This window comes from Flavobacterium sp. WC2409, from assembly GCF_041200085.1.
Lineage (GTDB): Bacteria > Bacteroidota > Bacteroidia > Flavobacteriales > Flavobacteriaceae > Flavobacterium.
This window is the reverse complement of the sequence record NZ_CP165625.1, coordinates 2,127,128-2,184,798: the sequence shown is the minus strand read 5'-3', so window position 1 is coordinate 2,184,798 and position 57,671 is coordinate 2,127,128. Positions and strand designations below refer to the sequence as shown.

Sequence of the window (57,671 nt, the reverse complement as noted above, 5' to 3'; positions counted from 1 at the left end):
CCAATGACTGCCTTTATGGTAGGAACAATTTTAGCACCTAAATTCAAATCGATTAAAACGAATGATGGGGAGAAGTTGTATATGAGATGGATTTTTATGAAAGAGGTAAAGGAAATAGGATAACACTGTTTAACTACATAAAAAAAGGAGCTAATTATAATCGTATAATTAGCTCCTTTTTATTTTTTATAGTGTTTATTTTTATTGTTTTTTAGGAGGAGTAACTGGTACTACTTTCTTTTTATAAATAGGAATGAAATACGATACTGTATAATTAAATCCTACGCCAAAATCTCCATTATAGGTTCTATTGAATCCCGGAATATATAGGTTATCAAAATTCCCTGGTTTTTTATTGGAAACTAACATTTTCAGTTGAAAGCCGAATCCCACAAATACATTGTTGAATACTTTAGCTTTAACTCCTGCAACCACTTCAATCCAACTGGCTGAAAGGCCGCTGTATTTTTCTCCAGAAGTAAGTGCTGGAACCTCTCCAAAATAAGGATTGGCATTGTAAATTTTGTAGGTGTTCAATTGCTGACTAAACGTACTAAAACCATAGCGCATCCCTATAGAAATGATATTCTCCATATCGAGCCAGTTTTCATACGCATTGTAATCAAAACCTGCTTTTAAATATGAGCCTTTGGCGGTTGAGTTTAACCGAGTGTCATCCGTCGTTTTATTTTCATTTCCCAGTTCAGCAGCGAGGTAGTATTTTTTTGTTAGTCGGTAATCGCCAACAAACTCGATTCCTTTATAATCTTTATCGTACAAAGCACGTGTCAGTTTAAATAAATCAACCCCTACACGCAAACCGTATCGATTAGTTTTAGCAGGAATAACAGTGTCTTTTATAACTGGTTTAGGTAGTACTTTGGCATTTTTAAACGAATTGTCAGGAATAATACCTTCCTCCGTTTTCTTATTTTCGGGAGTGGTTTTTATAGGAGTCGTTTCTTGTGCTTCTACTAAAAACAAAGAAAAAATGAGGCAAATACTAAAAATATATTTCAAGGTGAGTTTCATTTTCGTTATCGATAGTACTGTTTTTTACTGCAATATATTGAATCCACTTATCAACGGCTACATTGGAAGCGGTATGAACATAAGGGGTTATAGGATCTAGAGTATAATCGGTTTTAAAACCACAGGCTCTGGAAACAAAAATAGTAGCCCTAGAATAATTAAACAACAAATTGTCTTCATAGACCAATGCTGGATTTGAATTCCCATAATTTAAAATGAAACGAAAACTAGTTGCATCAACATCTGTTTTTAAGGGGATAGAGCCCGTGCTTCCGTTAATCAAGGTACTTCCTTTATATGTAATCCCATCAGTCATACTTTCTCCAATTATGGTTAAATTAGTAACGTTTTTCAATACAGATGGATTGTTAACGTCATAAAATGTAATTACCAATCGAGGAGTAGTGACGGTATTGGCATCACATATATCATCTTTCTCGCAACTGGAAAAAGTGAATGCAATGGCCAATACTAAAAGTATTATTTTTTTCATATATTTTTAAGTGATTAGTGATTAGTAAATAGTAATTAGCTACTAACGAATGACTGTTTACGAATCACTAGTTACCATTTATCTTCTCTCTAAAAGCACTACATTCTCCACGTGATGTGTTTGCGGAAACATATCCACAGGACGCACACGAGTTACTTTGTATTTCTCGTCCATTAGTGCTAAATCACGCGCTTGTGTAGCTGAATTACAACTTACATACACTATTTTCTCAGGAGCAATTTTCATGATTTGTTCAATCACAGCTGCATGCATTCCGTCTCTTGGTGGATCTGTAATAATTACATCTGGATGTCCGTGTTGCGCGATGAAACTATCATTAAATACCACTTTCATGTCTCCTACAAAGAACTCACAATTTGTGATTTCATTGCGTACCGCATTCGCTTTAGCATCTTTAATGGCATCAGGAACACTTTCTACACCTATTACTTTTTTTGCTTTTTTAGAAACAAACTGAGCAATAGTGCCCGTTCCTGTATATAAATCATACACAATTTCATTTCCGGTTAATCCAGCAAAATCTCGGGTTATTTTGTATAATTCATAAGCTTGGTCTGAGTTGGTTTGGTAAAAAGACTTCGCATTAATGCTAAATTTCAATCCTTCCATTTCCTCTAAGATATAGTCACGCCCTTTGTACAGTTTGATGTCCGTGTCGTATAAAGTATCGTTCGCTTTGTTATTAACTACGTATTGTAATGAAGTAATTTGAGGGAATTTCTCGTATAAATGATCTAAGATCAATTCTCTATTGGCTTTATCATTTTCAAAAAACTGAATCAAAACCATGATTTCTCCTGTTGAAGCCGTACGCAACATTAACGTTCTCAATAAACCAGAATGTTCTCTAGGGTTAAAGAAAGTCAGTCCATTTGCATTAGCAAAATCCCGAACTTCATTTCTAATCGCGTTCGAAGGATCTTCTTGTAAATGACACTTATTGATGTCTAGGATCTTGTCCCACATTTTTGGGATATGGAAACCTAGTGCATTTCTATTTCCTAAATCTTCTGTGCTATCAATTTCTTTTTCAGTTAACCAACGGCTGTTAGAAAACGAAAATTCCATTTTGTTTCTGTAAAAAAACTTTTTTTCCGACCCTAAAATAGGCTCAAAGTCTGGAAGTTCAATTTTTCCTATGCGTTGCAAGTGGTTCAAGACCTCATTTTGCTTATAGTACAACTGTTGGTTGTAGTTCATATTTTGCCATTTACAACCTCCGCAAACACCAAAATGCTCACAAACAGGCTCCACACGGTGTTCCGAAAACTCATGAAAATGCACTGCTTTTCCTTCATAAAACGACTTACGCTTTTTAAAAGTTTGTACATCAACCACATCACCCGGAACCACATTCGGTATGAACACTACTTTACCATCCGGTGCTTTTGCTACCGATACGCCTTTTGCACCTGCATCAAGGACTTTTATTTGATGAAAGACAACCTTGTCTGTATTTTTTCTTCCCATGGCGCAAAAATAAGCGTTTGTAAACTTTTATAAATTCAAATTGGCAAATATTTTTAAAAAAGAACCATTTTTATTTGGGCCCAATCCCGCTTTCCGCTACAAACCCTCGTTGCCACAGCACAAATCCGGCTATAAAAGGAGCTTCCTGCGGTCGCTCTTTTCTAGCACGGCTTTCTAAGCTGTCACAAGTTCGGTTTTTTCACTACAATCGGGGGCAGGGGAGTTGGGTGTAAATTGGTTTTGTCTAGATATGATTTTTACGTTTCATCCATTCGTAATTTACAATCGTGAGAAAGTAAAAAACAACATCAGCACAAATTTTCCCCGCCATAATTCCCGTTACCGCATTTCCAGTTGCAATAGGCAACCAATACATACAAAACGGCCGAACAAATGCAATATCTAGTACTGCAGGATAACCAAATTCTAAGAGTAAGTTCTTGACAATTCGTAGCAGATTATTAAATGTTGTTTGTTGCTGATTTTCTATGTTCTTTTTGGCTGTTTGATTGTAAGCCATGATAGTGATAACACCATAAAAAGCAAAATACTCCGTAAACGTAATCAAGTAAGCCGTTGTCAAGCCATTAAAAAAAAGACTGAATTGAGAACCTAGTAAAGCGGCAGAGGTCGCAGCTAACTCGGCATATTTATAGCGATCAAACCATTCTTTAAACTGTACTTTTGAAAGCATAAGTGTGTGTTACTACTTTTAGGAAAAGCAAAATTAGACTAATTTAATTACTGAAATTTTAAAATCTGATTTTTATAAATTAACTTAATGATATTCAATTAGTTATTTGGTTTTCTAATTTAGTAAATTTGAATAACTAATGAAATTGGATATGTATAGCCTTATCTTTTCATATAATCCACTAAGCTATTTTGGTATTTTCATTTGGTTTCTATTTCTAGATCAATTGACTCCCATTCCAGAGGAAGTTACCTTGTTATCCATAGGCTATATTGCGCAGCAACATCTAATCAATCCGTATTATGCAGGATTATCTGCTTTTTGTGGGCTTACTATTATTGATAATTTATTTTATTGGTTGGCTTTTTCAGGTAACAAATTAATCAATCGCTTTAAAAATAAAATAGGAGAAAAGATGCAAAAGAAATACATTGACGGAATGGGAAAACACAGTGTAAGAACCTTGTTGCTATTGAGTTTTATTCCTAAAATTAGATTTTTTAGCCCTATTTTCGCAGGACTTTTTCGTGTTAAGTGGCGTACTTTTTTTTTAGTTAATGGATTTGGAACCCTTATTTTTATAACGCTTTATATCACAGCTGGAATGCTATTTCACAACAGCTTGAAGTACCTGCTTAAAGAACTCGAACTAGTAAGGCATTCAGTTTTTGTATTCTTTATGATTGGTATTACTGTGGTATTATTTTTTAAGTTTAAGAAGAAACACGACTAAGTCGTATTTTAGTTACATTACTTATTTTGTTGTTATTAATTTAATTAGTGTAGTGTTTTTATTCTTTGGTTTTAAATCAATGTATTGATAGGTCAATTTTAGGTGATATTTTAATTAATTCATATTGCTAAAATGGTTTATTAAATGTTATTTTTACAATCCCTTTCTTTCATTTTATAATTGGATAGAAACATCCTTTTAATACAAATTTTATTTTATAAAACACTAAATAAAATTAATGGGAATTATTTAAAACGAGGTATTTAACAATGCGTAAAGTATTGATTAAATTATAAATACAGGGATTTCAAATGCTTATTCTTTATTAAAAATTGCATATATGAATTTAAAAAAGACGCTACTACTTTTATTGTTTTTTTTAGCTATTACTACAGGTACAGCACAAAAAGAAATTAGAAAATGGAATGGTAAAAAATGTGCGGTTGTATTGACCTATGATGACGCTTTAAATATTCATTTGGACAAGGTAATACCTATGCTCGATTCATTTAATTTTAAAGGAACCTTTTATCTCATAGGTGCTTCACCTGTGGTTGCTAATCGAATAGAAGAATGGCGCGCTGCATCCAAAGAGGGGCATGAATTAGGAAACCATTCTTTAAATCACCCTTGTGATGGTACTTTGCCAGGAAGGGGTTTCGTTACTCCAGAAAATGATTTGTCCAAGTATTCTGTAGCGAGAACCGTAAACGAAGTCCGAACTACAAATACTTTACTCAAAGCGATTGATGGAAAAGAGGAGCGTACTTTTGCGTATCCTTGCGGGGATCTTACTGTTCATGATACACTTTACTATAGTTATTTAAAAAATGATTTTGTGGCTGCTCGTGGGGTAGAATCTAATTATCTTCCAGCAAAAGAGGTTGATTTATCTAATGTAAATGCCTTTGTCCAGATTGGAACTACGGCAGCACAAATGATCACACAAGTTGAAGCTGCTGAAAAAGCGCAATCTTTTATTGTTTTTCTATTTCACGGAGTTGGAGGGGAACATGCATTAAATATTGATTTAGAAGAGCACCGCAAGTTCTTGCAATACCTAAGTAAAAGAAAAAAAGATATTTGGGTTGCTCCTATGGTTGAAGTAGCTAAATATATTAAGGCACAGCAATAAAGCCAAATGGGGTCGCCTTGGGTATCACTATTTTTTCAGTTCCAATAATGCCTTAGCTCTCACTATGTCAAATGAGTTACTGTCATCAAGCGCTAGGAAATAATCAGTTTGCCATGCTTGGGTTTGTATCGCTTGTTTGCTGCTCACACTGTCCCAAGGTGCATAAACTCTTATCCCGCGTTTTCCGTCTTTCTCATTATGAGTTAGAATTCCTTTTGTTGCTAATACTGCTTTCGGGAAAATAAATTGACCTAATTGAGTTGCTGTTTTTACAGTTATAATTATAAAATCTAGTACATCTTTACTATTAAAAGGAGCTGTTATACCCAATGCATTTCTTTTCCACACCGTTACAAATTGTCCTGCCTTAGTAGGAGTAATTTTCGCTTGACGGTAGACTACTTTTTTTTCATTTAGTAAAAACGAACAAGCTTCATATTCTTTACTCTCTGGATTGATAACAAGTTGGGTAATAGAAAGTCCGTATTTATTGTAAAATAATTCTTTTATTGTTTTTAAATGATTTAGATATGTATCTGTTGAGGTGTTTTCAAGAATCATAAGTAGAAAAGTATGTTTTTTTCAGAGTTAATTAAACTCACTTTAATTAATAGATAGGAATTCAAGGCTTGCTTAATGAAATAACCACCAATAATTTAATTCATTGCTTTGAATTGTTTCATTTCCTGTAAAGGTTCGATGGCATTATAGTCTTTCCAGATGGTAGGGTCATATGATTTTATAGTTGTAAATTTAAAATCGGCTTCCTTAATTTTTTCAAAAGTGGCTAGGGATGTTTTAGTACGAGACATATTTAAGAATTCTATTTTATTGCTTGTATTTGCTTCAATTTTTATATCAAGTGCTAGCACATCTTTTTCACTGCTGGTTAGTTCTATAAATTTCAAAGGTCGATTTAAATAAAAGTAATTTCCCTTTTCAATAGCGGCATACTGCATATAATAACTATCGTCTTCCGCTTTTTTCTTGTAGGTTATCGTTCCTTTGCTGACATTTTCATAAGCCTTAATTCCTAATAGAAACTTCATGTTGAAATTATTCAATTTTTCTCCTTCGTCTAAAATATAGTCGGTTCTCAGGATGGCATAATCTGATTCAGAAATATATAACTTACCCAAATATTTCGCTTTACTTCTTCGAGGTTTAAAACTCAGTACATAAGCGAATTCGTTTTCACTAGTGTAGGTTTCGCCCTCATAGGTATAGTCATATAAGTCTGTTTTTTTAATAAAATCCAGTTTTTTGCTATTTAGAAAATTTGCATCTGACAGAAAGGAATTCAAACTGGCTTTGGTGGCCGTTAACTGGCTGTTTATTTCTATGTCAACACCTGTTTTTTTCTTTTTATTGAAGTCTTTACGTAACGAAATCGTATCTCTTGATCCAAAAAGGCCACTTTTTGCGCGGTAATATTTAGTGGAGTCTAAGTGTTGTAACATCATATTCAGGGCTGTTTTTTCTAAATCATCTACTGAACTCGAACGGCCTTCGTTTTTTAAAACGGTGGCTTTTAGAATATTCAGTTTTGAGTTGAGAAGGAACTTGTCTCCTTTTTTGGTTTTAACCGAATAATAATTACATAGGATATCAGTGAATTCCTGCGGGGGATGTGAAATTAATTGTTTAGAAAAAGCCTTTAAGTCAGTATTGACTTTGTTTAAAGCTTGTTTTGTAAATCCTGTCGATTTATTAATTTCAACATCAATTAATGAGGGTTTAAAATTATTAGAACTTCTATAAAAAAGCATTTCTTTTGACCCTGTTTCTCCAGTTTCATAATTACGAGCTAAGTTTGCTTGAACATTAGCCATAATTTCATAGGGATTTGGTTTTACATTGGATACAGTCACATCATTCAGTTCAAAAACGCCTGGATCTAATTTAATGGTATAATCAAGCCTTTTTAGTTGCTCAACAGTCAACTCTCTATTGACAAAACCCAAATAGGAAACCGTAAGTAGGGTTTCGTCCTTGCTGTTGTTTTCAGATAGTGTAAAAAAACCTTCGGCATTTGAAACCAAGTTTTCAGATTCATTTACTTTTATGTTAGCATAGGGAATGGTTTCCCCAGTTGTAGAATCGATTATTTTTCCTTTTATATTTTGGGCAAATCCTAGTTGAATCATAAGCAACGTGAACAAAGTAGTAAAGAAGTTTGGTTTCATATAGGTTATGTTGCTTTATAAATAAGACGATGTTACCTTAGTTTTGTTACTAACAGATAGCATAAATAGAAAAGAATTTAGGTTTTATTTAATCATTAGTAAATTGACACTAAAAAAACTAGAATCACAAGACCTAATTTTAATGATATATCAAAATTCTATCATTGGATGTTTTATTATACTATTATTCTAAATATCTTTACCGTTCTATAATTAGCTATTGTTTACATGAAAAAACTATTATTTATTGCATTTTTCGCAATTACTACTGGCGTTTTTGCCCAAGACCTAACGCCAAGTACAGTAGGAGAATACTACACTAAAAAGGAAGTAAGTATTAAAATGCGTGATGGTGTAACTTTATTTACTGCCATTTATACGCCAAAAGACCATTCTAAAAAATACCCAATCATTATGCAGCGCACGCCTTACAGTTGTGCGCCTTATGGAGAAACACAGTTTAAAAAGAGCATTGGCCCTAGTGATACCATGATGAAGGAAGGTTATATTGTTGTGTATCAAGATGTGCGTGGGCGCTGGATGAGTGACGGTTTGTATGATAACATGCGCGCTTATATTCCTAACAAAAAAGGGAAAACCCAAGTAGACGAAGCATCAGATACTTATGATACGATTGACTGGCTGGTGAAAAACGTGGGCAATAATAATGGAAATGTAGGAGTTTGGGGAATTTCGTACCCTGGATTTTATTCTACGTATTCGTTGTTGAGTAACCATCCTGCCTTGAAAGCAGTTTCGCCTCAGGCTTGTATTAGTGATTTCTTTTTTGATGATTTTCATCACAATGGAGCTTATTTATTGAGCTATTGGAAAGCAACTCCTTTGTTTGGAATTCAAAAATCAGAGAAAACGAGCAAAGCTTGGTATCAATTTCCAGATATGGGAACCAAAGATGATTATCAGTTTTTTCTAGATCAGGGTCCCTTGACTAACCTAGATAAATTTTATGGGAAAGACAATGAATTTTGGCAACAGCTAAAAGACCACAGTAGCTATGATGATTTTTGGCAAAAACGAGGTATTTTACAACATTTAAAAGACATCAAGCCTGCAGTTATGATTGTTGGAGGTTGGTTTGATGCTGAAGATTTGTACGGTCCTTTGAATACGTATCAGGCTATCGAAAAAAGCAGTAAAAATTACAATACGATTGTTATGGGGCCGTGGAGTCATGGCGATTGGGCTAGAAATACACCTGCTGCAGTGATTGGAAATATAAAATTTGGGGATAGTATTTCTGGTTTTTTTCAAAAAAATATTGAAGCCAACTTTTTTCGTCACTTTTTAAAAGACAATGGGAAGGGCGAAAACAAATTACCAGAAGCCTATGTTTTTGACACAGGGGTGAAAGATTGGAAAACCTATGATATTTGGCCACCAAAAAATGCAGTAAAAGAAACGTATTATTTGACTCAAAATAAGTTGTCGAACGTACCACAAAATGATGGTGGATTTCAAGAATTTATCAGCGATCCAAAAAAACCAGTTCCTTTTACCGAAGATATCTATCAAAAAGGGATAACGCCAAGAAAATACATGACCGATGATCAGCGTTTTGCAGCGAGACGTCCTGATGTTTTAGTATTTGAAACAGAAAAATTAACGGAGAAAACAACTCTAGCAGGGGCTATATTGGCACAATTACAAGTGTCCACATCTGGAACCGATTCCGATTGGATTGTAAAAGTAATTGATGTGTTCCCTAATGATGAACCGGAAACACCTGAGGTAGCTCCATATTTAAAAATGAGCAATTACCATATGATGGTGCGAAGTGAAGTAATGCGTGGCCGTTTTAGAAATAGCTTTATCCATCCAGAACCTTTTGTAGCTAATGAAAAAACAGCGGTGAAAATCAAATTACAAGATATAATGCATACGTTCAAGAAAGGACACAAAATTCAAATTCAAATTCAAAGTACTTGGTTTCCTTTTATTGATTTGAATCCGCAAACCTATGTTGACAATATCTTTTATGCCAAACCAGAAGATTTTAAAAAACAAACACAACGCGTGTATGATGATTCTAAGATTATATTTTCGGTTCTAAAATAATAGAAACAAGAATTTAATGAGAAACCCAATCCTTAAAGTTAGGATTGGGTTTTTTTGTTTACACCTAAAAGGGATTTTTAAATTTATTGTAAACTTTAAAACCAAGGAACGGTTTTTTACGTATTTTTTTAAAATAAGTAAATTCATGTATTTTTATAAAAAATTATCTCAAATTAGTTTTCTTAGTAGAAGTTATGCTTTTAAATTTCTTTTTGTTGCTTTTATTGGCATTCATATTCCATTAATAGGATTGTTGTTTTTCGTTTTATATGGAAATTTCTCCATCTCTCCAAATACCATTTTGTTTTTTGCGCTTTTAATGACTTTATTGGCTTCTGGTATTACACTAATTATCTTGAAACAATTAATAAAACCTATAGAAGTGGCTTCAAGAGCTTTGAGAAATTATAAGAAAGAAAGAGAAGTGCCAGAATTGCCCATTATTTATTTTGATGAAGCCGGTTTTCTAATGCGTAATATTCAGGAGACGATTATGGAACACGAAAAATTCATTGTTGAAAAGCAAGACTTAGTTTACTTATTGTCTCATGATTTAAAAAACTTCGCAGGACAACCTCAATTATTGGCAAGGTTGATATTAGATGCAAATCCTACTGAAGAAATAAAAGAATTGGCGGAGTTGATTTATCAATCTTCCAATCAACAATTCATGTATATTGAGAATTTTTTAAAATTACTTAAAGAACAAGATGCCGTTTTAAAAACAAGTCCGGATTCAAAAACGATACTTTTTAAACCTCTGATTGCTGCTGTTGAAACCCAAGTGAAACAGTTGTTAGACATAAAAAAGATAAAATTAATTGTGTCAATTGATATTCAAGAAACCACACTTTTAATTGAAGAGGAGTTATTAATTCGGGTTTTAGTGAATTTAATCGATAATGCTATAAAATTTTCTTATTCTAAAAGCGAGGTTAATTTAAAGGTCTATTCAGAAAATGCAAAATTGATAATTAGTATTGCCGATAGAGGAATTGGTTTCAACCAAAATCAAATTGGTGAATTATTTAAAAAATTCACAAAAATGAGCAAGTTAGGAACTTCAAATGAAGGCTCTACTGGAATTGGGTTGTATTTGTGTCGAAATATAATAGAAAAAAATCATGGACAACTTACAGCTACTAGTGAAGGCCAGAACAAAGGCGCCACTTTTACTATTATTTTTTAATAGTTTAAATCTTTGCACATTTAATAGTTACTTTAAAACTACAATCTAGAAGTTTAACACTATTTAGTCTGTGTATTTAAGAATCCGTAATAAAATTCAATTTTATTGCGGATTTTGTTTTGTGGTAAATTTTTTCATGAAAAATTCATAATAAATTCGTTTTATTTTTGTTTTGTACTATTTTTAATTCATTTGTAATCAGTTTATTGTGTCGTTTATAGTTTTTTTTAACACTTTAATCGGAAACATTAAAAAAAAAGGTAATTCTATTTTTAAAATACTTTAAATTAGTATTTAAGTTAAAGAAATACAGATAATTGAGCCACGCTTTTTTTAACCTTAAAAAAGCCTTTTTTATCTAAGAGCGTTTTAGATATACCAATTAGAAAGCCCCCTTTCTATAGATTCAACACCATCCTACAGTTAAGTTTTTATTGTTCGTTATTTTATTATTTAAATTCAATAAATATGAAAACATTTCTACGCAATTCCAGATTTTTGATTTTTGTTTTTTTAATTACCAATTTATTTTTTGCTAGTGGGGTTTATTCACAGACAGTATCAACTGATCTGCTTGATTATACACCAGGATCAACAGCTATTATTACTGGTTCTGGATTTCAGGCAGGTGAAACTGTTACACTATTAGTGGAGCATGCAGGTGAAGAACCTGCAGGAACAGATCCACAGTATCATCAGCCTTGGACAGTTGTCGCAGATGGTTTAGGTTCGTTTACTTCCTCATGGTATGTACCCACAGTTGCGCAAGGTGATGCTCTTGGAGCCACTTTACTTTTGACTGCGGATGGAGCGACATCTTTACTACATGCAGAGTGGACGTTTACAGATGGGTCTTCAATTGCTGCAACTTGGACTTTAACTACATTAACAATAAGTTCAAGTTCGGATGGGTTAGTTAGTTCTAAAACCTATCGAATTGACTTTGTAGATCCTACAGGGGCTGTGAGTTCGAGTTCCAATTTTTCAGGTGGTGTAGCTCAACCTTATGTCGTAAATAAAATATTAAGTGCTGGTTATCCTACTGGAAATTGGACAATAAGATTAATGATTGAAGGATCAGGAAGTAATAGTGGAACATTTTCTTCAGATAAAGAAACAACTGTAAGCGTTACTGCACCCTCATGTACTGCACCAGTAGTGACTAATATGACTGCTGCAGCAATTTGTAGTAGTAATAATTTTACAGCAATACCTGTAAATGGAACCAACGGTACAGTACCGTCAGGCACAACTTATAGTTGGAATGCTCCAATTGTATCTGGAATATCTGGAACTGTCGGAGGAACAGATGTAGCAAATATCAGCGGTACATTGACTAATTCAACAAATGCACCGATTAATGTGGTTTATAGTGTAACTCCAAAATCTGGTACTTGTACTGGAAGTATCTTTACAGTAACGGTATCTGTAAAACCAACTCCAACAGTAACTAATTTACCATTGTCGCAAACTATTTGTTCTGGGGGAAATACTTCTTTAGTTACTCTAAATTCTAGTGTGATTGGAACTACTTTTGCCTGGACTGCCACGGCTACTGCTGGAGTATCAGGATATGCTACTAATGGAACTGGCACTATTCCTTCGCAAACAATATCTACTACTGGAACTACACAGGGTGCTGTTACTTATGCTATTACTCCTACAGCTAATGGTTGTGTAGGTGCAGTTACTAATTATACGGTTTTAGTAAATATTCCAACGCAAGCGACTTTTAACAGCTCTCCTGTCGATATTACTATTGCTTGTGGTACCCCGCAAGCATTAAGCAGTTTAAGTTATACAAATGGTGAATCAGGAAATTGCCTTATAAGTGGTTCTGTTACTTCTACTCAAACTGTACAATATCCTGCTGGAGCTTGTGGTGGAACAATAACTGAAACATGGTCATTTACAGATGTGCAAAACAGGACGATTACGAAAAAAAGAACGATAACCGTTAATCCTGCCACTTTACCAACAATGACCGCACCGGGACCAATTACAGTAGCCTGCGGTGCATTACCGTCAGCAAGTACGATTAGCTTCAGCAATGGATTGAGTGGTGGTTGTTTAATTAGTGGCACATCAAATCCATCAACGTTCAGTGCAACACCGGACGCCTGTGGTGGAGCTGTAACAGAAACCTGGACAGCAACAGATGCCTGTGGCAGAACAGTAGCATCGGTATCAAGAACAATAACAATAAGTCCAGCAGACTTACCTACAATGACAGCTCCAGCTAATACAACAGTTGCTTGCGGTGCATTACCGTCAGCAAGTACAATTAGCTTCAGCAATGGATTGAGTGGTGGTTGTTTAATCAGTGGCACATCAAATCCATCAACGTTCAGTGCAACACCGGACGCCTGTGGTGGAGCTGTAACAGAAACCTGGACAGCGACAGATGCCTGTGGCAGAACAGTAGCATCGGTATCAAGAACAATAACAATAAGTCCAGCAGACTTACCTACAATGACAGCTCCAGCTAATACAACAGTTGCTTGCGGTGCATTACCGTCAGCAAGTACAATTAGCTTCAGCAATGGATTGAGTGGTGGTTGTTTAATTAGTGGCACATCAAATCCATCAACGTTCAGTGCAACACCGGACGCCTGTGGTGGAGCTGTAACAGAAACCTGGACAGCAATAGATTCCTGTGGCAGAACAGTAGCATCGGTATCAAGAACAATAACAATAAGTCCAGCAGACTTACCTACAATGACAGCTCCAGCTAATACAACAGTTGCTTGCGGTGCATTACCGTCAGCAAGTACGATTAGCTTCAGCAATGGATTGAGTGGTGGTTGTTTAATTAGTGGCACATCAAATCCATCAACGTTCAGTGCAACACCGGACGCCTGTGGTGGAGCTGTAACAGAAACCTGGACAGCAACAGATGCCTGTGGCAGAACAGTAGCATCGGTATCAAGAACAATAACAATAAGTCCAGCAGACTTACCTACAATGACAGCTCCAGCTAATACAACAGTTGCTTGCGGTGCATTACCGTCAGCAAGTACAATTAGCTTCAGCAATGGATTGAGTGGTGGTGGTTTAATCAGTGGCACATCAAATCCATCAACGTTCAGTGCAACACCGGACGCCTGTGGTGGAGCTGTAACAGAAACCTGGACAGCGACAGATGCCTGTGGCAGAACAGTAGCATCGGTATCAAGAACAATAACAATAAGTCCAGCAGACTTACCTACAATGACAGCTCCAGCTAATACAACAGTTGCTTGCGGTGCATTACCGTCAGCAAGTACAATTAGCTTCAGCAATGGATTGAGTGGTGGTTGTTTAATTAGTGGCACATCAAATCCATCAACGTTCAGTGCAACACCGGACGCCTGTGGTGGAGCTGTAACAGAAACCTGGACAGCAATAGATTCCTGTGGCAGAACAGTAGCATCGGTATCAAGAACAATAACAATAAGTCCAGCAGACTTACCTACAATGACAGCTCCAGCTAATACAACAGTTGCTTGCGGTGCATTACCGTCAGCAAGTACGATTAGCTTCAGCAATGGATTGAGTGGTGGTTGTTTAATTAGTGGCACATCAAATCCATCAACGTTCAGTGCAACACCGGACGCCTGTGGTGGAGCTGTAATAGAAACCTGGACAGCGACAGATGCCTGTGGCAGAACAGTAGCATCGGTATCAAGAACAATAACAATAAGTCCAGCAGACTTACCTAGAATGACAGCTCCAGCTAATACAACAGTTGCTTGCGGTGCATTACCGTCAGCAAGTACGATTAGCTTCAGCAATGGATTGAGTGGTGGTTGTTTAATTAGTGGCACATCAAATCCATCAACGTTCAGTGCAACACCGGACGCCTGTGGTGGAGCTGTAATAGAAACCTGGACAGCGACAGATGCCTGTGGCAGAACAGTAGCATCGGTATCAAGAACAATAACAATAAGTCCAGCAGACTTACCTAGAATGACAGCTCCAGCTAATACAACAGTTGCTTGCGGTGCATTACCGTCAGCAAGTACAATTAGCTTCAGCAATGGATTGAGTGGTGGTTGTTTAATTAGTGGCACATCAAATCCATCAACGTTCAGTGCAACACCGGACGCCTGTGGTGGGGCTGTAACAGAAACCTGGACAGCGACAGATGCCTGTGGCAGAACAGTAGCATCGGTATCAAGAACAATAACAATAAGTCCAGCAGACTTACCTACAATGACAGCTCCAGCTAATACAACAGTTGCTTGCGGTGCATTACCGTCAGCAAGTACAATTAGCTTCAGCAATGGATTGAGTGGTGGTTGTTTAATTAGTGGCACATCAAATCCATCAACGTTCAGTGCAACACCGGACGCTTGTGGTGGGGCTGTAACAGAAACATGGACAGCGACAGATGCCTGTGGCAGAACAGTAGCATCGGTATCAAGAACAATAACAATAAGTCCAGCAGACTTACCTACGATGACTGCACCAGCCACCATCACAGTAGCCTGCGGTGCATTACCGTCAGCAAGTACAATTAGCTTCAGCAATGGATTGAGTGGTGGTTGTTTAATCAGTGGCACATCAAATCCATCAACGTTCAGTGCAACACCGGACGCCTGTGGTGGAGCTGTAACAGAGACTTGGACAGCAACAGATGCCTGTGGCAGAACAGTAGCATCGGTATCAAGAACAATAACAATAAGTCCAGCAGACTTACCTACAATGACAGCTCCAGCTAATACAACAGTTGCTTGCGGTGCATTACCGTCAGCAAGTACAATTAGCTTCAGCAATGGATTGAGTGGTGGTTGTTTAATTAGTGGCACATCAAATCCATCAACGTTCAGTGCAACACCGGACGCCTGTGGTGGAGCTGTAACAGAAACCTGGACAGCAATAGATTCCTGTGGCAGAACAGTAGCATCGGTATCAAGAACAATAACAATAAGTCCAGCAGACTTACCTAGAATGACAGCTCCAACTAATACAACAGTTGCTTGCGGTGCATTACCGTCAGCAAGTACAATTAGCTTCAGCAATGGATTGAGTGGTGGTTGTTTAATTAGTGGCACATCAAATCCATCAACGTTCAGTGCAACACCGGACGCCTGTGGTGGGGCTGTAACAGAAACCTGGACAGCGACAGATGCCTGTGGCAGAACAGTAGCATCGGTATCAAGAACAATAACAATAAGTCCAGCAGACTTACCTACAATGACAGCTCCAGCTAATACAACAGTTGCTTGCGGTGCATTACCGTCAGCAAGTACAATTAGCTTCAGCAATGGATTGAGTGGTGGTTGTTTAATTAGTGGCACATCAAATCCATCAACGTTCAGTGCAACACCGGACGCCTGTGGTGGAGCTGTAACAGAGACTTGGACAGCGACAGATGCCTGTGGCAGAACAGTAGCATCGGTATCAAGAACAATAATAGTAAGTCCAGCAGACTTACCTACGATGACGGCTCCAGCCGCCATCACAGTAGCCTGCGGTGCATTACCGTCAGCAAGTACGATTAGCTTCAGCAATGGATTGAGTGGTGGTTGTTTAATTAGTGGCACATCAAATCCATCAACGTTCAGTGCAACACCGGACGCCTGTGGTGGAGCTGTAACAGAGACTTGGACAGCGACAGATGCCTGTGGTAGAACAGTAGCATCGGTATCAAGAACAATAACAATAAGTCCAGCAGACTTACCTACGATTACAGCTCCAGCTAATATTTCGATTTCTTGTATTAGCCAATTGCCAGCTCCTTCAACTAGGTTATTTAGCAATGGATTGAGTGGTGGTTGTTTGATTAGTGGCTCATCCAATGCATCAACATTTACATCAGCTCCTGCTTGCGATGGTATAATAACCGAAACATGGACTGCAACTGATAATTGTGATAGAGCATTAGCACAAGTAAGTAGAACGATTACCCTAGCACGTATTGGCGTACCAAATATCAGTAACTGTCCAGCCAACATAATTGTAAATACAGGTGTTGGTAAAACTACTTGTAATCAGATAGCTACATGGACAGCGCCAACGGCGATTACTAGCTGTGGTGAAGTTGCCAATGTGAGTTCATCTCATAACCCAGGTGATACATTTATTGTGGGAACGACAACAGTTACTTACACCTTTACGGATTGTGCAAGCAATACAAGTACTTGTACTTTTACTGTAACAGTTATAGACAACACTAAGCCAGTGATTAGTACCAATGAAAATAAAAACGTAAATAGTGATGCGAATATTTGCGGTGCAACAGTTACAGTGAGTGCAACAGCTAGCGACAATTGCGGAGTTGGTACACCATCTGGAGTTCGTAGCGATAACTTAGGATTGAATGCAATCTACCCTGTAGGAGTTACCACAATTATCTGGAATGTAAATGATATCAATGGAAATCCTGCTTTAACGGTTAATCAGACAGTAACTGTAACAGACAATCAAGTTCCTACAATTACAATTTGCCCAAGTAATAAAACGGGAGTTTCTACCAATTTTGAGGGTTGTACTTATAAACATTCAGGAACTGGCTGGGATGCCGTAGCTGCAGATAATTGTGCAGTCGCTTCAATTAAATACACACTTTCTGGAAGTTCAGCTGTATATACAAGCCTTAATGCTGTAGTATTCAATTCCGGCGTAACTACCGTAACAGCTATTGCTTATGATGGAGCAGGTAATGTATCAGCGCCTTGCAGTTTCACAGTAACAGTTGCTAGTACTTTGAGTGCAACTATTACTCCAACTAAAAAATACGTTTATTTTGGAGCTCCAGGTGATCAAACTGCGACAATTACTGCTAGTCCATCAGGAGGAACTGCACCGTATACAGTTAAAATCACAATGTTAACTGATACAACTGCTCCAGTAGATCCTGCTGCAGTACGTGTAGATGGAAAATTGATTTGTGGTTTTATAACAACTACTGGTAACGAGGTATGGAGTAGTGCAAACGCAAATTCGTCAACTGGAATAACTTGCGCTACGAATACTGTAACTGCCTCTTCTACTTTAACTTCAGTTCCAATTAATGGTAGTTATTCTGTTACTGTAACACTTTTGGCAAATGCTAAATTCGTTGCCACTGTAACAGATGCAATTGGATGTTCTTACACTATTCCTTATGGGCAAGCGGCTCATGTTGTTGCAGAAGATGCTCGTTGTTTTGCCGGTAAAAGTGGTAATGCAAAGGTCAAAATTTGTCATCAAACAGGGAATGCTAAAAATCCTTGCACTGAAATTTGTGTTGATGATTCGGCAGTTGCAGCTCATTTAGCCCACGGAGATTTCTTAGGTAAATGTTCATCAAATTGTGTAAATCCAGCGACACTTACTAAACCAGTTGTAATAGGGAAACAAGAAATAATTGATTTAGCTGAATTTGATGTAAAAGCATACCCTAATCCATCTAACCATCAATTTACTATAGCAGTTCAGGGTAGTAGTGATGAAAAAGTAGAAGTGTTTGTTTACGACATGCTTGCAAGAATGATTAAAAAAATAGAAAAACCAAATGCACAAAATATTTTATTAGGAGAAGAATTGCCTTCTGGAGAATATCTATTGTTAATTAGACAAGGAAGCAACCAAAAAGCAATTAATGTTATTAAAAAATAAAATAATTGGGTGATACTATGAACTTAGAGAAAACCAGCCCAATTTAATTTGGGCTGGTTTTTTTAGATTTAATTACAAATAGTAAACATATTTTAAATTTTCGTTAAATAATATAATAATCAAAATTCTTACATCTTAAAAAGCTAAATTTGAGAGAACTAAAAAGTTAAAATTATGAAAAGAAATGCAACCGCTATTTGGAAAGGATCTCTTAAAGAGGGAGCTGGTGTATTAACAACGCAAAGTAAAACATTAGAAAATACACAATATTCATTTAAATCTCGTTTTGAAGAAGGCGTAGGGACAAATCCTGAAGAATTAGTAGCAGCAGCACATTCAGGCTGTTTTACTATGCAACTTTCTGCTTATGTTACCGAAGAAGGTTTTGAAATAGAAAGTATTGAGACCAAATGTATTATTGATTTGGTTGAGGGAACAATACTAAGTTCCTATTTAACTGTTGCAGCTAAAATAACTGGAATTTCGAATGAAAAATTTCAAGAGTTAGTCACTAAGGCAGAGAAAAATTGTCCGATTTCTAAATTGTTGAATGCAGAAATTGTATCAGAAGCCAATTTGGTTTAAGAAATAGAATAAGTACAAAAAAAGGTCTCAATTATAATTGAGACCTTTTTTTTATAAAATTAGAATTGATGTATTTACCAAACCTGATGTACTTCGGGTTTAATATATTGCTCATAAATTTCATTCATAGCCTTGATTTTTTCGGGTGTTAACTCGGGTAAATCATAAACAGATAAGTTGGATTCCACATGACTTACTTTAGAAGCGCCTGGAATAATACAACTAATTTCATTAAAACTCAAAATCCATTGCAAAGCGATAGGTGCTAAGTTTGTTGTGTTTGGGAATAATGCTTTTAATGCTTCAACGGCTTTTAAACCCAATTCGTAATTGATGCCAGAAAAAGTTTCACCTTTATCAAAAGCTTCCCCATTTCGGTTAAAATTTCTATGATCTTGTGATTCAAATTTGGTTTCTGAATTGAAAAGTCCAGTAAGGAGTCCGCTAGCTAAAGGAACTCTTGCAATGATTCCTATATCTTTCTTTTTTGCTTCTTTGAAAAAAAGCTCCGAAGGACGTTGACGGAAAAGGTTAAAAATAATCTGAACGGTATTTACGTTGGGATATTCAATTGCTTTTATGGCTTCTTCCACTTTTTCGACACTAACTCCAAGGTTTAAAATTTTACCTTGGTCTTTTAACCGATCAAACATTTCAAAAATCTCAGGACGATAATAAACTGGATTAGGAGGACAATGCAACTGAATAAGGTCCAATGTTTCCAACCCTGTTCTTTTTAAACTGTCTTCTACAAATTTTTGAAGCACTTTAGGTTGATATCCTTCGCTTGTATGAGGATTAATTTGGCGACCACATTTTGTAGCTACATAAATTCGTTCGGAACGCGAACGAACCACTCTACCTACTGCAGTTTCACTTAATCCATTTTCATAAACATCTGCGGTATCAATAAAGTTTACACCATTGTCTATTGCTGTATTTATTAATTCGTCAGCTGTTTTATCATTAAAAGGGGAACCCCATTTTCCTCCAACTTGCCATGTTCCAAGTGCTATTTCGGAGATTTCAAAATTAGTTTTTCCTAGTGTTCTATATTTCATTTTGTTGCAATTTTTAGATCAAGTTATTTAGTCGAGTTCAATTGAATGGCTTGTTGTACTAATCGAGCCATTACTTCATATCCAGTTTTGTTTGGATGGACGCCATCTGCTGAATAAATTAAGGGTAGTCCGTTGCGGTCATCAACCATTGCCGAATAGTAATCAACAAAAGTAATGGCATTAACGTCGGCATAATTTATTAATAAGTTGTTTAAAGCCATGATTTTAGTAGCTGGGTTTTGATTGGGGTTCCAAGGAAAATCAAAAGCAGGTAAAACAGAACAAAGAATCACTTTAATATTGTGGGCTTTCGCCAACTCAATCATAGAAAAAATATTATTTGTAATCATTTCTAAGGTTGCAGGTCCAGTATTTTCAGCGATATCATTTACACCCGCAAGAATAACTACAATGGTAGGTTTTAAAGCAATAACATCAGCTCTAAAACGAATCAGCATTTGTGGCGTTGTTTGACCACTAATTCCACGATTGATGTAATTATGAGTTTGAAAATATTGTGGCGCTACATTGCTCCAAAACTCGGTTATAGAATCGCCCATGAAAACGACGCTATTCGAAGTAGTAGGTTCGTTTTGTAAACGAAGGTTATCTTTTTGATATTTATTTAAATTTGGCCAGTCTTGTGCCTGCAGTTTTTGTCCCATAAGAAATGATGAAAGAAATAATCCGAAAAATAAACGATATGCTTTCATTAAAAATTCCGATTCGTTAATTGAAAATAAGCAGTGACTTTTATAAGTAACAATAATGTATTTAAAGTGTTTTTTGAAAACAAATGCTGTCTTCTATATCTTCATATTGACCATAATTAGGGATTACAACAAATCCATTTTTTTTATAAAGTGCAATAGCTTCTGGATACTTTTTACCAGTTTCAAGGATGCAACTGGTGTAGTTTTCTTCTTTTGCCCAAAATTCTAATTCGGTTAAAACTTTAGAAGCAATTCCTTTGCCACGAGCTTTTGGATTTACATACATTCTTTTTATTTCGGCAACACCTTCTTCATAGAATTTAAAAGCACCACAACCTACCGCTTGTAACTCATCATAAACCACAATCGCATTCTTGATACTATCCGTTTTATTAAACTGTGCAAAGAAAGTGTGTTCGTCCCCATCCCTTAGTTTGATGTCTCTATCAAGTTTATTTATCAAGCTGATAAAATCTATGTTTTCTGGAGTGGTTCTAATTATTTTAATCATATGAAATGTTTAATCAAATAAATCAGAAGATAAATAACGATCACCACGGTCGCAAATAATAGCTACGATAACGCCTGATTCTAGTTCTTCGGCTATTTTTATGGCAGTAGCAACTGAACCACCACTACTCATTCCAGCAAAAACACCTTCTTCCAGAGTTAATTTTTTAGTCATATCTCGAGCTTCTTGTTCACTCACTTCTACAATCCTATCCACTTTTGAGGCATCAAAAATCTTTGGTAAATATTCTAGCGGCCATTTTCTAATTCCTGGAATTTGAGAACCATCACTGGGTTGCGCTCCAATAATTTGAATATCTGAGTTTTTTTCTTTTAAATAAGTAGAAGTTCCCATAATAGTTCCGGTAGTTCCCATTGCCGAAACAAAATGGGTTACGGTACCGTTAGTGTCATTCCAAATCTCAGGACCAGTTGTTTTGTAATGGGCTTTCCAGTTGTCTTCATTAGCAAACTGATTGAGCATAATATAACCACCTTCAGCCACTTTTTTATCCGCATAATCTCTAGAGCCTAAAATCCCTTCTTTGGCTGATGTAAGGATTACGGTTGCGCCATAAGCACGCATGGTTTGTGTACGTTCTTTGGTTGAATCTTCGGGAAGCACTAGTTCTATTTCTATATTGAATAACTGTGCAATCATCGCTAATGCAATTCCAGTGTTTCCGCTGGTAGCTTCAATCAGTTTATCTCCTTTTTTTATATCTCCTCTTTCAAGGGCAGATGCAATCATGTTGTATGCGGCTCTATCTTTTACACTGCCTCCAGGGTTATTCCCTTCCAGTTTTAATAAGAGTTTTACATTTTTATTCTTGATCAAATTAACCGTTTCTACTAATGGAGTGTTCCCAATTAGATCTAATAATTTTTTTGGCTCCATACTATCTTAACTCTTTTACTTTTACTTCGGTTGTTGTTGTATTTGTAACTATTGATTGGGCTGGAATTGATTTGGTCACCCAAGTGTTTCCTCCAATAATACTTCCTTTTCCTACGATGGTTTCTCCTCCAAGAATAGTTGCATTAGCATAAATGCATACATTTTTCTCTACAGTAGGATGTCTTTTGGCATTTTTCATGTCTTTGCTTACGCTCAGTGCGCCCAAAGTTACTCCTTGATATATTTTTACATTCTTTTCGATAACTGCTGTTTCTCCAATTACAATTCCGGTAGCGTGGTCAATAAAAAAAGGAGATTCGATACTTGCACCTGCATGTATGTCTGTTCCTGTAATACGATGCGCGTATTCACTCATTAATCGAGAAAACAGCAATAGGTCCAAAGCATATAATTCGTGGCTTAAACGATAGATGGCAATGGCATAAAATCCAGGATAGGCGAGGTACACTTCTTCAATACTATTTGAGGCAGGGTCATTTTCTAAAATGTAAGCTGCATCTTGATTTAGTTTTTCAAGTACTGACGGTAATTTTTCCAGGTATTTATCCCACATGGAGTCGCATAAGGCATGGGGCTTTTTACAAGCAATTGCTGAAATGTCTTTAAATAACTTTTCAAGTTCATCAATGCTTTCGCTCAATGGAGCATTTTTATCAAATAAGGTATAAAACAGCTTTTCAGTAAAAGTTTCTGTTTTTGTTTTGATTCCATAATTAATGGAAAAATGACTCTTTAATGAGGCAATAGTATTAATAATCAGATCTTTTGTCATGATTATGGGGGGTGAATTGTTAATAGAATGGGTTAAAAGTTGTTTATTTAGAAACAGCAACAACAACTCCATTTTGATGAAATTGGAATGTTATAAAGAAAAATGATTTGTTTGTAGTTCATAACGAAACGGTTTCCTTAAATAAAAACGAAACAAATATATTGAACTATTTTGGATTATGTTGTAAGATGTAGCACAGTCTAACAAAAGCAGGTGCTTTTTTTTAATAAAAGTGAATTGATGGGCTGATAATTATTTTAATATCAAAGTGTTTTTTTAATATGTAAATTAGCCTAGTAAAAAACGCTACAATGAAACCAATTAATACTTTTATAAGTGATCTTTCCAAAAAAGAATTTCCATTGACGGATAAAGTTTCTGGAAAATTAATTCGGAATCCAATTTTGGAATTAATGAAAGCAGATTTTCCTAATTTCAAAAGCGATCAGTTTTTATCAATAAAAGAGCTTAATTTATATAGAGAAAAATACATCTCCAATTATTTGTCAAATGAAATAGGGGAGTTGTCAAAAATCGAATCTAAAGTTATTGGAGAACTGGATGGTTACGACTCTGTAGTAAGTAAGGTGGAAGATGAAATTGAAGTTCGAACCGTTGGGCAAATTGTAGCTGATAAAGTAGCCGATTTTGGAGGTAGTTGGCGATTTATTATTTTATTCGGGATATTTATTGTGCTTTGGATTTTGGCTAATATTTATATTCTCTTGAATAAAGGGTTTGATCCTTATCCATTCATTTTATTGAATTTAATTTTATCTTGTCTTGCTGCACTTCAAGCTCCGGTAATTATGATGAGTCAAAATCGTCAGGAAGAAAAAGACCGAGACCGAGCAAGAAAAGATTATATGATTAATTTAAAATCTGAATTAGAAATAAGAATGCTACATGAAAAGTTAGATCATTTAATTCGGCATCAACAAGAAGAATTAATAGAAATTCAGAAAATTCAAATTGAGATGATGAATGATATTTTAAGTAGAATTTCAAAAGAAATTTAAAATAAAAATCTTGTTTTCACAAACTCCAAATTGAAAAAATAGGCACAATTTTATAGAATAAAAAGCGAGAAAAATAGCTTTAAATTTGTTGGAAATAGTGGTCCTTTTCTAACTGTTGTTTTTGGTTTAAAACTGTTGCTTTTTATAGTTGTTATTTTTTAAGCATAAAGAAAGTTTTTTATTAAAAGGAGTGCTCTTTTTTTATTTCTTACTTTTGTTATCTGAAATTTAAAATATGAAAAAATTAATAATTCCAATAATGATTATTGCTATACTGGTAGCTTTTTTTGAGCAGGTAAGTGCTGAGAAAAATGTTTATATCACTGTTGTTGCAATAGTTGTTTTTATGTTTGGGATGATGCAATTGAGTGCTAAAACGCCGAGTAAAAATCAAGAAAAAGAAGATAAAGATGTTTAATAAAGGAGATAAAGTTTCAGTACTTGATGAAGCAATAAACGGAGTTGTTGTTTCAACCAAAGAAAAAGAGATTACTATTGAAACTGAGGATGGATTTATGATGACATTTTTTGTCAACGAGTTGATTAAAGTAAACAATTCCAGTAACTTAATGGATTCTATTAAAAGAATCAATGTAGATGAAATTGCTAAGGAAAAAGCAATCCCAAAAGCAAGGAGTTTTGTAAAAGAACGCAAAGATAAGAACGAAATTTCGGCTCCTGAGTTTGATTTACACATTGAAAAATTAGTTCCTAATAAACGCGGAATGTCAAATTATGATATTCTAACTTTACAATCAGAAACAGCTAAAAGGCATATCGAATTTGCGATTAGAAATCGCATTCCGAAAATAGTTTTTATTCATGGTGTTGGTGAAGGAGTTCTAAAAGCAGAGTTGGATTTTTTATTGGGACGCTATGATAATATTGCTTTTCAAGAAGGTAATTATCAAAAATACGGACAAGGAGCAACGGAGGTTTTTATAAAACAAAACAGTAAATAAAGGATTTGATTTTTATGAAAAAAGGTCCCGTTTGCAATTGCAAACGGGACCTTTTTTTGTTCCTAATTTCGGAAAATAATGGGGGATTAATTAGTGGTTAATAAGTCTCCGTAAATGAAATTATCACCCAATAAAAAATCATTATTTCCTTTCTTTAAAGTGACCTTTTTAAGGACAATTGTATGCTTGAAACTTCCAGGGCCATTCGTCGTTGTAGTCACTTCTACAATACCGCTTGTTCCTGCTACACCCTCTACACCTGTCCATTCTTGGCTTAAAGCTGGAGTAGTTGGTGTGGTTGTATTACAAAAATAAGCTGGGGTAAGTAGTCCTGAAAATAAACGGTACGTAAGAACATTTGTTGTAGTTCCAATAATTCCAGTTCGAGGTGTATTTAATGGTGTTACTTCATTAACAATTAAATTGGGGTCTATTGTTAACATTAAAGCCTCACTACTGGTGTAGTTATATATTTGATTAGAAGCAGAACATTTTTCTACAGTTTGATCAAAAAGAAAAGGGAGTGTTGTCGCAGTAGTTACATAATCACCAAAAGGGAATGTTTCATAAACTTGGGTGCCGCTATTTTTTGCAAAAGTGATGTTCTTGAAAACAATATTATGATTGTATCCAGTAATTCTAGTACTATTAGTAGTAGTGTTTGTTGTTTTAACTGCTGTAGTAAATATTTGTATTTTACCGTCAGTTGCATTCCATTGATCCGTTACGATAGGCGTTGCAGGTGGTATTGTCTCGCAAATATTATCAGCAGATACTGTACCACCATAAAAACGATATACCACTCGATTAGTAGTGCTAATGTCAAGAACTGTTGGGGTATCGGTCAATGACGGCTCCGTTGTGAATGAAGCTGCTGGAATCTCAACTAGCAGTGCTTCTTTGTCTTTTAACTTGTAAATAATATTATTTGTACTACAACTTTGCATTGTAGCAGTTTCAAAATTAATATCTTCTTGCGTTAAATTACCGTCATCACAGCCATTTAATACAAATGCAAAAACCAATAGGCTTAGAACTTTTTTCATTGAAAAATTTATTTCTGCAAAAATAGCGAAAAAAATGATAATTGATATTGGATAATAGACAATTGATATTTCATAACTTTGCAGCAATGAAAAAAGTATATCTCGATAACGCATCAACAACAGCTATTAGAACTGAAGTCATTCAAGAAATGGCTCAAATCATGGCTCAAGATTACGGAAACCCTTCGTCTACGCACAGTTTTGGTCGCAATGCCAAAAGTATTTTGGAACTTTCCAGAAAATCGATTGCTAAGCATATCAATGCAACAGCACAAGAAATTATTTTTACTTCCTGCGGGACAGAAGCTAATAATTGGATCCTGCGTTCAGCCGTTAAAGATTTAAAAGTAAAGCGTATTATCACAAGTAAAATAGAGCATCATGCTGTTTTGCATACTATTATGGCGTTACAACAAGAATATAATATTCAAGTTGATTATGTAAGGGTTAAACCCAATGGTGCAATCGATTTAACAGATTTAACGGATTTGTTAGCGCAAGATAGGAAGACGTTAGTGAGCTTGATGCATGTTAATAATGAAACGGGGACTGTTCTAGACCTTAAAAGAGTTTCGGTTATATGTAAGGAACATAATGTGTTATTTCACTCGGATACAGTACAATCGATTGGCAAAACGAATGTAGATTTACAAGAGTTGTCTATTGACTTTCTAGTTGCAAGTGCTCATAAGTTTCATGGTCCTAAAGGGGTTGGATTTGCTTTTGTTAGAAAAAACTCTGGACTTCAACCTTTGTTTTATGGTGGAGAACAGGAAAAAGGACTACGTCCGGGTACAGAAGCGGTGCATCAAATTGCCGGAATGGCTAAAGCGTTGGACCTTTCTTATTCTAATTTAGAAGAGGAGAAAAAGCATATTTCTGCATTGAAATTCTATCTAATTGAACAATTAGAAAAGGAATTTCCGGGTTTTAAAATTAATGGTAATTTAGATGATTTTTATAATATATTAAATGTTTTATTGCCTTTTTCGGCTGATAAGACGGCAATGATTTTGTTTCATTTAGATATGAAAGGGATTGCTGTTTCTCGAGGCAGTGCTTGTCAGAGTGGTAGTATAAGGCCATCACATGTATTGGCAGAAATACTTTCTGATGAAGATTTGAAAAAACCGAGTTTACGTATTTCTTTCAGTCATTATAATTCTTTGGAAGATGTCGATTTATTAATTGCTGGTTTGAAAAGTATGAAATAAAAAAAAATCCGCTTAGCGGATTTTTTTATAAAATAATTTAAATTTTTTCTGTTTCTTTTAGTGCTTTTGCCTTTGCTTTCCTTCTTTCCTCTAAAATGGTTTCTCTTTGTTTAGCAGTTATCATTAATCCTAACATCATAATAAAAGCAGTCAGTAAGATAACTTGAATAATTAATGACTTATTGACTAAAACGATAGTGTGCTCTGGAGTAATAGAAAGAAATAGTAAAATGGTAATTAAACCTCTTGGTGCTACAAAAAGCAATGGGAATAAAGGCATTTTAGATATTTTAAGCTGAATAAATCGTAGAATAAAAAGAATAACAACAATTCCTATTGCCCATATTAGGGTATCGGTATTTATAATTTCAGCCGTTTTAATTAAATAACCAAATAAGAGAAAGAATAAGGCTCTAACTAAAAATGTAGCTTCAATTATTAATTCTTTAAACTTCGAAACCTCTTTGTTTAGAAGGTCAAGTTTGAATTGACGTGTCCATTTGTAATGCCTTAATTCATCTAAATTTCCAATTGACAAACCAAACACCAAGATAAAAATAAGTGCTGGTAAATGGAATATTTTTGAAATTTCATAGATCAAAATAATCAGTAAAACGATTGGAACAAATTTAATATGATGATCGATTTTATTCAATAAAAAAGAAAGTAGTATGGTTGCTACAAAAGAAATCACGATTATAAACAAAATTTCCAGACAAAAATAACCAAATGTCTCTATGCCAAAACTAGTGTTGAAAGCGATGAAATTAAAAAAAACTACCCCAAATATATCAGATAAACTACTTTCATAGATGATAAATTCTTTTTGGCTGCTAGATAAATTCCGAACACTTGGAATAGCAATAGCGCTGCTTATAACGCAAAAAGGAATTGCATTAGTAAGACTATCTTTAAAAGAATAACCGCCATAATAATACAATAAATAAGCAAGTGAAAAAGCCAGCACAATCAAAGGAAGAAACGCTCCTAAAGAGGATTTTTTAATAAGTCCTATCTTAGATTTATTAAGCTCAAGCTCTAATGAGCCTTCTAATACAATAAGGATAAGTCCAATAGTCCCTAATATAGGTAAAGTTGAAGTTAGGTCTGGAACTTCTATACTGAATAGAAAAGTTGCTTCTCGCACTACCCAACCCAAAAGGAGTAATAAGATTACTGAAGGTATTTTAGTCAATGAGGCAGTTAGGTCAAATAAATAAGCTACTAGCAACAACAGACAAAGTGAAATTATAATGGTCATATAAAATAAATTGTTTTTGAATAGGTACTAATGTAAAATAGGGCTAGTACACGGTGTAATATAGTACTTTTGGTTGTTAAAACATAAATATTTTTGATTTCTAACAATAAAAACACAATTTATTATTGTTTTTATATCATAACCAACTGTAAGTAAAGTGGCTAATTTATCTCATATTAATTCAGTGGCTGTGGTTTTTATATTTTTCCATTATTAATCGGGCTTTAAAAAAACACAATGTAGATTCGGCTCCTTGATTAATATTGATATGTTTGTCTTCTAGTCCGTCATAAGAAGCTCCGTTTTCTGGGTTATACATAATTTGTTTGAGATGATTATTGCCTAAAAACCAGATGAAAGCAAGTTTAAGTTGGTCTTTGTATTTTGAATTCTTAGTTACATCATTAAATAAATCCAACGTAATAATTGTGGTTGCCACTTCAATGGGTTGTTCTCCATAAAAAACTCTTTCATTTTCTTTTTTAAACCATCCTCGGTTCGAAATTACTTTTATTTGTCCTTTCATAAAATAATGAGAAAGTAGGAAATCAAAGGTAACAATAGCAATTTTTTTATATTTCTGCTTCCCTGTAACTAAGTAACTGTACATCATAGCTTCTGGTAATACATTATTGGCGTAAGTCATATAATCTTCATACCAACACCAGTTTGCTTCTGAATTGATATGATAATGGCGTAACAATTCATCAGCTAACTTTTCAATCTGCATTTCGGTCGCTTCTTCTTTATAAATAGAATAATAGTTATAAAGTCCCTTTAAAGCATAGGCAATAGCTCTAGGTGAACTAATGTCTTCAATTCTCACTATAGCTTTGTCCCAACACTTTTTAGCTCTTACTACAAATTCAATGGGTAAGGTTTGTTTATATGCAATGACAGTCCCTAAACTCCATAGTGCTCTTCCATTTGCATCTTCAAGATTGACTTCAGTATTTTGTTTTGTCAATTGATGATTAAAGTCTTTATAATTATCAAACCAGCCATTTTCTCGTTGTATTCCTTCAATATAATTGAGATAGGTATTTGCTAGCTCTAAAACTTCTTCATCGGGAAATTGGCTATGATACATAACCATATTTATTAACGCTCTTGCATTATCATCCAATGTATAACCAGATTCAGGATCAGGTTGGCTAAATTTTGAAAATTGGAGAATTCCAAAATTGGTTGTGAGTTTTTTTATATGGTCTAATTTTATTGGAGGCAAACTGAATTTTAGATCCTCTTCTTTGTTTGTTAATAAATCAAATAACAATCGGTACTGAATGGCAATATTTTCCCAAGACGTAATATGAGCTAGTGAGAATGCTTTTTTACCCATATTAATTCTTTTTTCTTCATCTTCAAGTAGTGACATGATAGCATTTCGGAATTCTTCTGGATTTTCAAATTCCGTTAATAATATTCCAGTTCCATCTACTATTGATTCTACTGCATGTGGAATGGGAGTGGAAATCACAGCGCAACCACAACTCATCGCATACGTAAAAGTGCCACTTACGGCTTGGTTCGGATCTTTGGAGGAAAATAAATAAATATCGGATAAGGTTAAATATTCTAATAGTTGTTTTAGTTCTAAGTATTCATTTATAAAAATCACATGAGAATCTAAATAAAGTTCTTTGACAATGAATTCTAATTTTTTTCGGTATTTTTCCCCTTCGGTTTTAATAATTTCAGGATGTGTTTTTCCAATAATTAAATAAATTAATTCTGGGTGATTCGTAATGATTTCAGGTAAAGCAAAGAGAGTGGTTTCTATATTTTTATTTTCACTGATTAATCCAAAAGTGGAAAGGACTGTTTTATCTGAAAAATGATATTTATTTTTAAGAGATTGTTTTTGTTCCCATAATACATTGTGATTTCCGTGAGGAATGATTTTGATTTTTGAAATTGGAGTTTCATAGTTTGTAATTAAAATTTCTTCTGATTTTTTTGTAAGGACAATAATCTTATCAGACAAATCAATAATGGCTTGCACTATTTTTTTTCTTTTTTCATTAGGGTTAGGCAATACAGTATGGAATATCGTTACAATAGGTTTATTAAGAGCTAAAATAAAAGCAAGTATATAGTCGCCATACTCACCACCATATAGACCAAACTCATGCTGAATGCAAACCAACCCTATGTCCTTGCGTTCATTGATTTTTTCAGCTGTCAACGGGTATTGATCAAGTTTTGATGTCAATAATGTAAAAGTGACCTCGGAATTATAAGTGACCTCGTTTTCCTCATTTTGTAAGGCACAAACTTCAATAGGAAGGGTACTACCAAATACAGTTTTAACAGCATTGATAATGTCATTTGAAAAAGTAGCTAGGCCACATTCACGAGGCGGATATGAGCTAACAATCAACATTTTTATTCCTTTATCCAATTTCATTTTTGGTGTTTTTAAGGTTGTTTTCTTAACTCCAGTACTAGTTCTTTAAGTGAGACTTTGGCTACTGCAATATGCTTGTCTGCAGCACCATAGTAGATGTAAAGATCATTATTAAATAGAGCAACACCGGTAGGAAAAACGGTATGGCTAACAACACCTTCTATTTCCCACTGTTTTGTTGGAGAGAAAAGGGGATAGGGTAGCCTAGAAATCTCCATCTCAGGTTGGTCTAAATGTAATAGTGCTACTTTGGCATGGTATATTTTTCCTGTAGTAGTTTCATGGACACCATGGTAAATTAGTACCCAGCCTTCTGGAGTTTCAATAGGTGGGCAGCCTGCTCCAATATAATTCATTTCATAAGGGTCCTTTGGATCCAGAATAATATAATCAGTAAGATTTGTCAAATAATCTTCCCAAAATTTTAAAGTTAAATCCTCCCATCGGTCGAATTTTACAATTTGAATTCCAGGCCAAATTCGATGGAGGAATACAAATTGACCATTAATTTTTCTAGGAAATAAAACAACATCTTTATCGCGAAGCAGTCTTGTTTCGTCATTAACGAGACCTATTTGTTCAAAAAGATTGTAATATTGATGGTATTTAGGGTTGAGTTTGGATGGGTTGCAAGAATTAACATGACTTTCATATTGTTGATAATTCACTTGAGGGGTTATTATTCCTTTTTTTTCGAAATGAATTAAATCAGTAGAGGTAGTAAGTGCTCCTAGGGTATTAACTCCATCATAGGCGGTATAAGTAATATAGTAAATCCCCTCAATTTTCACAATTCTTGGATCTTCGATTCCTTGCTTTTCATAATCTAACTCCTTATTTATTAAAGGTTTATCTAGCCTTTCTATTACTTTCATAGGACCATCCGTCTTCGCATATCCTATGGTCGAATAATTTCCTTCTTGGACTGCTCTATATAAAATATGCAGGGTATTCCCTTCTTGATAAATACCAGGATTTAAAACCCCGTTATTTTCAAATTCGTTGTCTGTAGGACTTAAAATAATGCCTAGTTTTTCGATTGTAAGCATAACATAAAATGGTGTTGATTATGTTGTAATCTTTTTAAGTATTGTATTATTTGTCTCTCTTCAATTTATTTCTTTCCTGTTTTCTAAAGTATCCTCTAAATAAAAAATTGTGTTTTAATGCTTCTAAATTCTCATTTAGGCGGATGCTGGCTTCATTTATATTTGTCATAGTCGAATCAATTTTTTTTACCAATCTTGGGTCATTCGAAAGGTAGTTTATAGCCCCTTTTCCGTCTTTGATATTCAAAATGGTTTTATTGAGATTGTCCACTACTTTATTAATTTCACTGCTGGACTGGTCTAAATTATTGATAATCGTTTTTATATTATTGGCGACAGCTGTATCTTTTAAAACCCCGATAACATTATTCTTATTATTTAATGAAGTAATGATTTTGTTTAAATTTGTTATCGATTCTGAAGTTTGTTTACCTGATATTTTTAAATAATGAATAGTTTCCTTCAAGTCATTTGCTACTTCAATATCATTTATTAATAATCCTACGGTTCCTTTTCCTTTATTAATTTCGGTTGTGATTTCCAGTAAATTTTCGGTGAGTAGTGCTGCATTCTTATTGGTTTTACTAAAAGTATTTAAAAGATCATCGGTTCTAATGCGGTTCAAGGATTCAATCACATCCCCAGGCACTACAGGTGGTAGTTTCCCTTTGCCGGGTAATATATTAATAACCATGCTTCCTACTAGTCCATCCGAACCTATAGTAGCAATTGCGTCTTTTTTAATGTGTCTAAAAATAGTTTTGTCAATAATCATATCGACCTTAATGTTAGAATCATTAACCATTTCAATGCCACGTACTGTACCTACATTTACACCTGAAAAACGAACATTATTACCTAATTGCAGTCCGTTTACATTAGTAAAAATAGTTTCTAAATGATTTGTTTTTCCAAACATCTTTTGCTTGTCGCCAATGAAATAGATGGCCAAAACAAAAAGTATAAGCCCTATAATTACAAATAGACCAAGACGTATTTTTTGTGAAGTTGTTTTTTCCATATTATATTTTATTTAAAGAAAGCTTGAATTTTAGGATCAATAGATTTTGATAATTCTTCAAATATTCCTTCGGTATAATTAATTCCATCTACTAATAAAATCATCCTGTTAGATATTACTCTGGCACAATCAACGTCATGCGTTATAATAATAGCTGAGGTATTGTATTTTTCCTGAATTGATTTCATGAGCAATAAAATTTCTTTTGCCGTTATTGGGTCTAGTCCTGTTGTAGGCTCATCATAAAGGATTATTTTTGGTTGAAGAATTAGCGTCCTTGCTAATGCAATTCTACGCTTCATTCCGCCTGATAATTCTGCAGGCATTAAATTCAAAGTGTGTGCTAAGCCTACATTTTCTAGGGCTTCCATGACTAATGGGGTGGTGTCTTTTAGTACGCCAAATTTTTTAGTGTGTCGTCTTAATGGGAATTCTAGATTTTCTCGAACGGTCATAGAATCATACAGCGCACTACCCTGGAATAGGAATCCAATTTCGGTACGGAGGTCGTCTAGTGTGGATTGATTTAATTCACTAATATTTTCTCCCATTACCGTAATAGAACCACTATCAGGTTTTTCTAATCCAATTAGGCATTTTATCATTACGGACTTCCCAGATCCGGATTTTCCCATAATAACCAAATTTTCTCCTTCGTTCAAAACCATATTGAAACCATTCAGCACATGGTTGTCACCATAGCTTTTTTTTAAGTCTTTGATTTCTATAATGGGTTTTATATTTTTGGATAGAGCGTTCATATACAATTATAAATCATAAAATATATCAGTGACAAAAACAGCTATAAAATCAATTATAAAAAGTAGCATGGAGGTAAAAACTACTGCTGAGTTTGCTGCAATACCAACTCCTGCGGTTCCTTTTTTACAATTATAGCCTTTAAAACAACCTACTAGGCCAATTGCAAAACCAAAGAAGAAACTTTTGATTGTGGCTGGTACTAGATCGCCAAATTCTAAAGCATTAAAAACTTGATTGTAGTACAACAAAAAGGAAACATGACCCTTTATGTTTTCAACCAAGTAGGAACCAAAAATAGCAATGGCATCGCCAAAGAAAACTAAAACAGGAAGCATGAAGGTCGTGGCTAGTATTCGTGTGACAACAAGGTATTTAAATGGATTTGTACCCGAAACCTCCATTGCATCTATTTGTTCCGTTACTCTCATAGATCCCAATTCAGCTCCAATACCAGAACCGATTCGTCCTGCACATATTAATGCCGTGATGATTGGACCTATCTCTCTAATAATCGAAATGCTTACCATAGAAGGCATCCATGAAACAGCACCAAATTCTTGTAAAGTTGGTCTTGACTGTAAAGTAAAAACCAGCCCAATAATAAAACCTGTTACTGAAACAAGCAACAATGATCTGTTTCCCATATTGTAACATTGCCGAAGGAATTCTTTAAACTCCGATGGGCGTTTGAAGCATTCTTTGAAAAAGCGACCAGCAAAAAAGGAGAGTTCGCCAATTTCAAGTAAAAAAGAATTAATCAATTTTATTATTTTAAAAATAGCATTCATAAGCATCATGAATTAATTTTTAACAAGAAAGGGCTACTCAAATATACGACTATTATGCTGATTATCAGGCTTTTTAATTGTTTGTTAGCCTGATTATTAGTCGTTTAATCGATAATAAATGATTTATAATTCTAAATTATAGTATTTAGTAAATACATTCCTATAAAAGAGAGATAAGGATAATACTAAGAAGAAGAAGAAGCGTTTTTATTTATGACAATAGTAAATCACTGATGTCAATTTTATTGCTTTGATGTGGAATAGTATTGCAAGTAATAACTTCTTTGGCTCCTGATTTTAAAATTTCTTGATAGGCATTTCCTGCAAAGACGGCATGAACACCAATGCAAATAGGAGGTTGCATTCCTGCTTTTTTCAAATGTAGAATGGTCTCAATAAGTGTTCTTCCAGTCGAGATAATATCATCTACCAAGACGGGAGTATGATTATTGTATTGTTCTACTTGAGGAATAGAGACGGTTACATTTCGATCTCCATGGCGAATTTTTGTTAATGTGATATAAGGCGCATTGGCATTTTTTGCCACCTCAGATACCCATTGTTCACTTTCCATGTCTGGCCCAATCAATAGAGGTTTTTTAATATTGTTTTTTATATATAAAGAAATAAGAGCTGCTGCATGTCCCATTTTTGTTGGGATTGAATATATTTCAGCCAAGGTACTACGGCGGTGTAAGTGCGGGTCGATTGTGATTAAGCGGTTGACAAAACTGGAAATAAAACTAGCAAAATAGGTAGAAGTAACTCCTTCTCCAGGGTTAAAAATAGTGTCTTGTCGCATATAAGCTAGATAGGGAGCAATAAGACTAACGCTTTTGGCCCCCATTTCTTTAGCCGTTTTTGCCAAGAAAAATAGAGGTACTATTTTATTGTCAGGTTGGTGAAGAGTACAAACAAGAAATACCTCTTTGTCCCTTACATCCGATAATATTCGAATATAAGTTTCACCGTCTGGAAATTTACGAATTTCGACCTGACCATTTTCTCCCTGTTCTTTTTGAATTAGTTGAAGTGTAAGTTTCTCATTTTCAGGTAAAGCAAAAAATATTTTTTTCATAACATTTTAATGTATCAAAATAATATTTGGTTCCGTTTTTAAATATTCAACTGCATATTTTAATTCTCCCTCAGTTTCAGCGTAGATAGAAAATAGTAAATCTCCCTTATTTAATGGAGTATTTAATGGAGTTTGAAGCATTACTCCTGCTTTAGAATCATGTGGTGCACCTGCAAGTTTTGCTACTTTAGCAAGTTTACGATTGTTAATTTCGGTTACAATTCCTGATTTATCAGCATAAATGTCTTTTTTATAAATTGCATATTCAGGTTCTTTAAATCCACCTTGGGCTTTACAAATGGCAGTGAATTTTTCATAAGCTTTACCGGAAGAAAGAATTTTTTCGGCTGTATTAAATCCATTTTCTTTTGATTGTGTATTTGCCAAATCTATAATGGCACCAGCAATATATAACGCTTTGTTTCTCAAGTCTTGAGGAGCTTCTTTTTCATTTCGTAACACACTTAGCACATCCATAGCCTCCAATGATGGCCCAATTCCTCTACCTATAGGTTGTGATCCATCTGTGAAAAGTACTTTTACTTCTATACCCATTGACTTTCCAACAACATGAAAATAATACCGTAGTTTTTCAGCATCTTCTTCAGTTCTTACCTTGGCAGTTTTACCAATTGGAATATCAATCACCACATGAGTAGATCCTGCTGCTATTTTTTTAGACAATACTGATGCTATCATTTGACCTTCGCTATCGACATCAAGGGCTCTTTCGATACGAATTAAAATATCATCGGCAGGACTTAATTTTATGGAACCGCCCCATACAAAACAACCATTTTCTTTTTCGACCACTTTTTTAATTTGATTAATATCTAAATTAACCTTGGTTATTGTTTCCAATGTGTCCGCAGTTCCAGCTGGAGAAGTGATGGCGCGGGAAGATGTTTTAGGAATTGTAAGCCCATATTGAGCAATTATAGCTACAACAATAGGCGTGGTACGGTTTCCAGGTAGCCCGCCTACGCAATGTTTGTCGACTACTATTGGTTTATTCCAAGAAAGTTTTTTACCAGAGTTGACCATTGCTTTCGTAAGCCCAATAATTTCATGAATATTAAGATTATCGCCAGCACAGGCAGTAATAAAAGCGGCAATTTCTATGTTGGAATATTGTCCTTTCACAATGTCATCAATAATGTTTTGTAAGTCATTATCATTTAATTCTTTTCCATACATTTTAGATCGTATACTTCGCATGGAGGCAACTGGTTGCACATGAGAAAAACTAAGTTCATCACCTTCTTTAGCGTTTAAATCTTCATAAGCACTATCAGAAAGACCTGCAGTTCCATCTTTTATAATTCCATTGGTGATTATAAATAAAGTAGCAATTATTGAATGGTTATTTGCAGTAACTAAAATTCTGTTATGTGCTTCAAATCCCTCAGATTTACAGATATGACAATCTTTACGCATGAAAACTACATTTTCTTTTTGGGTATCAATGCCAAGATAAACGAGTTTTAAAGTGTTAAATGCAGTTTTCATTTTAGTGATTATTAAATTTTAATTAAAACCAGACAATTCTAAAAATAAAAATGAATCTCTCCATAATTGAAAAGACATAAACAAACAATAAATTTTAAAGAAGTAGCTGTCAATGGGCCCGAATTTTTGCCATTTGTCTAAATAAAAAAATGGAATGCTATTTGTTTTTTAATGCTTCAAATCCGGATACTACATCGAATAATTCTTCATCAATGGAAGTTTGTCTTAACCGATGGTATTTATGATGGAGCGTATCCAATAATTCTGAAATGTTTTTTTCGGCTCTTTGCATAGCACTCAAGCTTCTAGCATTTTCAGTAGCTAGTGATTCAGCACAAGATTTGAATAAAGATACAAAAAGATATTCACGTATTAGCGCCGATAAAGTAGTTTCCAACCTTCCTAAAACCTGCGGTATTTTGTGGTGGGCCAAGGCATTTCTTTAAAGTTGTCGCGTCATTTTTGATTCAATGGACGGAGCCATTGCACGATGGTCGTATAGTAAGTACTTGTTTTTGATTGGTATTGAAAAATATTAAATTCTTTGGTATCTTGCTATGCATAATTTTTTTTAGTTTCCAGTAATTTTTCCTTCTCCAGAAATACCTAGAACTTGGTCTGGTAAATCAGGCATTATTTTTATCATGTTTTCTAAAATTTTAAATTTGTTATTTATAGGTAATAGAAAATAGAGAAGGGGTGCTATTATTAGTTTTCGTACAATCGCAAGCGGTTTCTAACCGTATGAATTTCTTTTTTTAAGGAATCTATCTTTTGTAATAAGTTGAGAACAACATCGATTCCTTCAAGATTTACTTCTAAATTCTGATGCATCCGAATCATTTTTTCCACTTCATATAATGAATCTTGATGGATGTAGGGTGTTTTATCAATAATTTGGATTTCAATAAGCCCCATTTCACTTAAATTACCAAAGAAGCTTTGCTCCATTTTATAATGAATACATAGGGTATTTACGGGGATAAAATTTTCTATACTCATGGTTTTTTTAGCTTAGCAAGTTCTGTGAATAATTCTTTTTCTTTATCCGTCAGGTTGGTTGGAACTACAATTTGGTAGTTGATGTATAGGTCTCCAAATTGTCCTTCTTTTTTATAAACAGGAAACCCTTTTCCTTTAAGTTTTACTGTAGTACCATTTTGAGTTCCAGGCGCTACTTTTAGTTTTACTTTTCCGTCAAATGTATTTACAGTAATTTCACCTCCTAAAATGGCACTATAAAGGTCTAAATCCACAGTAGAATATAGATTGTCCTTGTCACGTTTAAAATCAGTATGATTTGATATCGAGAAGGTGATATACAAATCTCCTTTTGGACCACCACCAGTGCCTGCGCCACCATGTCCTGTGATTTTTATGACTTGGCCATTTTCTACTCCGGCAGGTATTGTGAGTCGGATATTTTTACCACTAATAGTTAACGTACGTTTGTGTGTGGTGTAAACCTCTTTAAGATCTAAATGTAATTCGGCATTAAAATCTTGTCCTTTAAATTGTGCGCTACCTCGTCCACTACCTCTAGCCCCTCTACCGCCAAACATGGATTCAAAAAAATCAGAATAATCACCTCCTTCAAAACCAGCAAAGCCGCCTTTTTGCCCGCTTCCTTGATAGTGTTGTTGCTGTCTTTTTGATTTCTCAAATTCTTCGGCATGTTGCCAATTTTCACCATATTCATCATACTTTTTACGATTTTCAGGATTGCTTAATACTTCATTGGCTTCATTGACTTCTTTAAATTTTATTTCGGCTTGTTTGTCGTTGGGATTTAGGTCAGGATGGTATTTACGAGCCATTTTCCGGTAGGCTTTCTTTATTTCCGTCTCCGTTGCTTTTTTATCTATTTCTAATACTTTGTAATAGTCTATAAATGCCATTTTACTTTGTTTTTTTAGAATTACTAATTATAAGTCTTTATGGATTTATGGTATAAAGGTTTACCGAGCAAAGAGAAATTGCTTCTTTCAAATTTAATCAATTTTTACATGATAAATAAGTATAAAAGGTTTTATTTCAATAGCTTATTTATTTCATATAAGAATTGAAACTTTAGCTATGGATTAGTTCTATTAAAAGGAATAGCTATTCTTTTTAAGAAATAGTTGTTTTAATTATTTAGAAATCTCTCGGTTCGTTTTTCTAAAGTCAACGGGTCTTATTTTAGCCAAATTATAAAAAGTATTACTAAAAGTGGCTAAACTATTATATCCAGATGCATAGGCAATTTCGCTAATAGACAATTCAGTTTGTAACAGTTTTTCCATACTGAGAATAATTCGGGTGAGTTTTACATATTGTAGAAAGGATATGTCCAAAGTATCTCTAAATAAACGGGAAAGACTACGGCTACTAAAACCAAATAATTTTGCAACATCTTTTAATAGTAGAGGTTGGTCAACGTGAAAATGAATGTGTTTTAAAATGGGACTCAATCGTACATTTGTAGTAGTAGGAATAACAACAGGTAGTGGGTTTTTACTGATTTCAGCAATAATAGTACCTAGAGTTTTTATGTATTGGTATTTACTTTTTTCTTTTTCAAAAATATTCTCACTCCAGTTTTCAGTATATAGTATCATCTCCAAAATTAAATTGGAAGCAGGGTAAATTCCCATTTTCGAATAAAATTCATTGTTAGTAAGGATATGAGTTGGAATATAAATATTTCGAATCATACTTACAGATGTTTTTAATTCAATGAAATGTTCCATCCCTGCGGGAATCCATACATAATGTCGGGCGGGTAAAAAATAGGAATTGTTGTTTGTTTTTAAGAAGGCCGCACCCCCTTCTACATAGGTAAGTTGATGCTTGTTATGACTATGCATGTCGAGACGCTCTTCAATCTTAGTGTGGTATATGTAAGTGGTCTTAGGATATTGATTCACTTTCTGTAAAAATCCTAGCTCTTTTGTCGGTATCATTTGATAAATATTAATTTGGCTCAAATTAACAAATAAATGGCTTAATTGACAAAATAAGACTTGAAATTATGTCGCAATTTTGCATTTTAATTTAAGAACTAATTATGCACTTTAATTGTTACAAAATAGTAGTACCTGTATTCTTGTTCACACTGGTATCACTAAAAGCACAGGAAGTTAGTAAAGATAGCATTCCTATATCATTAGAAAAAGTTTGGGAAAAAGTGTCCACAAACAGCAAAGAGATTAAAATGCACCATTTGCATACCGAGTCGGGAGGGGAAGCTGTAAAAAATGCAAAAAGCAAACAATTGCCAGAAATAGGCTTTAATGCCAATTATGGTAAATTAGCTAATATTCCAATTTTTAATAACGGAGTTTTACACCATCCAGATTATATACCATTAGAAGATCATTCCATTTATGGTGCTACTATAGATGCTTATTTTGATATTTATAATGGACATAAGCTTAAAACAAACATCCAAAAAGAAGTGGTGAAGCAAGAGTTATCCCAATATATAGAAGAGGAAACGATTGAGTCTATTCACTATCAAGTGGCTCAAGCGTATTTGAAATTACAACTGTATTTGCAATTAGAAAAATTAGTAAAGAAAAATATTTATCAAAATGAAGAACGCTTAAATTTAATCGAGAAACTGCATACTGGAGGAGTGGTTTTAAAAAGTGATTTACTTCGAGCGCAACTGCAATTGTCCAAACAGAAAACGGCATTAACGGCTATTCGTAATAATGCACAATTAGCCATGCAGGAATTAAATATTTTCATGGGGGAACCAGATGAGCAAAATTTAAAACCCACAGATAATATAGGTCTTCAGGAAAATCAAAAATTAATGAGCTACGATGATTATATTGACAGTGCCATAAACAAATCACCATTACAGAAGATTGCAAAGCAAAAAGTAGCACTAAGCAAATTAAATGTTGAAGGGTTAAAAGCAGATAAATTGCCAAGAATAGGGTTGTTTGGGGATTATAATTATTCGTATCCACAAATTAAGTTATATCCCTATGAAAATGCACCTTACTTATTAGGTGTAGTAGGAGTGAAATTATCTTATACTATTTCATCTATTTATCATGATGTTCATAAGGAAGAAGAAGCTAAAATAGTATATGAAGAGCAAAAAATAGCACAAGAAAATGTGCAAGATAATTTGCGTAAGGATATCAATAAAGCCTACAAACATTATATAGAGGATCAAGAAAAAATTGAAGAACTACAATTGAATGTAAAACAAGCGACAGAGAATTACCGAATTCTCAATCAAACTTATTTTAACCAATTGTCTTTAATTACTGATTTATTGGATGCAGATACTCAATTGTTACAAGCCCAATTCGAGCTCATTTCAGCCAAAATATCAGAACAATTACATTATTACGAACTTTTAAAAAATACAGGAGACCTATAATTATGGCTACAATAACAGAAAAACACGAACGTATTGACAGGATAACGGTTAAGATTACCTATAGCATTGCCTCTATAGTATTAATTTTATTGTTAGTTTATGGTGGTTATACACTGGTAAAAATGTATCGATATGAAGAAACTAATGATGCACAAGTAGAAGAATATATAAATCCAATATTGAGCCGTACAACAGGTTTTGTGCAGGAAATTAAATTTAGAGATCATCAAAGAGTTCATAAAGGAGATACCTTGTTTGTGATAGATAAAAATGAAACGCTAATGCAATTACAAGAAGCCGAAGCCATATTGAGTTCAGCAAAAGCTTCATTATTAGTATTAGAAAGTAATGCTGTAACAACAACTAGTAGTGCCTCAGTAAGTGAGGCAAGTATTGCTGCATCTAGAGCTAAATTGTGGCAGCAAGAGCAAGAATTTAATAGATATAAAAAACTATTGGATGAGGAAGCGGTTACACAACAGCATTTTGAAGCCATAAAAACGAGTTTTGAAATTGCAAAATCAGAGTACAAAGCAGTTCAAAATACCTATAAAACAGCCAGGGGGAGAATAAATGATGTCGATTCTCAATTGGCCGTTGCTAAAGCAAATGTGCAGCAGAGAGAAGCTATAGTCGAGAATATAAAACTCAATTTGACTTATGCTGTTATTACGGCTCCCGCAGATGGAATTATGGGTGACAAAACCTTGCAGGTAGGACAATTAATTCAAAAAGGACAAACTTTAGGATTCATTGTAGATCAAGACCAGGGAAAATGGATTGTAGCTAATTTTAAAGAAACCCAAATTGCCAATATGAAAGAAGGGCAGGAAGTAGTGATTAAAGTTGATGCTTATTCAGATGAAACCTATCATGGTAAAATACAGTCGCTTGCGCCAGCTACAGGATCTCGTTTCTCGCTTTTACCACCAGACAATGCTACGGGAAATTTTGTAAAAATTATTCAACGATTTCCAGTTCGAATTCTTTTGACTGATGCTGTTGCTAAAACAAATAATCTACGTGCAGGGATGAATGCTGAGGTATTGATTCCTAAATTATAATAGTTACATGGATCAGTCATCAAACATATTTAAAAGTTGGGTTCCCAAATGGTTAATTAAAGCGGTTATTTTTTTAGTAATTCTGCCAACGGTATCCATGTTAGCAGGTTACATTGGAGGAATTAATAGTGCCGCCAGTTATTACGGTCTGGATCCTACTGATATCCAATTCTCCATCGTTTTGTATTATGTTGGAATTGCCAGTTTCTTTCCATTAGAAAGAAGGTTTTTTAGCTATTTTGCTTCCAAAACGTATTTTCTAATGAGTGTTTTATTGTTCACAGCGATCAATTTAGTATTGTATAATACTAATGACGCGCTACTTTTCTTTATTTTACGATTTTTAGGTGGAGCAGTTACTGTTGCAATGATTGGAATTACATTAAGTTTAATTTTTTCTCAATTTCATTCAGAGCGCTCCAGAGTATTAGGGTATGCTGTTTTTTACGGAACGCTACTTATTTCGAATGCTTTTACATACTTGTTTGATGCTTATGTATTTCAAAACTATGATTTTAATGTAATGTATCTTGCCATTATTTATGTTCAAATTCCAGGAGTATTATTACTATTTCTTTGTCTTAAAACTAACATACGTTTGCATAATAAAAGGTTTCCCTTACATCAATTGGATTGGAAAAGTTTTGTGATTTATAGTTCTCTACTAACATTAATTGCCTATGTTCTTTTGTATGGACAATATTACAATTGGTTTGAAAGTATTCGTATTTGGGTTTGTTTAGGGACAATAATGTTATTACTTGCTACTTTTATTATCATGCAGCAAAAAAATAAGCGTCCGTTTATAGATTTAACTATTTACAAATTTAGAAATTTTAGAATAGGTGGAGCGCTACTCGTACTGTATTATATTTGTAAAGGAGATTTGAGTGCTGCAAACACATTTCTTTTTAATGATATGGGATTAGATTCGTATCATTATGCTTACATTATGTTTTTTAATGCTTTAGGAATTGTTGTAGGAATTGCATTAACGGCTCGTTTCCTGTTAAGTAAAAGAAATATGCGCTTAATTTGGCTTACAGGATTCGCTTTTTTATTACTCTATCATATTCAAATGTTTTTTATTTTTGGCTCGCAGGCCAATGAAGAAAGTGTTTTATTACCGCTGTTTTTTCAAGGTTTAGGAAATGGAATTTTAATGCTTTCTATCGTTATGTTTACAATTGCATCAGTACCAGAATCTAAAAGTTTTTCTGCCTCATTGAGTGGTGTTTCTTTCCGATTTTTTGCTTTTACTGTGAGTTTAGCGCTAATTTCTTTTATGAATCTACGACAAGTAAGTGTGCATTATCATGAGTTAGGCAACTCAGTTACTACTTTAAATTATGAATCGAGTAAGCGTTTGCAATTGTATGAAAATGCAGCACTTGCCAACGGAGCTTCGGCAATGAAAGCTAAAGTGGTGGCTAAAAAATTGTTAGGTAAAGCAGTTGCTATTCATACTAATACCTTGTTCGCAAGGGATTACTATTATTTTATGGGGATTGTAATATTTTTAATTATGCTAGGCATCGCATTAATCCCTCATTTTCATTTTCATTTCAGAAAAATTGGAGCTAAAGTAATTCCTATTTAGCAGAACAATGAATTAGGAACTGGTTCCATATTTATTAATGATGGACATTTGTCCAGCATGATAAGCAGTATGGGATACAATTCTTCCTAGGGCTTCAGCTTTTGTCTTTGTGCCAAATTCTGACGTAGTAATAGAGGTATCCCAGTCGGTATCCGTTTGTTTTTCAAGTATAGCTAATAAATTTTGATAGGCATAATGGGAGTATTCTTTTAATTCGGATAGGTTGGTCCATTCACCGGTATCCTTTTTTGCAATTACTGTTTTTGCAATTACTTTAACTTCGCTTGCACCAAATATATTTTTTGTAAAAAGCAACTCAACATCACTAATATGGCGAATAAGAAAACCAAGGCTATTGGGCGAAGTTGCCAATTTCTTTTTCAAATCATTTTCTATAATTAAATCTAATTGCTTTGTAAATCTAGTTCTACCTTCTTGCCATAGCGCAATAAATAACTGAGTTTTTGATTTCATTAAATAAGGGTTTTTTAGTGATTTCAACTTTGTATTGTTGTGATAGGGCTCTAATTTTCCTGAAACGAAAAAAGGGTGTTGAATTGTGAATTTAGTCTAAAATTTTCATTTTGAGAGAGGAAGCGAAATAAAAATAGCCCAATAAAGGGCTTTTCTACTATTATTAGTTGTTCATATTGCTTTTTACATCAGTAGTAATTCTGTTTTTATCATTCTTGCTTTTTGCTTTTCTTTTAATTCGATAAGATGTGATTTGTAACCGATAAATTCATGATCTTTTGGATTGATTTGCAAAACAAAATTTATTTTTCCCAAGAGATGTTCTAGAAAGTGAACCTGATCTATTTCTTTGTATTCCCGATGTTCATCAATACCAAATTTCATGATATAATACATGGCTTGTCTCAATTTATTGCGTTTATGGAAAACGACTTGTGGTTTTTCATTGACAACAATACCTGTGACAGTTTGTCTCATATTTGGAGTCATAAGATTTGTTTTTGCAGCATTGATTTGCAATCCCATTACTTGAATATTGTCGGTTACTTTTTCGAGTAATTTTTTTTCGTCAAAATTTCCTGAAAAACTCAAATCATCGGCATAACGGGTATATCTTATTTTATGTTGTATACAGTAATCAGCAATAGCCATATCAGCTTTTTTAAAAATGAGGTTTGAAAGATAAGGACTTGTTGGTGCACCTTGTGGTAAAAAACCATCTTTAGTACATAGTTGTGAAAGTAGATTTGAAATGCTTTTTGAATAACCCACTTCTAAAAATATTTGCTCTACACTTTCAATTTTAATTGATGGAAAAAAATTTTCTAAGTCAAGGGTGAATACTTTAGGTTGGTTTTTGTGAAATCTTATATTCTCTAAAATACTTACATTAGGTCTATATGCTTTTGCAAATGGGCTAATAGGAATTTTATATAAGATGTTTTTTAAAATCCAATGTTGTATTTCTTTTAAACTTGGGAGTGGTTCTGAAATGGCTCTTTTTTTTCCGTTCTTTTTTGTAATCTCAAAATCACGATAAAAATATTTGGTGTGTAATGCGGCTTTTTTTATGTATTCTTTTTTATATCCTACAAGTAAGGTTAAGTGGGAAGAGTTATAAATAACAGGAACATTGTTTGAAAACAATGGCTCAGCATAATTCAAACAACGATTTATGTTTTGTTTAGAGTAGCCTATTTTTGTGGCTTCTTTCATGAAAGTTTCTTTGTATTGAGCAAAATCCATAGCTTTAAAATCGTTAATGGAGTGAGGACTTTTATGTCACTCACTCCAATTAGGAATACGGGTTTAAAAGGTTCGGAGCTCTGCGGAGAGCCTTTTAAACCCAGTGCTTGAAAAAACATTCAATTACAGAACAGTGACTCACTGCTCCAAAGTTAGCTTAGCCAACGTAATTTTAAAAATAAATCAAAATGACAACTTATTCTGATTTGGAATATAAATGGTTTTTGAATCTAATTTTGGGATTTTACTTTTTAGATCCTTTGTAATCCATTCCTCTTTTTTTTGTTTTACTTTTATATTTGGTTCCATAATATCAAAGTATTTAAAGCATCAATTAAGATGTTTTTAATTTGTAAGTATTATAATATCAAACGATTAATGGGGTGTATCTCTACATAAATTTACAATTTTTTATTTACATTTTAGTATAATCTGTGCAGATTTTTTTTGTTACGACTTAAAATGAAAAGCCTCCAAAACAATTATTTTGGAGGCTTTAATTTTAGATAAAAACAAATTATCTCAATCTAACTTGTTGAAATAATTAGTTCTTTACAAGGTATTTAATATGTTTTATGTTTCCATTAACTACTGTTTTTAGGAAATAGAATCCTCTTCTTAAATCAGCTAATTGTAGATTTACAGTTGATTTTCCTGAAGTAATGTTATGAGATGATTGGCTGACTAATTGTCCAAAGAAATTATAAATTTGAAAATCTACTTTTGCAATAGATGAGCTATTAATTTCCACATTGATTTGGCTTACAAATGGATTTGGAAAAACGTTTACAGCTGTGATTTTTACATCCTCAATTGCTGTATCGCAACTTCCTAAAACGTCACCATGTGCTAAATGAGAGGCAACTGCATTTTCATCAATACATACTGTTTTCCCTTTATGGCAAATTTCAACTTTTGGATTTTTTGAATTAGTACCACAACGTACATCAATTACATTTACTGCTTTTTCGGATACTGATGAGCAACCATTAGCATCTGTAACCGTTAATGTATAAGTTGTTGTTGCGCTTGGACATACATTAATACTGCTTGTCGTAGCTCCATTACTCCATGTATATGAATAAGGTAATATACCTCCAGTTACATTGCCTGCAGTTAGCGTTGTACAAGAAGAATTTGTATACCCGTAATATACAGTTGGTGATTCAGTTTCAGGAATTTCAATTATTGAAGGCTCATTTATAGTAAATGTTGCAACTACTTCATTATTTAAAATATCTTTTACAGTTACACTATAAGTTCCCGCATCAAGATTTGATATAGAGTTTGTGTCGGTAATTTCACCAATATTCCAAGTATAAGTGTATGGAGCAATTCCGCCTGAAACAGATACAGAAGCAGTACCATTAGCTTCGCCATTGCAAGTTATATCTGTTGTATTACTAGCGTCAAGCGTCAATTCTTTTAATTGTAATCTTACGGTTACAGGGAAGTGGTCAGAGGCTGTTTTAGTATAATCGCTCGTGTAAAATTCATAGTGTACTCTTGCTGATTCATTGATGTATAAATCCGCAAGTTCATTTGAAAGTGTAATATGATCAATCATATTTTCATAGGTCACATACGATCTAAATCCTGCTTCACTTAATGATTTTGTAACAACACTAAAGTTTGTGCTATCATTTACATATGCTTCATAACTAGAAACAGTTGTAGAAACATCTGAAACGGTGTAATCTACATCATCGTTATAATCTCCTAGTAATACTAAGTTAGCATCCGGATATTGTGCATTCAAGGTGTCTTTTAAAACTTCTACATCAAACTTACGCATGTCATATTTGCCTTGGGCATCACCACTTGTATTTGCTCTAGCATGAAGGTCAATGATATTGATTTGTTTTTGATTTCCATCAATTGTAACATTTGCAGTCATCATAAAGGGCAATCTACCACTAGCAAAAAAGCGTGATTTATCAGCATCAGGATAATTAGCCAATACAGAAACATCGCCACCATTATAATAAGGATGAATGGTTTCTAATAGTACTTTGGTACTTACAGGTGTAACGGTTTTGTTTTTATAAATAAAACCAACTTTTTGTTTTGGACTACTAAAATCATTTGGGTAGGAAGTTGCTTCAGATAAAACATAACTGTAATCATTCATTTCGCTAACCATTTGAGCAAATAAAACATCATCAGATATTTCTTCTACTGCATAAATATCAGCATCTAATTGTTGCAAAACATTTTTGACTGCGTCTTTTTGTATCGCATCTGAATTAATTTTTCCTGCAGCAGGTGAATTAGTTTCATCACCAAACCACGCCATATTCCAAGTGGCAATATCTAAAGTTTTGTCTTTTGAAATATTTAAATCACTTCCTGTTTGTTGGTATTTATCGGCACACGGGAAGTCAGTTCTCATTCGAGGTAACAGTTGTTGAGTGGCAAAATAATTTCCAACTACACCTATTATTTCTGAACAATTTTCAGGTTGTGCAAAACCGGTAAGATCACTTACATCTGCATCAATTCTCAATTGAGCTGTTCCACTTGCATCTGTAATATCAGTGTTTGAATTACCAAACATAATAGCACCAGGCTTAGGGAAAGTCGTATTTTCTATTCTTACTAATTCAGCTGGGTGGTTTGCCATTTCACTCAAAGTGATAGTAACTGGCGAAATAGGTTGATTAGGTAATCCGTTATTAGTAACCGCACTTACAGGGCTTATTTGAACTTGCTCGCTGTAGGAACTTCTAGTTCCTGTAACAGTGATAGAATCTCCTATTTTGAAAAGTCCAGTACCATGTACTGATTTGTCAAAAACGGCTATCGCTCCAGTAGCATCTTGGAGGTAAGCTGATCCAGCAAATTGGTCTGAAACAGTTAAAACACCAGTTACAGTTACAATATCGCCATCTGCTTTACTTCTTGCTTCAGCAATTGGAATTACAACTAAAATATCAGAAGCATCACCAAAAAATTGTCCTTTATTTATAGCTCCAAAAGTAGTATTGGCTGCTTGCCAAGTAAAATCAGCATAGTTATATCCTGCTCCTATTAATTGTAATGAAGTTCCTAGTGCAGCTGTGCTTGCTTCTGCAATACCAATATCTGTACTTGTCATTCCTGCAGCAGGACCATTAGTAGCGGTAAAACTACCTTCGTAGCTTAAAAACTGAATTACTTTTCCAGTAGCATCTACTAATGCAATTCCGTCAGGAGAACCATTTTGTAATCCAGCAATGTTTACAGATACAGTACCATAACCATTTAATTGATCTGGAATACTACCAGATAAATTTCCTATTGGGGTATAGCTTGCTCCACCTGAACCATTATAAGGGATAATGCTCCATCCAGTTAGGTCAGTTCCGGCATAACCAGCAATTTCAACTGCTTCACCAACATCTGTTCCTGCATTGTCATAATGAATCTCATTGATGAAAACTAAATCACCAAATTTTTGTCCTTTATTTACTTTTCCGAAAGTACTTACAGCTGCTTCCCATGTAAAATCAGCATATTTTGTTCCTTTACCCACTAGCTGAAGTGAATTTCCAACAGTTGCAGTACTTGCTTCAATGATACCAATATCAGTACTTGTCATTCCTGCAGCAGGACCATTGGTAGCAGTAAAACTACCTTCGTAGCTTAAAAACTGAATTACATTATTATTTGCATCTACTAATGCAATTCCGTCAGGAGAACCATTTTGTAATCCTGCTATAGTTACAGATACAGTACCATAACCATTTAATTGATCTGGAATACTACCAGATAAATTACCTATTGGAGTATAAGAAGCACCACCATTACCATTGTAAGGAATAATTTTCCATCCTGTTAAGTCGGTTCCTGCAAGACCAGCAATTTCAACTCCTTCTTCAACATCTGTCCCTGAATTATCATAGTGAATTTCGTTGATAAAAACAGCTCCAGCTGGAGTAGGTGTAGTAGTGTTTAAGGTTGTTATAGTAACTATATTACTTGCTTCAGAAGAATTATCATCTGCATCTAAAGCTACTACTGTTAAGTTGTAAACCGTATTAGCCGTTAGCCCAGTCAGGTCAAAAGTAGTTGCTGTTGTAGCTCCTAGTTGAGTAGTTCCACTATAAATTTCATACGATACTGCAGAGGTAGCTGCATCCCATGATAAATTAGTCGCGGTTTGTGTGATGTTACTAGCGACCAAATTTGTTGGTGCCGCGAGAGGCTCGATAACCGTAGAGAATGATTGCCCGTTATTGATGCTTCCATACGTGCTTGCTACAGAGGTTTGCCATGTAAAATCACTGTATTGATTTCCAGACCCTTTCAGTTGTAATGATAAACCAACTGCTTCGGTTCCAGCTTGAGAAACGCCAATATCCGTGCTTGTCATTCCGATTGCGGGACCATTAGTAGCAACAAATGAGCCTTCGTAGCTTAAAAACTGAATTGCATTTCCTAAGTTATTTACTAATGCAAGTCCGTCAGGAGCTCCATTTTGTAATCCACTTATGGCTACGAAAATAGTTCCAAATCCATTAGATTGATTCGGAATTACACCGGATAAACTTCCTATTGGAGTGTACGATGCACCACCATTTCCATTATAAGGAATAATGCTCCAACCTGTTAAGTCGGTTCCTGCAGTTCCAGCAATTTCAACACCTTCACCCACATCAGCACCTGCATTATCATAATGAATTTCGTTAATGAAAACAACAGAAGTTGCTGGAGTTGTAGGTGGCGTACTAACTAGAGTCGTTACCGCTACACTATTACTAGCAGTTGAATTGTTTCCAGCTGTATCAAATGCTTTTACTGACAAGGTATAATTTGTATTCGCTGTTAATCCAGTTAAAACATAACTAGCTGTTGATGATGAAGCAATTTGTACTGTTCCATTATAAATTCGATAGCCTAAAACACCAACATTATCTGTTGATTGAACCCAAGTTAAAGTTGTTCCAGTTTGGGTTGTATTAGTAGCATATAAAGTTGCTGGAACAGATGGTGCCTCAGTATCTAATTGTACACTTCCATCAAATCTATTTTGAGCTTGTGGTCCTCCCCAAATTGCTGTAGCAAAAGCAGGGTTGTCAATAAAAGGATTTCTATTTCCTTGAACTCCTTCTAATATTGTATTTCTATTGATTTCTACTTGAGAAACAGGGTCTTCAACATTCCATTCTAATAGAATATCAGCCATATCAGCACTGTAGTTTTGTGAACTGATGGTCACGGCACTAGGAAGACATTGAGCACCATAATGCAAGTGCATGTACATAATCATACGGGCAACATCACCTTTCCATTCATCTCCTGGATACCAGGCACCATTAACTAATTTAGCATTTCCAGATCCATCACCAAAGGGATAGTTATTTCTAGTTGCATTCAAAGTAACATCTGCAGCTCGTAAATGATGTGCATCACTTCCTGGGCCATCAGTACCTAAATTAGGGTTTCCTAATGATTTGGCAAAAATGTGCTCTCTATTCCAATCGCCTTGGTTTCCACCATTTTGATCTTTAGAACGAGTTCGGTCATTTGTAACATCAGAATCACTATCATTATAACCATAAATCAGTAAAACTTTTGTTGGATCGTTTGGATCTAAATCTGTTTGTTTTAATGCATCCCAAACTCCAGGTGTATACGACAACTTTGTCGTATGTGTAGTGGTTATTAGGTTTGAAAGATTTGATTTTAAGGCATCTCCAGTTTGGCTAATGTTTGCTCCATTATAATACGTAGGAACTTGAGCAAAGGAAATCACACTTAAAAAAGTAAATACAGCTACAAGAAAGAACTGCCTTTTTAAGTAAAAATGCTTCATAATTGTTTGTTTAATTTATTGGATAGTAAATATATACATATTTGTGTTTTTATGCGTTTAATACTATTAACAAATCGTTAAAATTTTTAATATAAAAATTAAAAACCCATACGATTATTTAACAAACTAGAGTGAATTGCTATAATAATGGAATTTTAACGGCTATTGGAGTTCCCTATTTTTTTTGGATATTTAGTAGTATTTTTTAAATTTTTTATTTGGGAAATAGGTAACAAAATTAAGAATGAACCTGGCGGTCCAGTAGGATAAATAATTTTTTAAACGGGAAATCATTGTTCCTTTTTTTAATGATTTAGGTGTTATTCTATGGCTTTGTGAAATGATTTCATCTAGATGGTGTTGAAATGTATTTGAAAATGGGATGGATTTGATTTCAACATTCATTTCTAAACTTCCATAACAACTTAAATTATTGAGATTAAATGAGCCAATAGTTGTCCAATAATTATCGACTATGGCCGCTTTTCCATGAAGTATTGTTTTATTCCATTCATACAATTCGATGTTATGGGTAAGTAACGTAGAATAAATATGGTAAGTCGCTCTTCTAGAAAGTGGAACATCTGATTTTCCAGATAAGATTAATCTTATTTTTACTTTGTTTTTTGCTGCTTTTTTAATTGCATTATTAAGTCTTCGACCTGGCAAAAAATAGCTACCCACAATGGTGATTTCTTTTTCAGCATGTGTAAAAGCACCTATATAGGCATTGTATATTTCGTTTTTACTTTTCAGCCAATCATTTTGTAGTATACTGACAGCAGTTTCTTCCCCTGAATTAAAGACAGATTCTATTTTTCTTTTGAAGAAGTACTTTTTCTTAAAGAATAAGTCTCTACAAAGTAATTGCAGTTTTTTTGCAATTTTCACGTCATTTATTTGCACTGAATAATCGAGCCAGGCCCCATTTTCTTTGGACCCCACATATTTGTCAGCTATATTAATTCCTCCAATTAACACTACCTGGTCATCCGCAACAACAACTTTATGATGTAATCTTCGGCCCATATATAAAGAGCTTGAGGATAGGAATGGAGAAAAAAAACGAAAATTAATTCCAGTTTTTGTTAATTCCTCAATTACATCTTTGGGAAACGAAAAGGAACCAAAACCATCTAATAAAATATAGATTCTTACCCTGCGTACTGCTGCTTTTTTTAATTCTTGTAAGATTTTATTTCCAATAGAATCATTCTTAAAGATATAATATTGAAGATGAATTTCATATTTTGCTTCTTGGATTATATATTCTAAACGTGAAAAATAATCGGTTCCACTATGAACTAATTTTACCTTTTCTATGTCGTTTTTAATGTAATTGTTAATTAGCATAAGCACCTTTTTGTTTTACTTCTTTAATTAATATAAACTCTAAAAGATTTTCAGTATCCAAAGTACCCACAAGTTGATTGTTCTCCATGACTAACATCAAATTAGATTTATTATGATAAACCAACTCAAAAATATCCGCAAGTAGAGTTTCTATATTTAAGAAGACTAAGTTTTTGTTCATCGCATTGACTATGGGAGTATTCTCGCCTTTTTCAGAAAGAGCTATTATTATTTGATCTCTATTTAGGGTTCCTACAGGTTGGCTATTCTCAGTTATTAAAAAAATCTTGGATTGACTGTCTAAAAGTAATTCTATAGCTCTTTTTATGGGTTGATTTGCATCAATAGTTTGGTATTGTTTCATGACTACGTCCCGCACTGTGTAGCCTTTAAGAAGGTATTTCGAGGCAGTATATTCGGTTTCCATTTGCGCACCCATAATGACAAAAATGCCTATGAAAATTAAAAACGGATTGGAGAAAAAACCAATAAATATAAAACCTATTGCTAATAATTGGCCTATTCGAGCTGCAATTTTAGTTGCAGTATGTCGTTGAAATTTAAATGCCAAGAGCGCTCTTAAAATGCGCCCTCCATCCATTGGGAATGCTGGAATTAAATTAAAAATAGCTAACGCTAAATTAACGATTAAGAAATTCAAGAGGAAGTTGTGCGAGTTGATTCCTCCTGATAATTGAGTCATAAGAAGTTCTTCATTTTCGGGTACTGTAACAAAAAAACTGGTCAATAGTGCCAAAAAAAGATTGACCATCGGACCAGCAAATGCAACGATTAATTCTTCTATTGGTTTTTCGGGAAGTTTTTCTAACCTGGCTAATCCGCCAATAGGAAGCAACGTAATATCTTTGGTTTTAATTCCATAGTTTTTTGCTGCTAAAGCATGACCTAATTCATGTAAAACAACAGTAATAAATATAGAAAGAATAAAAGCAATAGACCACGTTATTTGAAGGATATTATATCCTGAACGGTAATTGACAAATATGATAAATAGGAGTAGTAATGAGAAGGTCCAATGAATGAACAAACCAATTCCTGCTACTTTTCCAAGTTTAAATGATCCTTTCATTTCTCTTTTTTTTAAATGCTTTAAAAAGCATAATTAGAAAAAAAATGTGTCAATAATGAAAATCAAAAAATGCAGGTTTAAGCGAAAGATTATGGGAATCAATGCGTTACTAATTTACGACTTTTTTCTGAAGAATAGTCGGTATTGTTTATTAAGAATTTTGGTATTATTCAAAACTGATTTATTTGAATAATACTTGCTATTAAAGTGTCGATTGGATTTATTCTTTTAGTGCGAATAGTTTTGTGCTTCAATAACTGGAAGTAAGCACTAATTTATCAGAAGTTATTTTGAGTAAAAATTTTTGGGATTTGCTTTTATTTTAGGATATCATTTTTCAAGTTCGTTTTCACAAATACTATTGTACGCCCAAGCATTTAAATTGGCCATAGTAGTATTTGCGATTCCCTGTAAGGCTTCGTTAGATAAAAACCCTTGATGCCCCGTAATTAATACGTTGGGAAGAGAACGAAGAATCGTATACACATGATCCGTAATTTTTTCACTAATGTGGTTTTTAAAAAAGATAGGTCTTTCTTTTTCATAAACATCAAGACCTACTGCGCTAATAATACCTTTATTGATAGCCTCTATTAAATCCTCAGTATTCACAATCATTCCGCGCGCCGTATTTATAAAAACAACCCCTTTTTTCATTTGAGAAAAAATGGATTTATTAAACATATATTTAGAATCTACATTCAATGGGCAATGGATGGAAATCACATCTGCACTTTGACATAATTCTTCTAAATTACAATACCGAATTTTGGTTTGTTGAATCAGTTCTTCATTTATAAAGGGATCATAGGCGAGAAGGGTACATCCAAATCCGTGCATTATTTTAGCAAAAGCGCTACCTATTTTTCCAGTTCCAATAATGCCCACAGTCTTTCCATGTAGATCAAATCCTACCAAATTATCCAAACGATAATCTCCCATTTCCATTAGTTTTTGACCTAGAACTATTTTCCTGTTTAGTGCCATAAGTAAAGCGACTGCATGTTCAGCAATCGAAAAAGGGGAGTATTCAGGCACATTTGCAACTTTTATTCCTAATGACCTAGCTTTTTTTAAATCAATATGATCATGGCCCACAGTACGTAAAGCAATGTATTTTATTCCCAAATGGTACAATTTTTCTAGTATTGTACTATTTGCAATATCTGATGTAAAAAGAGATATCCCTTCAAAACCTTTAGCTAGATCCACTGTATCATGGTTTAGGTTTTTAGAAGTATAAACTAATTCTAGCTTGCCATGTTTAGCTTTTTCTATAAATGGTTTTTCAAAGTCGAAGGTGCTGTACATTAATATTTTCATGATTTTGGTATTTTATTTAACACAACCCATAAGAGTTGTAATTATATTGGCTTCAATTTGTTATTCAAATAGTAAGGTAAGCCTTTTGCAGTTGGTAATAACCACATAATTAGAGGTTAATTGTAATACTTTTGGGGCTCTTAGAATTTTTTTTTTTTATCCAAAATCATATTTTTCTTCTTTAGAAATGAGTGTGAGTTCAATACTTACTTCGGGTTCTAATCTAATATTTGTTTTAATGATGTTTGAAATCAAACAGGAATTTTTGCTCATTTCCAAAATGTATTTAACCTGTTCTGGATTTTGGAAATAGGGAATAACTACTTTTGGTCTTAGCGTAATTTCACTTATTATATTTTTTCCTTTTATGACTTCAATAGAACAGCTGGAACTACTTTCAAAACTTACAAATTGAATATTAGCATTTTCGGCTTTGGATAAAAAAGTAGTCATTAGACAGCTGTTTAAAGAGGAAAGCAATAAATGCTCGGGAGACCAGATGTCTTTCATCGTTTTTGGTAACTCAAGCGGTGTCTCTTTTTCTGAATTTTGAGGAAATACGGATGAAATTAAAAATCCGCTTCTATTGTCTTTACATTTTAAATTTACTTCGTAAGTCTGCATATTAAATAGGTTTAGTTATTAATAATTAATTTGAAATAAAACAACAGGAATAGCGATTTTTAGTTGTTATAGACTAGTATTTTAGAAAGGTTTTATATAAAAAATAAACTCGATACAGTAGTTTATTTTCAATCTTTATTCTTTACTTTTTTTGACCATAATTTCTTTTTTTTGATTACTTATAGGCGTACTTTATTTTTCTTTTCGGCTTCCAATATATTTTCAATTCCTTTTATTAAGGCATCTGGATTAAAGGAAATACTATCAATTCCTTCTTCGACTAAAAACTGTGCGAATTTTGGAATATCACTTGGGGCTTGACCGCAAAGCCCCACTTTTATCTTATTGCGTTTGGCAGCACTTATTGTTTCCCTAATTAGGGTTTTTACTGCCAAATTTTGTTCGCTAAATAAATAACTTACCAATTCAGAATCTCGGTCTAAACCCAATGTAAGTTGTGTTAAATCATTGGACCCAATCGAAAATCCATCAAAAAGAGCAGCAAATTCATCGGCTAAGATGACATTACTCGGAATTTCAATCATAACATAAATTTCTAGATTGTTTTCGCCTTGGGATAAGCCATTTTTTGCCATTTCGGCAAGTACTTTTTCCCCTTCCTCAATTGTTCTGCAAAAAGGAATCATCAATTTCACGTTCTTTAAACCCATTTGATTTCTCACTTTTTTCATGGCTTCACATTCTAATGCGAATCCTTTTCGATAAAAATCACTGTAATAACGAGAGGCGCCACGAAAACCAATCATGGGATTTTCCTCTTTAGGTTCGTAATATTTTCCACCAATAAGATTTGCATATTCATTGCTTTTAAAATCACTCATGCGAACAATAACTTCTTTGGGGTAGAATGCAGCGGCTACAGTAGCTACAGCTTCGGCCAATTGATCTATAAAATAGTTTTTGCCGTCTTGATAGCCTTTTGTAAGTGTTTGAATTTCTGCATTTATAGTTTTATCAGTTATTTTTTCAGGTTCACATAAGGCCAATGGATGAATTTTTATCGAGTTCGAAATGACAAACTCCATTCGCATCAAACCCACTCCTTTATTTGGATAATAACTCAGCTCAAAAGCACGCTCAGGATCAGCAAGGATAAACATGGGATCCGTTTCGGGCATTGCTAATTGACTAAAATCATGCTCAGTCACTTCCCATTTTAACTGACCATTATATACATTGCCCTCTTTACCTTCGGCGCAGGAAACGGTAACTAATTGCCCTTTTTTTATACATTGAGTTGCATCTCCAGTTCCCACCACAGCAACGGTTCCTAGTTCTCGAGCTACAATCGCGGCGTGGCTGGTACGCCCCCCTTTATTGGTAATGATAGCCGAAGCTTTTTTCATTATTGGATCCCAGTCGGGATTGGTCATGTCAGTCACTAGGATTTCACCTTCAAGTAAT

50 protein-coding genes (2 of these 50 running past the window's edge) are annotated in these 57,671 nt (G+C 34.2%); 14 read left to right on the top strand and 36 right to left on the bottom strand.

The genetic code is table 11. The annotated features are described in order from the left end of the window. Nucleotides 1–123: the 3' portion of a hypothetical protein gene (locus AB3G34_RS09395; protein WP_367754313.1), read on the top strand. 114 nt of this gene lie to the left of the window's left edge; only the last 123 of its 237 coding nucleotides appear in the window; its start codon lies off the left edge, out of view; the stop codon is at nt 121–123. A gap of 78 nt (nt 124–201) precedes the next feature. On the opposite strand, the gene AB3G34_RS09390 is transcribed toward AB3G34_RS09395, so the two are convergent. From AB3G34_RS09390 to AB3G34_RS09375, 4 genes are all read right to left on the bottom strand, one after another. Next, nucleotides 202–1,032 carry a DUF6048 family protein gene (locus AB3G34_RS09390; protein ID WP_369752267.1) on the bottom strand — a complete coding sequence of 277 codons (831 nt, stop codon included), beginning with the start codon at nt 1,030–1,032 and terminating at the stop codon, nt 202–204. After that, nucleotides 1,004–1,525 (bottom strand): DUF6452 family protein, encoded by a 522-nt coding sequence (locus tag AB3G34_RS09385; RefSeq protein WP_369752266.1) that lies wholly within the window; start codon nt 1,523–1,525, stop codon nt 1,004–1,006. Before AB3G34_RS09385 ends, AB3G34_RS09390 begins: the two co-directional genes overlap by 29 nt. A 78-nt stretch (nt 1,526–1,603) precedes the next feature. After that, the gene (rlmD, locus tag AB3G34_RS09380) at nt 1,604–3,016 is read right to left on the bottom strand and encodes a 23S rRNA (uracil(1939)-C(5))-methyltransferase RlmD (RefSeq protein ID WP_369752265.1); all 1,413 of its coding nucleotides are present in this window, start codon (nt 3,014–3,016) and stop codon (nt 1,604–1,606) included. A 244-nt stretch (nt 3,017–3,260) separates the two neighbouring features. Beyond that, nucleotides 3,261–3,710: a hypothetical protein gene (locus AB3G34_RS09375; RefSeq protein ID WP_369752264.1), complete on the bottom strand. Its 450-nt coding sequence runs from the start codon at nt 3,708–3,710 to the stop codon at nt 3,261–3,263. A gap of 139 nt (nt 3,711–3,849) precedes the next feature. Here AB3G34_RS09375 and AB3G34_RS09370 point away from each other — a divergent pair, with 139 nt between their 5' ends. Then, the gene (locus AB3G34_RS09370; protein ID WP_369752262.1) at nt 3,850–4,443 is read left to right on the top strand and encodes a DedA family protein; all 594 of its coding nucleotides are present in this window, start codon (nt 3,850–3,852) and stop codon (nt 4,441–4,443) included. Nucleotides 4,444–4,783: 340 nt separating this feature from the next. Then, nucleotides 4,784–5,578 carry a polysaccharide deacetylase family protein gene (locus tag AB3G34_RS09365; RefSeq protein ID WP_369752261.1) on the top strand — a complete coding sequence of 265 codons (795 nt, stop codon included), beginning with the start codon at nt 4,784–4,786 and terminating at the stop codon, nt 5,576–5,578. Between the two features lie 27 nt (nt 5,579–5,605). Here the strand turns inward: AB3G34_RS09365 and AB3G34_RS09360 are convergent, their stop codons facing one another. Both AB3G34_RS09360 and AB3G34_RS09355 read right to left on the bottom strand, forming a co-directional pair. Continuing rightward, nucleotides 5,606–6,139 (bottom strand): MepB family protein, encoded by a 534-nt coding sequence (locus tag AB3G34_RS09360; protein ID WP_369752260.1) that lies wholly within the window; start codon nt 6,137–6,139, stop codon nt 5,606–5,608. A gap of 95 nt (nt 6,140–6,234) precedes the next feature. After that, nucleotides 6,235–7,764, bottom strand: coding sequence for a carboxypeptidase-like regulatory domain-containing protein (locus tag AB3G34_RS09355; protein WP_369752258.1), 1,530 nt, complete (start codon nt 7,762–7,764; stop codon nt 6,235–6,237). A gap of 228 nt (nt 7,765–7,992) precedes the next feature. On the opposite strand from AB3G34_RS09355, the gene AB3G34_RS09350 reads away from it, so the two are divergent. Both AB3G34_RS09350 and AB3G34_RS09345 read left to right on the top strand, forming a co-directional pair. Further along, nucleotides 7,993–9,840 (top strand): CocE/NonD family hydrolase, encoded by a 1,848-nt coding sequence (locus tag AB3G34_RS09350; protein ID WP_369752257.1) that lies wholly within the window; start codon nt 7,993–7,995, stop codon nt 9,838–9,840. Nucleotides 9,841–9,985: 145 nt separating this feature from the next. Beyond that, the gene (locus AB3G34_RS09345) at nt 9,986–11,029 is read left to right on the top strand and encodes a sensor histidine kinase (protein WP_367771125.1); all 1,044 of its coding nucleotides are present in this window, start codon (nt 9,986–9,988) and stop codon (nt 11,027–11,029) included. A gap of 1,034 nt (nt 11,030–12,063) precedes the next feature. Here the strand turns inward: AB3G34_RS09345 and AB3G34_RS09340 are convergent. The 3 genes from AB3G34_RS09340 to AB3G34_RS09330 all read right to left on the bottom strand — a co-directional run bounded on the left by AB3G34_RS09340 (nt 12,064) and on the right by AB3G34_RS09330 (nt 16,524). Further along, complete coding sequence (locus tag AB3G34_RS09340) at nt 12,064–12,279, bottom strand: hypothetical protein (protein WP_369752256.1); 216 nt, start codon at nt 12,277–12,279, stop codon at nt 12,064–12,066. 117 nt (nt 12,280–12,396) lie between these two features. Continuing rightward, nucleotides 12,397–12,624 carry a hypothetical protein gene (locus AB3G34_RS09335; protein WP_369752255.1) on the bottom strand — a complete coding sequence of 76 codons (228 nt, stop codon included), beginning with the start codon at nt 12,622–12,624 and terminating at the stop codon, nt 12,397–12,399. A 255-nt stretch (nt 12,625–12,879) separates the two neighbouring features. Further along, a complete protein-coding gene (locus AB3G34_RS09330; RefSeq protein WP_369752254.1) occupies nt 12,880–16,524 on the bottom strand; it encodes a hypothetical protein in 3,645 nt (1,214 codons plus the stop codon). Here AB3G34_RS09330 and AB3G34_RS09325 point away from each other — a divergent pair. Continuing rightward, complete coding sequence (locus AB3G34_RS09325; protein ID WP_369752253.1) at nt 16,454–18,613, top strand: HYR domain-containing protein; 2,160 nt, start codon at nt 16,454–16,456, stop codon at nt 18,611–18,613. The two genes, AB3G34_RS09330 and AB3G34_RS09325, sit on opposite strands and share 71 nt — an antisense overlap. A 174-nt stretch (nt 18,614–18,787) precedes the next feature. Next, nucleotides 18,788–19,198, top strand: coding sequence for an OsmC family peroxiredoxin (locus AB3G34_RS09320; protein WP_369752252.1), 411 nt, complete (start codon nt 18,788–18,790; stop codon nt 19,196–19,198). Between the two features lie 74 nt (nt 19,199–19,272). On the opposite strand, the gene AB3G34_RS09315 is transcribed toward AB3G34_RS09320, so the two are convergent. From AB3G34_RS09315 to epsC, 5 genes are all read right to left on the bottom strand, one after another. Further along, a complete protein-coding gene (locus AB3G34_RS09315) occupies nt 19,273–20,259 on the bottom strand; it encodes an aldo/keto reductase (protein WP_369752251.1) in 987 nt (328 codons plus the stop codon). A gap of 23 nt (nt 20,260–20,282) precedes the next feature. Continuing rightward, the gene (locus AB3G34_RS09310; RefSeq protein WP_369752249.1) at nt 20,283–20,924 is read right to left on the bottom strand and encodes an SGNH/GDSL hydrolase family protein; all 642 of its coding nucleotides are present in this window, start codon (nt 20,922–20,924) and stop codon (nt 20,283–20,285) included. 109 nt (nt 20,925–21,033) lie between these two features. Next, nucleotides 21,034–21,483, bottom strand: a complete 450-nt coding sequence (locus AB3G34_RS09305; protein ID WP_369752248.1) for a GNAT family N-acetyltransferase — start codon at nt 21,481–21,483, stop codon at nt 21,034–21,036. A gap of 9 nt (nt 21,484–21,492) precedes the next feature. Next, nucleotides 21,493–22,380 (bottom strand): cysteine synthase CysM, encoded by an 888-nt coding sequence (cysM, locus tag AB3G34_RS09300; RefSeq protein WP_367771108.1) that lies wholly within the window; start codon nt 22,378–22,380, stop codon nt 21,493–21,495. A gap of 1 nt (nt 22,381) precedes the next feature. Continuing rightward, on the bottom strand, nt 22,382–23,173 hold the full coding sequence (gene epsC, locus AB3G34_RS09295; protein ID WP_367771106.1) for a serine O-acetyltransferase EpsC: 792 nt from the start codon (nt 23,171–23,173) through the stop codon (nt 22,382–22,384). A 311-nt stretch (nt 23,174–23,484) separates the two neighbouring features. Here epsC and AB3G34_RS09290 point away from each other — a divergent pair, with 311 nt between their 5' ends. The 3 genes from AB3G34_RS09290 to AB3G34_RS09280 all read left to right on the top strand — a co-directional run bounded on the left by AB3G34_RS09290 (nt 23,485) and on the right by AB3G34_RS09280 (nt 25,154). Next, nucleotides 23,485–24,192: a DUF1003 domain-containing protein gene (locus AB3G34_RS09290; protein WP_367771104.1), complete on the top strand. Its 708-nt coding sequence runs from the start codon at nt 23,485–23,487 to the stop codon at nt 24,190–24,192. 235 nt (nt 24,193–24,427) lie between these two features. Then, nucleotides 24,428–24,610: a hypothetical protein gene (locus AB3G34_RS09285; protein ID WP_367771101.1), complete on the top strand. Its 183-nt coding sequence runs from the start codon at nt 24,428–24,430 to the stop codon at nt 24,608–24,610. Further along, nucleotides 24,603–25,154, top strand: a complete 552-nt coding sequence (locus AB3G34_RS09280) for a Smr/MutS family protein (RefSeq protein ID WP_367754267.1) — start codon at nt 24,603–24,605, stop codon at nt 25,152–25,154. The genes AB3G34_RS09285 and AB3G34_RS09280 overlap by 8 nt, the downstream gene beginning before the upstream one ends. A gap of 86 nt (nt 25,155–25,240) precedes the next feature. Here AB3G34_RS09280 and AB3G34_RS09275 read toward each other — a convergent pair whose 3' ends face one another. Continuing rightward, nucleotides 25,241–26,200 carry a hypothetical protein gene (locus tag AB3G34_RS09275; protein ID WP_367771099.1) on the bottom strand — a complete coding sequence of 320 codons (960 nt, stop codon included), beginning with the start codon at nt 26,198–26,200 and terminating at the stop codon, nt 25,241–25,243. 86 nt (nt 26,201–26,286) lie between these two features. On the opposite strand from AB3G34_RS09275, the gene AB3G34_RS09270 reads away from it, so the two are divergent. Continuing rightward, nucleotides 26,287–27,414 (top strand): cysteine desulfurase family protein, encoded by a 1,128-nt coding sequence (locus AB3G34_RS09270; RefSeq protein WP_367771097.1) that lies wholly within the window; start codon nt 26,287–26,289, stop codon nt 27,412–27,414. Nucleotides 27,415–27,451: 37 nt separating this feature from the next. Here the strand turns inward: AB3G34_RS09270 and AB3G34_RS09265 are convergent, their stop codons facing one another. From AB3G34_RS09265 to AB3G34_RS09210, 12 genes are all read right to left on the bottom strand, one after another. Beyond that, a complete protein-coding gene (locus tag AB3G34_RS09265) occupies nt 27,452–28,675 on the bottom strand; it encodes a cation:proton antiporter (RefSeq protein WP_367754261.1) in 1,224 nt (407 codons plus the stop codon). A 181-nt stretch (nt 28,676–28,856) separates the two neighbouring features. After that, nucleotides 28,857–31,085, bottom strand: a complete 2,229-nt coding sequence (locus tag AB3G34_RS09260) for a glycosyltransferase (RefSeq protein ID WP_367771095.1) — start codon at nt 31,083–31,085, stop codon at nt 28,857–28,859. 11 nt (nt 31,086–31,096) lie between these two features. After that, nucleotides 31,097–32,134 (bottom strand): pesticidal protein Cry7Aa, encoded by a 1,038-nt coding sequence (locus tag AB3G34_RS09255; RefSeq protein ID WP_369752246.1) that lies wholly within the window; start codon nt 32,132–32,134, stop codon nt 31,097–31,099. 46 nt (nt 32,135–32,180) lie between these two features. Next, on the bottom strand, nt 32,181–33,155 hold the full coding sequence (locus AB3G34_RS09250; RefSeq protein ID WP_369752245.1) for an MlaD family protein: 975 nt from the start codon (nt 33,153–33,155) through the stop codon (nt 32,181–32,183). Between the two features lie 8 nt (nt 33,156–33,163). Next, entirely contained in the window at nt 33,164–33,916 is a 753-nt protein-coding gene (locus AB3G34_RS09245) for an ABC transporter ATP-binding protein (protein WP_367771086.1), read from the bottom strand. 6 nt (nt 33,917–33,922) lie between these two features. Continuing rightward, nucleotides 33,923–34,714, bottom strand: a complete 792-nt coding sequence (locus AB3G34_RS09240; protein WP_367771083.1) for an MlaE family ABC transporter permease — start codon at nt 34,712–34,714, stop codon at nt 33,923–33,925. A 202-nt stretch (nt 34,715–34,916) separates the two neighbouring features. Beyond that, on the bottom strand, nt 34,917–35,783 hold the full coding sequence (locus AB3G34_RS09235; protein WP_369752244.1) for a ribose-phosphate pyrophosphokinase: 867 nt from the start codon (nt 35,781–35,783) through the stop codon (nt 34,917–34,919). A 6-nt stretch (nt 35,784–35,789) separates the two neighbouring features. Further along, nucleotides 35,790–37,292, bottom strand: coding sequence for a thymidine phosphorylase family protein (locus tag AB3G34_RS09230; RefSeq protein WP_369752242.1), 1,503 nt, complete (start codon nt 37,290–37,292; stop codon nt 35,790–35,792). Nucleotides 37,293–37,449: 157 nt separating this feature from the next. After that, on the bottom strand, nt 37,450–37,725 hold the full coding sequence (locus tag AB3G34_RS09225) for a F0F1 ATP synthase subunit gamma (RefSeq protein ID WP_369752241.1): 276 nt from the start codon (nt 37,723–37,725) through the stop codon (nt 37,450–37,452). Between the two features lie 275 nt (nt 37,726–38,000). After that, nucleotides 38,001–38,294 carry a chaperone modulator CbpM gene (locus AB3G34_RS09220; RefSeq protein ID WP_369752240.1) on the bottom strand — a complete coding sequence of 98 codons (294 nt, stop codon included), beginning with the start codon at nt 38,292–38,294 and terminating at the stop codon, nt 38,001–38,003. Next, entirely contained in the window at nt 38,291–39,190 is a 900-nt protein-coding gene (locus AB3G34_RS09215) for a DnaJ C-terminal domain-containing protein (RefSeq protein WP_369752238.1), read from the bottom strand. Before AB3G34_RS09215 ends, AB3G34_RS09220 begins: the two co-directional genes overlap by 4 nt. Before the next feature lie 234 nt (nt 39,191–39,424). Beyond that, nucleotides 39,425–40,237, bottom strand: coding sequence for an AraC family transcriptional regulator (locus AB3G34_RS09210; protein WP_367771067.1), 813 nt, complete (start codon nt 40,235–40,237; stop codon nt 39,425–39,427). A 104-nt stretch (nt 40,238–40,341) separates the two neighbouring features. On the opposite strand from AB3G34_RS09210, the gene AB3G34_RS09205 reads away from it, so the two are divergent. The 3 genes from AB3G34_RS09205 to AB3G34_RS09195 are packed head-to-tail and all read left to right on the top strand — an operon-like array spanning nt 40,342 to nt 44,340. Continuing rightward, nucleotides 40,342–41,676, top strand: coding sequence for a TolC family protein (locus AB3G34_RS09205; RefSeq protein WP_369752237.1), 1,335 nt, complete (start codon nt 40,342–40,344; stop codon nt 41,674–41,676). A 2-nt stretch (nt 41,677–41,678) separates the two neighbouring features. Next, nucleotides 41,679–42,740 (top strand): HlyD family secretion protein, encoded by a 1,062-nt coding sequence (locus AB3G34_RS09200; protein WP_367771062.1) that lies wholly within the window; start codon nt 41,679–41,681, stop codon nt 42,738–42,740. A gap of 7 nt (nt 42,741–42,747) precedes the next feature. Beyond that, nucleotides 42,748–44,340 (top strand): MFS transporter, encoded by a 1,593-nt coding sequence (locus tag AB3G34_RS09195; RefSeq protein WP_369752236.1) that lies wholly within the window; start codon nt 42,748–42,750, stop codon nt 44,338–44,340. 12 nt (nt 44,341–44,352) lie between these two features. On the opposite strand, the gene AB3G34_RS09190 is transcribed toward AB3G34_RS09195, so the two are convergent. The 9 genes from AB3G34_RS09190 to ppsA form a co-directional block, all read right to left on the bottom strand. Continuing rightward, nucleotides 44,353–44,814, bottom strand: a complete 462-nt coding sequence (locus AB3G34_RS09190) for a DinB family protein (protein ID WP_369752235.1) — start codon at nt 44,812–44,814, stop codon at nt 44,353–44,355. 183 nt (nt 44,815–44,997) lie between these two features. Continuing rightward, the gene (locus tag AB3G34_RS09185; protein ID WP_367771053.1) at nt 44,998–46,059 is read right to left on the bottom strand and encodes a reverse transcriptase domain-containing protein; all 1,062 of its coding nucleotides are present in this window, start codon (nt 46,057–46,059) and stop codon (nt 44,998–45,000) included. Nucleotides 46,060–46,242: 183 nt separating this feature from the next. Then, nucleotides 46,243–46,368: a hypothetical protein gene (locus AB3G34_RS09180; protein ID WP_369752232.1), complete on the bottom strand. Its 126-nt coding sequence runs from the start codon at nt 46,366–46,368 to the stop codon at nt 46,243–46,245. A gap of 235 nt (nt 46,369–46,603) precedes the next feature. Further along, nucleotides 46,604–51,856, bottom strand: coding sequence for an endonuclease (locus tag AB3G34_RS09175; protein WP_369752231.1), 5,253 nt, complete (start codon nt 51,854–51,856; stop codon nt 46,604–46,606). 192 nt (nt 51,857–52,048) lie between these two features. Then, nucleotides 52,049–53,209 (bottom strand): phosphatidylserine/phosphatidylglycerophosphate/cardiolipin synthase family protein, encoded by a 1,161-nt coding sequence (locus tag AB3G34_RS09170; protein WP_367771049.1) that lies wholly within the window; start codon nt 53,207–53,209, stop codon nt 52,049–52,051. Next, nucleotides 53,199–54,299 carry a M50 family metallopeptidase gene (locus AB3G34_RS09165; protein WP_369752230.1) on the bottom strand — a complete coding sequence of 367 codons (1,101 nt, stop codon included), beginning with the start codon at nt 54,297–54,299 and terminating at the stop codon, nt 53,199–53,201. Before AB3G34_RS09165 ends, AB3G34_RS09170 begins: the two co-directional genes overlap by 11 nt. Nucleotides 54,300–54,629: 330 nt before the next feature. Beyond that, nucleotides 54,630–55,622, bottom strand: coding sequence for a 2-hydroxyacid dehydrogenase (locus tag AB3G34_RS09160; protein WP_369752229.1), 993 nt, complete (start codon nt 55,620–55,622; stop codon nt 54,630–54,632). A gap of 156 nt (nt 55,623–55,778) precedes the next feature. Further along, a complete protein-coding gene (locus AB3G34_RS09155; RefSeq protein WP_367771041.1) occupies nt 55,779–56,246 on the bottom strand; it encodes an OsmC family protein in 468 nt (155 codons plus the stop codon). A 179-nt stretch (nt 56,247–56,425) separates the two neighbouring features. Continuing rightward, nucleotides 56,426–57,671, bottom strand: the 3' portion of a protein-coding gene (gene ppsA, locus AB3G34_RS09150; protein ID WP_369752227.1) for a phosphoenolpyruvate synthase. It continues 1,169 nt past the right edge of the window; only the last 1,246 of its 2,415 coding nucleotides appear in the window; its start codon lies beyond the right edge, outside the window; it ends in the stop codon at nt 56,426–56,428.

Coding starts and splice junctions, on each gene's coding strand:
- AB3G34_RS09215 (WP_369752238.1), bottom strand. CDS start 39,190: ATGGCATTTATAGACTATTACAAAGTATTAGAAATAGATAAAAAAGCA.
- AB3G34_RS09175 (WP_369752231.1), bottom strand. CDS start 51,856: ATGAAGCATTTTTACTTAAAAAGGCAGTTCTTTCTTGTAGCTGTATTT.
- AB3G34_RS09255 (WP_369752246.1), bottom strand. CDS start 32,134: ATGCTTACAATCGAAAAACTAGGCATTATTTTAAGTCCTACAGACAAC.
- AB3G34_RS09230 (WP_369752242.1), bottom strand. CDS start 37,292: ATGAAAACTGCATTTAACACTTTAAAACTCGTTTATCTTGGCATTGAT.
- AB3G34_RS09155 (WP_367771041.1), bottom strand. CDS start 56,246: ATGCAGACTTACGAAGTAAATTTAAAATGTAAAGACAATAGAAGCGGA.
- AB3G34_RS09290 (WP_367771104.1), top strand. CDS start 23,485: ATGAAACCAATTAATACTTTTATAAGTGATCTTTCCAAAAAAGAATTT.
- AB3G34_RS09315 (WP_369752251.1), bottom strand. CDS start 20,259: ATGAAATATAGAACACTAGGAAAAACTAATTTTGAAATCTCCGAAATA.
- AB3G34_RS09355 (WP_369752258.1), bottom strand. CDS start 7,764: ATGAAACCAAACTTCTTTACTACTTTGTTCACGTTGCTTATGATTCAA.
- AB3G34_RS09245 (WP_367771086.1), bottom strand. CDS start 33,916: ATGAACGCTCTATCCAAAAATATAAAACCCATTATAGAAATCAAAGAC.
- AB3G34_RS09285 (WP_367771101.1), top strand. CDS start 24,428: ATGAAAAAATTAATAATTCCAATAATGATTATTGCTATACTGGTAGCT.
- AB3G34_RS09350 (WP_369752257.1), top strand. CDS start 7,993: ATGAAAAAACTATTATTTATTGCATTTTTCGCAATTACTACTGGCGTT.
- AB3G34_RS09370 (WP_369752262.1), top strand. CDS start 3,850: ATGAAATTGGATATGTATAGCCTTATCTTTTCATATAATCCACTAAGC.
- AB3G34_RS09235 (WP_369752244.1), bottom strand. CDS start 35,783: ATGAAAAAAATATTTTTTGCTTTACCTGAAAATGAGAAACTTACACTT.
- AB3G34_RS09190 (WP_369752235.1), bottom strand. CDS start 44,814: ATGAAATCAAAAACTCAGTTATTTATTGCGCTATGGCAAGAAGGTAGA.
- AB3G34_RS09385 (WP_369752266.1), bottom strand. CDS start 1,525: ATGAAAAAAATAATACTTTTAGTATTGGCCATTGCATTCACTTTTTCC.
- AB3G34_RS09275 (WP_367771099.1), bottom strand. CDS start 26,200: ATGAAAAAAGTTCTAAGCCTATTGGTTTTTGCATTTGTATTAAATGGC.
- AB3G34_RS09260 (WP_367771095.1), bottom strand. CDS start 31,085: ATGAAATTGGATAAAGGAATAAAAATGTTGATTGTTAGCTCATATCCG.
- epsC (WP_367771106.1), bottom strand. CDS start 23,173: ATGACAAAAGATCTGATTATTAATACTATTGCCTCATTAAAGAGTCAT.
- AB3G34_RS09310 (WP_369752249.1), bottom strand. CDS start 20,924: ATGGGACAAAAACTGCAGGCACAAGACTGGCCAAATTTAAATAAATAT.
- AB3G34_RS09185 (WP_367771053.1), bottom strand. CDS start 46,059: ATGGATTTTGCTCAATACAAAGAAACTTTCATGAAAGAAGCCACAAAA.
- AB3G34_RS09365 (WP_369752261.1), top strand. CDS start 4,784: ATGAATTTAAAAAAGACGCTACTACTTTTATTGTTTTTTTTAGCTATT.
- AB3G34_RS09280 (WP_367754267.1), top strand. CDS start 24,603: ATGTTTAATAAAGGAGATAAAGTTTCAGTACTTGATGAAGCAATAAAC.
- AB3G34_RS09325 (WP_369752253.1), top strand. CDS start 16,454: ATGACGGCTCCAGCCGCCATCACAGTAGCCTGCGGTGCATTACCGTCA.
- AB3G34_RS09240 (WP_367771083.1), bottom strand. CDS start 34,714: ATGATGCTTATGAATGCTATTTTTAAAATAATAAAATTGATTAATTCT.
- AB3G34_RS09165 (WP_369752230.1), bottom strand. CDS start 54,299: ATGAAAGGATCATTTAAACTTGGAAAAGTAGCAGGAATTGGTTTGTTC.
- AB3G34_RS09360 (WP_369752260.1), bottom strand. CDS start 6,139: ATGATTCTTGAAAACACCTCAACAGATACATATCTAAATCATTTAAAA.
- AB3G34_RS09195 (WP_369752236.1), top strand. CDS start 42,748: ATGGATCAGTCATCAAACATATTTAAAAGTTGGGTTCCCAAATGGTTA.
- AB3G34_RS09170 (WP_367771049.1), bottom strand. CDS start 53,209: ATGCTAATTAACAATTACATTAAAAACGACATAGAAAAGGTAAAATTA.
- AB3G34_RS09220 (WP_369752240.1), bottom strand. CDS start 38,294: ATGAGTATAGAAAATTTTATCCCCGTAAATACCCTATGTATTCATTAT.
- AB3G34_RS09205 (WP_369752237.1), top strand. CDS start 40,342: ATGCACTTTAATTGTTACAAAATAGTAGTACCTGTATTCTTGTTCACA.
- cysM (WP_367771108.1), bottom strand. CDS start 22,380: ATGGAGCCAAAAAAATTATTAGATCTAATTGGGAACACTCCATTAGTA.
- AB3G34_RS09250 (WP_369752245.1), bottom strand. CDS start 33,155: ATGGAAAAAACAACTTCACAAAAAATACGTCTTGGTCTATTTGTAATT.
- AB3G34_RS09200 (WP_367771062.1), top strand. CDS start 41,679: ATGGCTACAATAACAGAAAAACACGAACGTATTGACAGGATAACGGTT.
- AB3G34_RS09210 (WP_367771067.1), bottom strand. CDS start 40,237: ATGATACCGACAAAAGAGCTAGGATTTTTACAGAAAGTGAATCAATAT.
- AB3G34_RS09320 (WP_369752252.1), top strand. CDS start 18,788: ATGAAAAGAAATGCAACCGCTATTTGGAAAGGATCTCTTAAAGAGGGA.
- AB3G34_RS09180 (WP_369752232.1), bottom strand. CDS start 46,368: ATGGAACCAAATATAAAAGTAAAACAAAAAAAAGAGGAATGGATTACA.
- AB3G34_RS09390 (WP_369752267.1), bottom strand. CDS start 1,032: ATGAAACTCACCTTGAAATATATTTTTAGTATTTGCCTCATTTTTTCT.
- rlmD (WP_369752265.1), bottom strand. CDS start 3,016: ATGGGAAGAAAAAATACAGACAAGGTTGTCTTTCATCAAATAAAAGTC.
- AB3G34_RS09270 (WP_367771097.1), top strand. CDS start 26,287: ATGAAAAAAGTATATCTCGATAACGCATCAACAACAGCTATTAGAACT.
- AB3G34_RS09265 (WP_367754261.1), bottom strand. CDS start 28,675: ATGACCATTATAATTTCACTTTGTCTGTTGTTGCTAGTAGCTTATTTA.
- AB3G34_RS09160 (WP_369752229.1), bottom strand. CDS start 55,622: ATGAAAATATTAATGTACAGCACCTTCGACTTTGAAAAACCATTTATA.
- AB3G34_RS09345 (WP_367771125.1), top strand. CDS start 9,986: ATGTATTTTTATAAAAAATTATCTCAAATTAGTTTTCTTAGTAGAAGT.
- AB3G34_RS09305 (WP_369752248.1), bottom strand. CDS start 21,483: ATGATTAAAATAATTAGAACCACTCCAGAAAACATAGATTTTATCAGC.
- AB3G34_RS09375 (WP_369752264.1), bottom strand. CDS start 3,710: ATGCTTTCAAAAGTACAGTTTAAAGAATGGTTTGATCGCTATAAATAT.